The organism is Ferruginivarius sediminum, from assembly GCF_003344765.1.
Lineage (GTDB): Bacteria > Pseudomonadota > Alphaproteobacteria > Kiloniellales > Rhodovibrionaceae > Ferruginivarius > Ferruginivarius sediminum.
Map to the genome: position 1 here is coordinate 1 of NZ_QPMH01000027.1, position 43,841 is coordinate 43,841.

The window sequence follows — 43,841 nt, forward strand, 5'->3', positions numbered from 1 at the left end:
ACTGAAACGCCTCGGCAAAGCTCAACTGACCCGTCCGCTTCAACGCCATTCCAACCTCACTGCGCCAACCACAAGCAGGGAATCACACCTCGCCCATTTCGCAAAGGTCCCCCGTGTCGGGGGAGAAGGACAGGATGAGGGGGTAGCCGCGAAGTCGAGGGGCTTGCCCCTCCGTTTAATTTTCGTTTTTATCAATATCTTAGTCGCTTCCCCGGTGGGGGAAGCTGTCCGAAGGACTGATGCGGCGATCCCGCAGCGAGCGGCTGCGGAGCCGATAGGCTTAGCCGAGCTGGCGCATCCTGCGTCGGGCGACCGGCGTGTTGATCCAGGCCTCCAACGGCCGCGCGCCATAGCCGGCCATTCGACGTTCCTCGGAGACCGGCGCGTAAAGCGTGGTGCGGTGCGCCGGCGTCCGTCCGACCGAGCGGATCAGCTCGTCCATGCGCTCGGGCGGCATTTCCTGGCCGTGCCGGGCGCCCGCCGAACTGGTGATGCTCTCGTTCATCAGCGTCCCGCCGAGATCGTTGGCCCCCGCCTGCAGGCAGGTCCGCACCCCTTCGGGCCCCATCTTGACCCAGGACACTTGGATGTTCGCGATCAGCGGGTGAAGCGCCAGCCTTCCCACCGCGTGCATCAGGACGCATTCACGGAACGTCGGACCGCGCCGCGCCCGACCTTTCAGGTAGAGCGGCGCCTCCATGGCCACGAAAGGCAGCGGCACGAACTCGGTGAAGCCTCCGGTCCGTGCCTGAAGGTCGCGGAGGCGGAGCAGATGGCGGGCCCAGTTATGATAGCCGTCGACGTGCCCGAACATGATGGTCGAGGTGGTTTTCAGGCCAAGCCCATGCGCGGCCTCCATGCCCTCTATCCACGCGTCCGTGCCGATCTTGTCGGGACACAGCACCTGGCGCACTTCGTCGTCCAGGACTTCCGCCGCCGTGCCCGGCAGGCTGCCAAGTCCGGCTTCGACGAGGCGCTCCAGGAGTTCGGAAACGCTCTGGTTGAGTGTCCGCGCGCCCTGCCACACCTCAAGCGGGGAGAAAGCGTGGATATGCATCTCCGGTACCGCCTGTTTCACGGCGCGGCAGATGTCGATGTAGGTTTCGCCGGTATAGCGTGGATGGATGCCGCCCTGCATGCAGACCTCGGTGGCGCCGCGCTCCCAGGCCTCCACCGTCCGGCGCTGGATCTCCTCCAACGTTACCTGATACGGCTCGCCACGCAGGTGTTCGTTCTGCTTACCCTTGGAAAACGCGCAGAACTGGCAGCCGAAGTAGCAGACGTTGGTGTAGTTGATGTTCCGGTTGACCACGTAGGTCACGTGTTCGCCGCAGGTCTCATGGCGCAGTGAATCGGCCGCGGCGCACACCCGCGCGAACTCCGGCCCGCGCGCTTCGAACAGACGGGCGATCTCCGCCTCGTCAAGGCGTTCTCCATCACGGGCGCGCCCGAGAATGCGGCCGACCTCGTCGCCGCCGGAGCGGGTCATCACCGGGACGGCCGGCACGGGCTGGGTCGGCGGCGGCGCGTCCGCGCCGGGTGTCCAATCGTCGATCCGGGGAAAGCCCTGCCCGTCCACCATGCGCAGCACTTGCGTGCGCAGGGCCGGATCGACCCAGCGGTCGAGGTTCCGGGCATACGCCGGATAAAGGGCACACCGCTCGGTCAGGATCTTGCCGTTCGCCGCGGTGCGGCGCGCCAGGTCGTCCAGGTGCGGCCACGGCGCCTCCGGGTTGACGTGGTCGGGCGTCACCGGCGACACGCCGCCCCAGTCGTTGATGCCCGCCTCCAACAGGACCGACAATCCATCGGGACTGAGATTCGGCGGCGCCTGGATATTGGCCTCGGAACCAAGCGCGATGCGCGTCATCGCCAGCGTCCAGACCAGTTCATCGGTCGCCGGCTCGGGCGCGTCGCTCATCCGCGTGCCCGGCTTCGCGCGGAACGGCTGGATGATGATCTCCTGCAAGTGGCCATGGCGCTCGTGGAGCCTTCGCAGTTCCAGGATCGCGTCCAGGCGCTCGGCCCGCGTCTCGCCGATCCCGATCAGCAGGCCCGAGGTGAAGGGGACGGCGGCCTCGCCTGCATTGCGCAGGGTCTCCAGCCGTGGCGCCGGATGCTTGTCGGGAGAGCCGAAATGCGGGCCGCCGCGCTGGGACAGGCGTTCCGATACGGTCTCGATCATGATGCCCTGGGACACGCTCACCTGCCGCAGGGCGGCCACGTCCGAGGCCGTCAGCACGCCGGGATTGAGGTGCGGCAACAAGCCTGTCTCGGCCAGCACCAGCGCGGACATCGCCCGCAGGTAATCGAGCGTCGTCTCGTACCCAAGCCGGGCAAGCTCTTCCCGCACGACGCGGTAGCGAAGCTCGGGCTTGTCGCCCAGGGTGAACAGCGCCTCCTTGCAGCCGGCCGCCACACCCTGGCGGGCGATTTCCAGGATCTCGTCGGGGGTGAGGAAGGCCCGCTCGCCCTTGCGCGGCGGATGCGCGAACGTGCAGTAGTGGCAGACGTCGCGGCACAGCTTGGTCAGGGGAATGAAGACCTTGCGCGAGTACGAAACGACATCGCCGTGCCCGGCGTCGCGTAGCGCGCTTGCCGTTTCGGTCAGGTCGCGAAGATTCGCCTGGGCGGCGAGACGCCGGACGGCCTCGTCGTCCAGTCGGTGGTCCGCGCGGGCCTGATCCAGCGATGCACCTATCGTAATCGTCATGCCTCTTTGCCCCATGTTGTCGTTTGACCGGCGCCGAGCGAAGGCGCCACCTCGCCGTTGCTGCCGCTTTCGATTCCGGCGCGATAATGCTCGATCCAGCGGGCCGTGTTCCGCCCGCACGCCCCGCGCGTAAGTGCCAGCAGGTCTTCCGGCGTATCCACATCGCATGCGAATGCCGGCGAGTGGATTTCCTGGGGTGTAAGCCCCCGCGCCCATGCGGCTTCGATGTGCGCGGCAAAACTGCCGGTCCCGAAGCGGGGCTGGATGGCCGAGGGCGGACGACAGGCAAGCATGTTCGTTCCCCGCCCCCGCCGGTCCCGGAGGATCGCCACGTCCGCCGTGATTTCCGCCAGAACCCGCTCCACCGCCGCGACGCTTACCGCCGGAAGATCGGCCGGGATGACGACTGTACGCGCCGCACCGGAAGCCTCCAGAACCCTCGCGGCATGGGCAACGGCCGCGTTCATGCCGGATACGCTCTCCTCGCCCAGCCATGTCGCGCCGTAGGCGTCGCACACGGGCCTCAGGCGCTCGTCGGGCGTGACGACGGCAACGCCTCGAATACCGCGGACCGGGGTGGCCGCTTCCAGGACATCGCGAAGCATCGCAAGCGCCAATTCCCGTCGGGCATGCGCCGGGAGAACCGGGGCAAGCCGTTGCTTCGCGGATTCGAGCCGCTTGACCGGAATGACGATCCAGGTTGCGTTGCCGGAGGCTTCGATCATTGCGCCACGCCTCCGTTACCGGAGCGGCTTCGGGCGCTGGCTAACCGGTCGGCAAAGTCGAGGACGACGCGGGCCAGCATCTCGCGATCCGACAGATCCTGCATGACGGCGTCGGTCACCATGGCGCGCACGGGCAGCGAACCGGCGATTTCGAGATCGCGGTTATCGAGGACGAAGCCGTCTATAATGCCCGCATAGTACGCGGCCACGCTTGCGGCACTGGCGTCGACGCCCAATTCGCCCATGATCTTCGCCGTCGGCCCCTTTATTGCCCGCCCTCCGACAATCGGCGAGACCGCGATGACGGGGGCCGTCGCGTTCGCGAGCGCTTCGCGCACGCCTGGAAGCGAAAGAATGGGCGCTACGCTGAGATAGGGGTTGGAGGGGCAAATCACGACGGCGCGCAGATCCGGCGATGCAAGGGCGCGCATCAGCGCCGGGTTCGCCGTTGCCCGCTCGGCCCCCTCGTATGACAGCCCCCGCACCGCCGGCCCGCACTTCAGGCCGACGAAGTACCGCTGGAAGGCAAGCGTGCCCTCGTCGGTTTCGACCCGGGTGCGGACAGGATCGTCCGACATTGGCAGGATCCGTGCCGCGATGCCGAACTTCCGGGCGAAGTCCGCGACGATTTCCGACAGCGTTTCGCCCGCCCTCAGACGCCAGGTCCGCTCGACGTGCGTCGCCAGGTCGCGGTCACCCAGGTTGAACCATGTCTCGCCGCCAAGCTGGGCCAGCGCGTCCATGAAGGACCAGGTCTCGTCGCGGCGGCCCCAGCCCGTCTCTGGATTGGCCAGATCGGCAAGGGTGTAAAGAACGGTATCGACGTCGGGAGAAATGTGCAGGCCGAGGTGCTCGAAATCGTCGCCGGTATTGGCCACGATCATCAAGCGCTCGCCTTCCAGTATGTGCGACAGGCCAAGCGCGAGCTTCGCGCCGCCCACACCGCCGCAAAGCGCGACCACCTCGGGATCGCGCGTCGGCCCGCCATCACTTGGCACCTGCGTGTTCATAGGCTTCCCCGGCGGAAAAGGTCCTCCTCGGGCGGCCGGACCAAGGTCGCCGCGCCGCCACCGGCGTCATCGCGCGGCCAGGAAAGGCCGCGAACGACAACCACCGGAACGCCCTCGTCCGCCTCTCCCATGACCAAGGCGGCGGCGGAGGCGATCTCGTCGCCCACGGCGATCTGCGTCACCTCCAGTTCGCGGCCGTAAAGATCGCACTCGCCGATGCAATCGCGCAGTGCCGGCAGACCCGCCGCGCCGAGGGCGACCCCGGTAACACCCAGTCGCCAGGGCCGGCCGAAGCTGTCGGACATCACGACGCCGATCCGCGCCCCGAACTTCTCCACCAGTTGCGCCCGCAAGAACGCACAGGAATTGTCCGGATTTTCCGGCAGAAGCAGGACGCGCTCATGTTCAGGGTTCGAAGTCACGTTCGAGCGGTCGATGCCGGCATTCGCCATGACATACCCCAGACGATGGGCAACGATGACGACGCCGGGCCGCTTGGCGACGACCTCGACGGACTCGCGCAGGATCAACTCGACCACGCGCGGGTCCTTGTTCACCTCCGCGGCCAGGGTCCGCGCCTCGGCCGAGGGCGTCACGGCCGCCAGGTCGACGAAGCGTCCCTCGGCCTTGGAAACGATCTTCTGCGCGACGACGAGGACGTCGCCGTCGATAAGCCCGACCCCCTGGCGATCCAGGCAACCTGCGATGATCGAGGCGAGATCGTCGCCCGCCGCTATGGGCGGCACGTCGGCCACGCCCGTCAGCGTGACCTCACGGGCGCGCATCGGCCGCCTGCGGCGAACCGACCGGCGCGTTTTCCAGATTGCCGGTTATGCGGATTCCCGCGCCGTCGGTCTTGTACAGCCGGTTGATGGTGATGAGGACGGAGGTCAACGCCTCGGCAGCGGTGGAATTTGCCAGCGGACCGGCATGAACGCCGCGCAGCCCCAGTGGCGCGATCAGGTCGACGACAACTTGCCGCGCCTCCTTCTTGTCGCCGCAAACCAGGACATCGCAGTTGACCGGCTCGTGGCCGTCCAGCTTGTGCGCCGACACGTTCTGGAAAGCCGACACCACCCGGACGTTCTCGCCCAGCGCCTCCTGCGCCATGCAGGCTGCCGAGTCGGACTCGGGCAACTGGACCCGGCCGACCTTGGGCGGGACCAGGGGCGCCGTCGCATCGACGACGATCTTGCCCTGAACCGCCTCGCGGATCTCGGCCAGGATGCCTTCGTGATGGGCGAAGGGCACGGTCAATACGACGATATCGCCCGCGCCCGCGGCCTCGCCGTTGGCCATGCCGCGCACCGCGTGCGGAAAGCCGCCGGCATTCATCTCCTCGGCCGCCTGAACCGCCTTCTCGGCCTTCCTCGAACCCAGGACGACGGGATACCCCGCCGCCGCCCAGCGCCGCGCCAGGCCGGAGCCCAGCGCCCCGGTGCCGCCAATAACCGCGATCGTCTGCTTTTTCTGTTCCATTCCGCCTACCTTGCCAATGGCACCGATCCCGATGTCCCGAAGAACTCTATCAGGCGCCGCCAACTGCGGCATCGGCACGCTTGAGGTTCATTTCCGTGAGCGGCACGACGGCAATTCCCGCCGCCTCCAGCCCATCCCTCGCGGCCTTCGCGACGGCCACGGCCGTGGGCTCGTCGCCGTGAATGCAGATCGATTCCGCCTGCACCTTCACGCTCTCGCCGGTGCGCGCGGTGATTTCGCCGTCGCGCACCATGCGCACGACCTGGTCGGCAGCCTCTTGCGGATCGGTAATAACGGCGCCGGGGATCTTGCGTGAGGTCAGGTTCCCGTCGGCCTCGTAGCGCCGGTCGGCGAACCCCTCCCGGGCAATTGTCAGACCGAGATCCTTGGCGGCCCGCTCCATCTCCGAGCCGGACAGCGCCACGTAGATGAGGCCGGGATCGACCGTCAGGATGGCCCGCCCGATTGCGTGGGCCAGGTCGTAATCCTCGGCCGCCATGTTGTTGAGAGCGCCGTGCGGCTTGACATGCGTGACCTCGGTCTCGGCATACCGCGCCATGCCGCGAAGCGCGCCGATCTGATAGGCCACCATCGCCTCCAGGTCATCCGGCTTGATGTCGAGCCGGCGACGCCCGAACCCCCAGAAATCGTTCAAGCCGGGGTGCGCGCCGATGCTGACCCCTGCCTGCTTCGCCTCCACGACCAGACGCCGCATCGTGATCGGGTCGCCGGCGTGAAACCCGCATGCTATGTTGGCCGAGCGAATCACATGCAGCAGTTCATCGTCGTTGCCGATCTGATAGACGCCGAAGCCTTCGCCCATATCGGCGTTAAGATTGACCATATTTCCCACGGCCTTGCCCCTACTATTTCCGGGTTTCCGGGTCGGCTCGCCAGCTCCGACGGCGCGAGCCTCCAAATTCATATTAATATTAGTACCATAATACGATATAGTGGGCCGTGCAACCGCCGAAGGGCCCTTGAACCAACCGGAAGCGCAAAACCCTTGGTTACCTTTCTTCCGGCCGGTGATACCGGCCTCGTGGTCGAGTTCGGAGATGCGATCGACCCCACGATAAACGAACAGGTGATGGATCTCGACGCGGCCATACGCGCCGAGCCGCCGGAGGGTGTGGTGGAGACGGTGCCGACGTTTCGTTCGGTGCTGATCCACTTCGACCCGTTGCGCACGTCCGCCGAAAGCCTGAGCGAATCAGTACGCGCACTGATCGGCTCCCGCTCCGCGCGCACGATGAAATCGCGCCACTGGAAGGTGCCGGTCTGCTACGAGGCGGAGCACGCCCCCGACCTGCACGACGTCGCCGAGCGCTCTGGGCTTACACCGGACGACGTCGTCGCCATGCATAGCGGCCGGGCGTACCGCGTCTACATGATCGGCTTCGTTCCCGGCTATCCCTACATGGGCGATCTTGACGAGCGGCTGGTGCTGCCGCGCCGGGAGGACCCGCGAACCCGGGTGCCGGTGGGCGCCGTGGCGATCGCGACCAGCCTCACGGCGATCTATCCGGTGGAGAGTCCGGGCGGGTGGCACCTGATCGGCGCGACGCCGATCCGCCTGTTCGACCCTGGCGACACGCCTCCGGCGCTCTTCTCTCCCGGCGACAAAGTCAGTTTCCAGCCGGTCGACAGCCGCCGGTTCGAGCGCATCCGCGACGAGGCCGCCAAGGGCATATACACGCCGGAATATCAGGAGATCGCTTCGTGACAAGCTTGCTTCGCGTCGCCACGGGAGGAACACAGACGACCCTGCAGGATCTCGGCCGTTTCGGTTACCAGCGCTTTGGCCTGCCTGTCGCCGGCGCCCTCGATCCGTTCAGCCTCCGGCTTGCAAACGCACTGGTGGGTAACGATCCGGCCGCGGCCGCCATCGAGATCCTGGGCCATGGACCGACGTTCGAAGTCGACGCCGAATCCGTTCGCGTCGCTTTCACCGGAAGTCATGCCGGCTTCGAGGTGAACGGCGAGGAAGCAACCATCGTCCCCAGCTATCGCAGTCACACGGTCTATCGCGGCGAACGTCTGGCCGTGCGCGCCATGCCGGATTCGCAGGTCGGGTACCTTGCGGTGGAGGGCGGCTTCGAGATCGAGCCCGTTCTGGGCAGCCTGTCGACTTATACCCGTGCGGGCATCGGCGGCTTCGGCGGGCGTGCCCTGCGCGGCGGCGACGCGCTTCCCCTGACCCTCCCACGGGCATCGGAGAGAACCGAGCGGAGGTTGGCCGCCCCCCCCTCCATCGGTCATGAATGTGCGATTCGTCTTATCCTGGGCCCGCAACACGAGGCGTTCACCCGCGAGGCCGTCGAAACGCTGCTGACTTCGACCTTCACGGTCTCGCGCGACGTGGACCGCATGGGAATGCGCCTGGACGGCCCCACGCTTGAGCACAGCGGGGGCTTCAACCTGGTCTCCGACGGGATAGCCACGGGCTGCATACAGGTCCCCGGCTCGGGCCAGCCCATCGTGCTTCTGGCGGATCATCAGACCACGGGCGGCTACCCGAAAATCGGCAGCGTGATTTCCGCGGATATCCCGCTCCTGGGCCGCCGGCGTCCGGGAGACAATATCCGGTTCAAGGAAGTTTCGGTTCCGCAGGCGGAAGCGGCGCGCCGATCTGCGGAACGGGACATCCTTCAGGCCATCAAGAGTATCGCCGACGCACCACCACTCAGAGGTATCGACCTGGATTGCCTATACAATCGAAACCTGATAAGTGGAGTTATCGACGCTTGGGACTAGACAGCGCAGTGCGCTAAACCATTTTTCAAGATATCCGGCAGTTGATGGGATGGTCGAGCTTGCGCGGCACACTCTCGCGCTCAGCAAATAGGTTGGAACGATAGGCAGACCGAATGAGTGACGAACTCGCCACGACTTACAAGAGAAGCCGCATGCCGCTTTATCTACAAGTGGCGGCGGTTCTGCGTCGGCGGATCGAGGAAGGCTATTGGCGTCCCGGCCAGAAAATCTCGACCCTGGAAGAGTTGGAGGAAGAGTTTCACGTCGCTCGGGTGACGGTTCGCCAAGCCGTCGATCTCCTGCAAAAAGAGGGCCTGGTCGACCGCCAGCAAGGTCGCGGCACCTTCGTCACCGACAAGAAGATCAACCGCCGATGGTTGCACTTGGCGACAAGCTGGTCGTCGCTGGTCTCCACCATTCGCAGCAACGTGCCGCACTTCATCGATCCGGCAGGCGCGCCCAATCGTCCGCGTCTTGCGTCGGGTGAAGGCCGGCCGGCTGAATCCTACGAATTCCTTCGCAGTCTGCAGTTTCAGGCAAAGACCCCTTACGCCATCGCCAACGTCTACGTGGCCAAGCAGATCTACGATCGCGCCGCCGATCGGTTTCGAAAGGAGACGGCGTTGTCCGTCGTTTCCACTCTCGACGACGTATCCATTGCACGGGCGCGCCAGACCTTGGTCCTGGACAGCGCCGATCCGGAAACCGCAAGGCTGCTTGAAATCCCGCTCAACGCCCCGATCGCAATTGCCCATTGCGTGGTGATCGACGACGAGGACATGGCTGTTTATGTCGGCGATATCGTTTATCGCGGCGATTGCGTGAAGCTCGACATCGATCTGCTTTAATAGACTCTTTCGCGAATAAGCCCCTCGGCAGTGGGGGCGCAGGGAAGCAGGTCGGCAGCGCCACCGTTCCCAAGCTTGCAGCCTTCGCTTAAAACTGTTTATCATACTAATCATAGTACTTTTAAACGGCGTGACCGCTGCGGCTATCGGCACATCCGTTTTGACCGACTCAAGGAGGCGGAGAACGTGGAACAGGGGGTTGGCGCACGACTGCTGCGCAAGGAGGATGACCGCTATCTCCGTGGACGGGGACAATACGTCGCTGACATCAAGTTGCCGGGAACCCGTGAAGTTGCATTCCTGCGTAGCCCGCTGGCTCACGCCCGCATTGGCGACATCGATATTCCCGAGGATTTCGCGAACCGGGTTTTCACGGCCAGGGACCTGAAAGGCGTAACCCCGATAAGGGCGGTGTCCGCGCTTCCGGGTTTCAAGCCGTCCGACCAGCCACCGCTTGCCGAGGGGAAAGTCCGACAGGTGGGCGAGCCCATCGCCATGTGCCTCGGCGACACTCGCGCGGAGGCGGAGGACGTGGCCGCGGCCGTCATGGTGGATTTCGAAGAGCTGCCGGCCGTTCACGACATGCTCCAGGCCCGCCGGCCCGGCGCCGCGCTGGTGCACGAGGAATGGGGCGACAACGTCTTTCTGGAAACCTTCGTCGATGACGATATCGACGCGGCGGCGGCCAAGGCAGCCGTGAAGGTGACGCGCGAATACCGCACCGCCCGGCAATGCATGGCCCCGATCGAGGGCCGCGCCGTGCTGGCGTACTGGGACAGCCGGATGGAGGTGCTGACGGTCTACACCTCGACCCAGATGCCCCATATCGTCCGGACAGGACTGTCGGAATGCCTTGGCCTGAGCGAGGAGAACATCCGGGTCATCCCGCCCGACGTGGGCGGCGGCTTCGGCTACAAGGGGATACTGCTGGCGGAGGAAGTGTGCCTTTGCTGGCTTGCGATGCAGACCGGCCACCCGGTGCGCTGGATCGAGGACCGGCGCGAGCACCTCACGGCCTCGGCGAACTGCCGGGAGCATCACTACCGGATCACGGCCTATGCCGACTCGAACGGCAAGCTCCTGGCCCTGGATGCCGAGGCGACCGTGGATTCCGGGGCATACTCCGCCTACCCCTTCTCCGCCTGCCTGGAGGCCGCGCAGGTCGCCAGCATCCTGCCCGGCCCCTACGACTTCGAGGCCTATCGCTGCCGCACTTACTCGGTGGCCACCAACAAGTGCCCGATCCTGCCCTTTCGCGGCGTGGCGCGCACCGGCGTGTGCTTCGCGATGGAACTGACGCTCGACGCCATCGCCCGGGAACTGGGGATCGAGCCCGCCGAGGTGCGCCTGGCCAACCTCGTCAAGCCCGGGCAGATGCCCTTCGACAACATTACGAAGAAGCATTTCGACAGCGGCGACTACCCCGAGGCCCTGCGCCGGGCCGTTGCGGCCGTGGACATCCCGGCGTGGCGGAAACGTCAGGCCGAAGGCGAGAAGGACGGCCGTCTGATCGGAATCGGCATGTCCATCTTTTGCGAGCAGGGCGCGCACGGTACCTCCGTCTACGCCGGCTGGGGCATTCCGATGGTTCCCGGCCACGAACAGGCAGGTGTACGGATGACGCCGGACGGCGGGCTGGAAATCCGCGTCGGCGTGCATTCGCACGGACAAAGCATGGAAACGACGCTGGCGCAGGTCGCGCACGAGGTTCTCGGCATCGACACCGCGCGCATCAAGATCGTGCATGGCGATACCGGCCTGACGCCCTACTCCACCGGCACCTGGGGCTCGCGCAGCATGGTCATGGCCGGCGGCGGCGTCGCCACGGCCTGCGAGCAGCTTGGCGATCGTATCAAGGCCATCGCCGCGCATCTCCTCCAGGCCAAGCCGGAGGATCTGCGAATCGCCGGCGGCCAGGTATTCTCCGGCGATAGCAGCATCGCGCTGAACGACATCGCGCGGCTGTGGTATCGCAAGCCGCAGGACCTGCCCCCGGATGTCGATACCAGCGGGCTTGAGGTGACGGCCGGCTACAAGCCGAAGCGGGATAGCGGCACCTTCAGCTATGCCGCCCACGCCGCGGTCATCGCGCTCGACCCCGAACTCGGCGACACCGAGATCCTCGATTACGTCATCGTCGAGGACGGCGGCGTCCTGGTGAACCCGATGGTGGTCGACGGCCAGGTTCATGGCGGCACGGTCCAGGGCATCGGCACCGCGCTTTATGAGGAGATGCCCTTCGACGAGTCGGGCCAGCCACTGGCGTCGACCTTGGCCGATTACATCCTGCCGGGCGCGGCGGAGATGCCGGACATCCGCATCGAGCACATGGAGACGCCGTCCCCCTATACGCGCTTTGGGGTCAAGGGCATCGGCGAAAGCGGCGCGATCGGACCGCCCGCCGCCATTGCCAACGCCATCAACGACGCCCTCAGGCCCCTCGGCGCGGAAGTTACCGACACGCCGATGACGCCGCGTCGCGTTCTGGAGGCAATCGCAAAAGCAAAAGGCACCGAGGGCGAAGGGGGACAGGCATGAAACCGGCACCCTTCGAATACGCGCGCGCCGGCAGCATCAAGGAAGCTTCCGAGCTGCTGGCGCGCGACGACATCACGGCCCGTATCCTGGCGGGCGGCCAGTCGCTGGGCCCGATGCTGAACCTCCGCCTCGCCCAGCCCGATCTGCTGGTCGATATCACCGGCATCCCGGACCTGGTCGCCGCCGAGCGGGATGGCGACTCGCTTTATCTTGGCGCGTGCGTCAGCCATGCCAATGTCGAGGATGGCCGCATCCCGGATGTGACGAATGGCGCGCTGGCCGAGGTCGCGCGCGGCATCGCCTATCGCGCGGTCCGCAATCGCGGAACGATCGGCGGCAGCCTCGCGCACTGCGATCCGGCGGCCGACTGGCCCTGCGTCCTGCCGGCGCTCGGCGCCCGCGCCGTCGTGCAGGGGGCGAACGACAAGCGCGAGGTCGCGGTCGAGGAGTTAATGCAGGCGCCATTCGAGCCGGGACTGGAGCCGGGCGAGATCCTGGCCGGCCTGCGCATTCCGGCAATGTCGCCCGATGCCCGCTGGGGCTACTACAAATACTGCCGCAAGACCGGCGAATTCGCCGAAGCCATCGCCGCGGTCGCATGGGACCCGGCACGGGGCTTCGCGCGGATCGTCATCGGCGCGCTCGATACCCTGCCGATCGTACTGGGCGACAACGAACGCCTGTTCGGCGACACCCCGGAACGCAAGCCCTTCGACACCTATAGGCCCGAGGAAGCGGATCGGATGCTTACCGACGCCGGCGTGCGCGATCCGCTGAAGCGGCAGGTTCACATGGTCGCCCTGCGTCGAGCCCTGGAGTTTGCCAGCGCATGAAAAAGATCTCGCTTACCGTCAACGGTCAGTCGGTGACCGCGGACATCCCCGCGCGCACCCAGCTTGCCGACTTCCTGCGCGACAACCAGCTTCTTACCGGCACCCACATAGGTTGCGAGCATGGCATCTGCGGTGCCTGCACGGTGATGATCGACGGCGCCCCCGCGCGCTCCTGCATCACTTATGCCGTCGCGTGCGAGGGCGCGGAGGTGACCACCGTCGAAGGGCTCGACGACGACCCCATCGCCGAAGAACTGCGCCGCGCTTTCCAGGAACAGCATGGCCTGCAGTGCGGTTATTGCACGCCGGGGATGATGGTGACCGCCCGCGACATCGTGCGGCGCTTTCCCGATGCCGACGAAACCCGTATCCGGCATGAATTGAGCGGCAACCTCTGCCGCTGTACCGGTTATGTCGGAATCGTGCGCGCGATCCGGCAGGTCATCGAGGCACGCCGGCGGAACGGGGCGAGCGACGGCTTCACCGCGCGTTCCGAACTGGGGCCGGTGGGCTCCGGGCATGCGGCAGCCAATGCGGCGGAAGCCGTCGCAAAGCCGGCCGAAGCGGTCAAACCCGTCGCGACCAAGGCCCGCAAATCCGCCGCGAGCGGGGACAAGGCGGCATCCGGCCCCCGGCCATTGAACGAGATGCAGCGCTCCCTGCGCATTTCAGGCCCGCGCGAGCAGGTCTGGGAGCAGTTCGAGGATATCGCCGCCCTGGCCCGTTGCATGCCCGGCGCCCACGTCAGCGAGATCGACGAGGCGGGTCGCATGATCGGCGTCATGCGGGTCAAGTTCGGCCCGATCTCTGCCGCGTTCGACGGCGAGGCGGACAACGAGCGCGTCGAGGACGCATACCGGGGCAAGCTTTTCGGGACTGGCCGCGACCAGCGGACCGGAACGCGTGTCACGGCCGAGGTCGACTACGCGCTGCACGAGGCCGACGGCGGCGGAGCGACCGACGTTGCCATCAGCGTGCGCTACGGGCTGTCGGGCGCGCTGGCCCAGTTTGCCCGAGGCGGCCTCGTCGAGGATTTCGCGGACCGGCTGGCGCAGCAGTTCGCGGGCAATCTGGAACGCATGCTAAGCGGCGAGCAACCCGCTACCGGCGATGGAGACGCCGGCAACGCGGGCAATGACGTCAATGCGGTATCGCTGGTTCTGGGCGTGCTGGGCGCGCGCCTGCGCCGCTTCTTCAATCGCCTGTTGGGCCGGGGATAAACCGGAAATCGGTCAGAGCTGACGGCGGTTCGGGACGGGGCGTCGGCCCCGTCCCTTTTTGTTGTCAGCCGCCGAGATAAGCCTCGCGAACATGCGGATTGTCGAGCATGTCCGAGCCGGTTCCGGTCAACACGACCTCTCCGGATTCAAGCAGGTACGACCTGTGGCACATGCCAAGCGCGCCGTAAGCGTTCTGTTCCACCATCAGCACCGTCGTGCCCTGCCGGCAGATTTCCGAGATGATGCCGAAGGTCTTTTGCACGATATTCGGCGCCAGTCCGAGCGACGGCTCGTCGAACAGGATCAACTTGGGCCGCGACATCAGCGCACGACCGATGGCCAGCATCTGCTGCTCGCCGCCGGAAAGCGTGCCGGCCGCCTGTTTCCGCCGTTCCTTGAGCACCGGAAACTGCTCGTAGACCCGCTCCATGTCCGAGTTGATGCCGTTGCCCGTCTGGCGCAGGTATGCGCCCATCTCCAGGTTCTCTTCGACGGTCATGTACGGGAAGACCCGCCGCCCTTCGGGACAGTGCGCGATGCCGCGCGCGATGATGTCGCGTGGCGGCGCCCCGGTGATGTCCTCGCCCTCGAAGACGATGCGGCCGTCGAGATCGCGCACCAGGCCGGACAGGGCACGCAGCGTCGTCGTCTTGCCGGCACCGTTCGCGCCGATGAGCGTGACCAGCTCGCCCTCCTTCACTTCGAGCGAGACGCCCTTGACCGCCGTGATCTTGTTGTACCGGCAACTCAAGCCTTCAATTGCCAACATGCTCTGCCCCCTCGCCCAGGTAGGCCTTGATGACCTCGGGGTTGTTCTGGATGCTCTCGGGCGAGCCTTCCGCGATGATGTGGCCGTCGTTCAGCACGACGATGCGGTCGGAAACACCCATCACCATGCGCATGTCGTGCTCGACCAGGAGCATGGTGATGTGACGCTCACGCATCTTGGCTAGCAGGTCCATGAAGCTGCTCGTCTCCGAGGGGTTCATGCCGGAGACCGGCTCGTCGAGGAGCAGTAGCGACGGCTCCGCCGCCAGCGCCACCGCCACTTCGAGAAGTCTTTGCTCGCCATAGGCCAGGGCGCCGCCAAGCGAGTTCGCCTGGCGGTCTAGGCCCACGAACTCAAGGATGTCCCACGCCTTCGCGCGCAGCTCTTCCTCTTCCCTGCGCACGCGTGGCAGGGATAGAAGGACCTCCCAGGCACTGCGCTGGCCGCGCCGGTGAAGGCCGATCAGGATGTTGTCGAACACGGTATTGGTGTCGAAAACGCTGGTCTTCTGGAACGTCCGCACCAAACCGAGATCGGCGATCTGGTGCGGCTTCAGCCCGTTCACCTGCCGCCCCTGATAAGTGACCGTGCCCTTGGTCGGTTGAAGGAAGCCGGTGACGACGTTGAACGCCGTCGTTTTTCCGGCCCCGTTCGGTCCGATCAGGCTGACGACCTCTCCCCGGTCGACGCTGAACGTCATGTCCGCAATCGCCACGAGACCGCCGAAATGAACCGCCACGTGATCGACCGAGAGCGCATTGGCGGATGTACTGTCACTCATGAGGCGTTCACTCCGACGGGGTTTCGGTGGCGGACGAGGCGGCGCGACCTGTGATCATCCGGTCGCTCGCGTCTCTCGATTCCTTGCGTCGTTCCCAGAACCGCGTGAGGGCCGGTACGATGCCTTCGGGCAGGAACATGACGATGGCGATCATGACGGCGCCATAGGTGACCCACTGCGCCTCGGGACCCATGAACTCCCGCAGGATCTCGGGCAGGACGCCGAAGATGATGCCGCCGACGATGGGACCGGCCAGCGTACCCTTGCCGCCGGTGATGACCATGATCACCATCGTGACCGTATAGATGAACAAAAACACGTCCGGGTCGACGATGCGCACATAGTGCGTGTAGAGGCCGCCCGCCGCGCCGGCTATGGCCGCGGATACCACCGCCGCAAGAACCAGGTATCGCGTGACGTCGATGCCGACGGACATCGCCAACGGCTCGTTCTCGCGCAGTGCGACCATGGCACGGCCGAGACGGGAGTTTACCAGCCGCTTGATGACAATGTACGACACCACGCCGATCGCCAGCATGATGTAGTAGTTCGGCGTCTTTCCGTAGAAAGTGGCCTCCCATATGCCCGGGATCGACACGCTGAACGGCGGGATGCTGATCAGTGCCATCGGCCCCTCCGTCAGGTCCACCCAGTTCAGGGCCACGAGCTTCGTCACTTCGGCGAAGCTGATCGTGATGATGACGAAATAGGCGCCGCGAACCTTGAACGAGATCCGGCCGATGAACCAGCCCGCGAGGCCGGCAAGCACGATACCGGCAAGGAACGACAGCCACACCGGCTGCGGTCCCACTACCAGTTCACCGCCCCAGAATGTCGTGACGTCGAAGCCCAGCGAGAGCAGGGCGGACGTATAGGCGCCGATCCCGAAGAACGCGACGTGGCCCAGGCTGAGCTGTCCGGTATAGCCCAGCAGCAGGTTCAGGCTCATCGCACCGATAACGAAGATGCCGGCGTTGATCAGGATGTGCAGGAGATACTGGTCGCCGATCCAGAACGGGATGCTGACCAGAAAGGCGAGAAAGCCCAGTCCGAGTGCGCGATTCATCCGATCCGCTCCGCCTGCTTGAAGAGACCGGTCGGGCGGAACAGGAGCACGGCGATGATCAGGAGAAAGCCCATCGCATCGCGGTAGCCCGACGAGATGTAGCCGGCGCCGAACTCCTCGACGAGAGCGAGGATGAAGCCGCCTATCGTAGCCCCCTTGAAGTTGCCGAGACCGCCCAGGATCACGATGGCGAACGCCTTCAGCGCGGCGATATTACCCATCGTGGGCGTAACGACGAACACCGGCGCCAGCAGAGCGCCCGCGGCCGCCGCGAGGCCCGAACCGAGCGCGAATGTCGCCGTATAGATTCGATTGATATTGATGCCCATCAGGGCAGCCGTATCCGAATCCTGGAAGGTCGCACGCATCGCCTTGCCCAGCTTGGTGCGGTGGATCAGCATATGCGCCCCGACGATCAAGAGGATCGCGGCGGCGAAGACAAACACGCGGTAGTAGGAAACCGAGATCGGCCCGAACACCAGCGGATCGGAAGGAAACGGCGTCGAGACCGACTTCGCGATACCGCTCCAGATCCATTGCTCGGAGTTCTGCATGACGATCCACGCGCCGATCATCACGAGCATCGTCGTATCTATATTCGCGCCTCTTATAGGTCGTAACAGCGTAAACTCGATTGCCGCTCCCAGGATGATCCCAAGGACGACGGCCACGGCCAACGACACGAAGAAGTTGAGGCCTAGGACCATCACGACAAAAAACAACATGTATGCGCCAAAGGTGTAGAGCTCGCCGTGCGTGAAGTTCACCACATTCATGATCCCGAAGATCATGGTGAGCCCGATTCCCAGCAACGCGTAAGTCCCCCCGAGGATAAGCGCGTTGATCAGGTGCTGGAGTAGCTGGTCCAAGGCGTTGGCCTCCCCCGTCGATCCAGATGCGTCAATTGGCCGGCGGGCCGTGTGATCGGGCCCTGCTACGCGCTCGGCTTGCGAAGGCACGCCCCTTGCCTGGCCGGCAAGGGGCGCCGCCTCGCAGAGGGCACGGGTTTAGAACTCCGGCTTGACGATCTCGCCGTTTTCGATTTTCACGATGTAGACGTTCGGAATGTTCTGCCCGCTCTCGCGGCCTTCCGGGCCCTGCTTGATGAAGCTGATGTCGCCGTTGACGCCGTTCACCTTGACGTTCCACAGGGCGTCGCGGATGGCTTCCGGCTCGGCCTTGCCGGCCTTCTCGATAGCCGCCGCGATGGTCTTGATCCCATCATAGCCGCGGAATCCCTCCGTCAGGCCGGCCGCGTTGTAGCCGTTCTCGTTCCACTGATCCACGAACCGCTGCGCAACATCGGCATTCGGCGCCATTTCCGGGAACCACGGAGCGAAGAAAAGAACGTGATAGCTGCCGCTCGCCGCCTCGCCGGCCTGCTCGATGAGCTGGCTCGGCGACTGCGAGCCGCCGGTGGTAATGATCCGGTGCGGCACACGCAGCGAGTTCGCCTGCTTCAGCACCAGCGTAAGCTGCTCCACCCCACTGGTGACGAAGAGGGTGTCACCGCCGGATTCCTTGATCTTGGAGAGCTGCGCGCTGAGGTCCTGGGCGGATGCATCCATGGTCTCGATGACGCCAACCTCGACCCCGTTTGCCTCAAGCATCCCGGAGAACTCGTCCGCGGCACCCCGGCCCCAATCGTTGTTGACGACCAGCATGTCGGCCTTCTCGATGCCGAAATCCTCGATGTTTCCGGCGAAGGACTTGGCCTCCATCTCGGAGGTCGGGCTGATGCGGAACACCCAGGGGTTGCCCGACGTCGTGATCTTTCCGGACGACGACGTTTCCACGACCATCGGGACGCCGTATTCCATCAGCTTCGGCATGACCGCCAGCGTGTAGGTGGAACTCCAGGCGCCCATCAGCACCGGCACCTCATCGCGCACAATCAGCTTCTCGGCCGTGACCACGGCCTCTTTCGGGTTCGACTTGTTGTCCTCGATGACGAGTTCGAGCTTCTTGCCCATCACGCCGCCGTTGGCGTTGATCTCAGCCGCGGCGATCTTGGCACCGTTCGTCACATAATTCCCTGACGCCGCGACGGCGCCCGTTAAAGGCTGGGTGACACCAACCTTGATTGAGTCCGCCGCACTTGCTGCACTTGCGAGTCCGATACCGGCAGCCGCCGAGGTTACCAGCAGTGACCTGATCCAGCGTCGCATCGTGTTGCCTCCTATCGTAACTAACTGTTTTGGCTATTATTTTTCTTGTGCCCACTTTAATGGCGTCCTCAGCAGATGATAATATCATACTAAGATTAGGACGACCGTATGATAGGTTATATCGCCCACACGTACATATGCAAGAGGTATGCTGAAGCCACCGTTCAGCGGCTTACGTCCGTCCAAGGCGACGATGCCGGACGGGATCGAGTTCTAAATGGTTGGTTTATCGGTCCAATCATGCAGGAATCGGCGCGCGCGGGGACAGGGCGCTGTCGGGCCGATCGTACGTGCGGATCGATGCGGCGTGGCAGCGAAGCCCGGCTATGACCGACCGCGCCTGACCGAGAGGACGAGGAGAACTCGAACATGAAAAAACGAGGCCCGGCCACACGGATGCGGCCAAGCCCGTTTGAGCCCTCCTGCTGGCAGGCTTAGTCGAGTTCGCCGGTCAGCCAGTAACTGGCCCCCTTCGAGTGGCTTTCGATGTAGTTCTTCGCCGCTTCCGGATACGAGGTCTGTTCGGCCTCGTACATGCTGACCTGGACCTCGTTGATCGGAACCCGCATGCGGAAGAGCGTTTGGGCGATTTTCGGCTCGTCGGAACAGAAACCCTCGCGCGCGACAACATCGGCATGCTCCAGGCCGCGCAGCACGCCCTTCGGATCCTCGATTTAGCGCAGGTCCCAGCGGCCGAACCTCCAGTGCGGGCTCCAGCCGGTAACGACGACCCACTCCTCGCGCTCGATCGCGCGTTTGAGCGAGGACGTCATGCCCGCGGCCACCTTTCCTCTTGCCGAAACGCACCGCTCAGGTATTGTGTACATATTGTATATTTTGAGAGGGCGCCATGCCGGAGCAGGCTTCGGGCCGCAGGGGCGGCCGTCACGCGCGCCGGGCGGTTCGGGAGCGCAAGCGCGAGAGCATGCTGCCCAACCTGACGCGCGGCATCCCGCTGACCGAGCCGATGAGCGAGGAGGAGATCGTCCGGATCGACGCGGCCTCGATGTGGATCCTGGAGGAGGTCGGCGTGGTGTTCCGCGACGCCGTCGCACTCGACGACTGGAAGCGCGCGGGGGCCGACGTGCGCGGCGAGCGTGTGCATCTCGACCGCAACATGGTTCGCGAGCTGATCGCGACGATCCCCGCCGAGATCACCCTGCACGCACGCGACCCGCAGAAGTCGGCCAAGCTGGGCGGGCCGAATTCGATCTTCGTACCGATGACGGGCGCGCCCTACCTGCGCGACCTGGAGGACAAGCGCCGCGCCCCAACCCTCGATGACCTGGCGATGTTCCACAAGCTGGCGCATGTGGCGCCGGCGCTGCATTCGTCGGCGCACCACATCGTGGAGCCGATGGACCACCCGATCTCGCAGCGCCATCTACGAATCACGTATTCGTCCATGAAGCACTCCGACAAGACCTTCATGGGCATGACGACCTCCGGCCGCAACGCAGAGGACGCGCTGGACATGTGCGCGATCCTGTTCGGCGCCGATTTCATGGAGACACACCCTGTCGTCACCGGCAACTGCAACGGCAACTCGCCGCTGGTCTGGGACGAGACCATGCTGTCGGCGATGCGCGCGTTCTGCCGGCGCAACCAGCCGGTGCTCTGCTCGCCCTTCGTCCTGGGCGGCGCCAACACCCCGGCATCGACCGCCCCCGCCGTGGCGCAGCTCAACGCGGAAGCGCTGGCCGCATTGGCCTATACCCAGGTGATCCGCAAGGGCGCGCCGGCGATTTACGGCCATTACCTCTCCACCGTGTCGATGCGTTCGGGCGCACCGATGGCGGGGACGCCGGAAATCAGCCTGATGAACTTCATGATCGGGCAGATGGCGCGCCATTACGGGGTGCCGTGGCGCACCTCGAACACGCTGGGCGGCGCCAAGACCCTCGACGCGCAGGCCGGCTATGAAAGTGCGACGACTCTGATGGCCGTGATGATGGCGGGCGCCAACTATATCTGGCACTCCGCCGGCTGGAACGAGGCCGGCATGCACTGCTCGGTCGCGAAGTTCGTGGTCGACGCCGAGCAATGCGCGATGGCGCACCGCATGGCCAGCGGCATCCGCTGGGACGACTTCGACGAGGGCTTGGCCGCCGTGAAGGACATCGGTCCGGGCGGGCACTTCCTGGGACACCCGCACACGCAGGCGAATTTCAGCCGCGCCTTCTTCATGCCGGAGCTGTTCGACAACAACAATATCGAGCAGTGGGCCGCCGAAGGCGCCAAGGACACGACCGCGCGCGCCCTGGAAAAGGCCCATCGGATGCTTGAGGAATACGAGGAGCCGACGCTGGATCCGGCCATCGACGAGGCGCTGCGCGACTTCATCGCACGCCGCGAACGAGAGATTCCGGCCGCCGACGCCCTGAACCAGGAGTACTGACGCCCCTCGGAAAATCGGATCGCACGGCAGGCGCCGACGAGAAAGGGAGCTACGAAGGCCCCCTTCCCGCTTCGGCGCTCGCTTTCGAATGGATTTCAATCGACGGCGTCGGTCGGGCCCCTGTCCGACAGGTCGATCCAGATGGTCTTCAGTTCCGTGTACTGGTCGTGCGCCTGCAGGCCATTGTCGCGCCCGCCGAAGCCGGATTGCTTATAGCCGCCGAAAGGCGTCGTGATATCGCCTTCGCCATAGCAGTTCACCGTGACCGTGCCGGCCCGCACCGCCCGCGCCGTCCGCAGGGCGCGCTTGCCATTGGCCGAGAACACCGAGGCGGCAAGGCCGTAGGGGCTGTCGTTGGCGATGGTGACCGCCTCGTCGGCGCTGCGAACCGTGATGACGGAGAGCACCGGCCCGAAGATCTCCTCGCGGGCCAGCCGGCTTTCGCGGTCGACCGCGTCGAAGATCGTGGGCTCGACATAGCCGTCGGCGCCCTGCCCGCCCAGCACGACCTCGGCCTCCGCGCGCCCGTGCTCCAGATAGCCGCAGACCTTGTCGAAGTGGCCTCTGTCCACCAACGCGCCCAGGTGGTTCGCCGGGTCCAGCGGATCGCCCGTCCGCCAGTCCCGGGCGCGGGCCAGGATGCGCTCCATCAGCGGCGCCTTCGCCGCCTCGTGCACGATCAGCCGCGAGGTCGCCGAGCAGTTCTCCCCCATGTTCCAGAACGCGGCGTTGGTCACGTGTTCGGCGACGAGGTCCAGGTCCTCGGCATCGTCCGTCACGATGGCAGGGTTCTTGCCGCCGCACTCCAGCACGACCTTCTTGAGGTTGGAGTCCGCGCTGTAGCGAAGGAAGCGCCTCCCGGTCTCGGTGGAGCCGGTAAACGACACCATATCGACATCGCCGTGCAGCCCCAGCGGCTCGCCCGCACCAGGGCCATCGCCGGTGACGACGTTCAGCACACCCGCCGGAAGCCCTGCCTCCATCGCCAGCTCGGCAACCCGCAACGCTGAGAGCGAGGTCTGCTCGGCCGGCTTTACGATGACCGAGCAGCCGCTGGCAAGCGCCGGCCCGATCTTCCAGGCCAGCATCATCAGCGGGAAATTCCAGGGCAGGACACAGGCGGCAACACCTATGGGCTCGCGCACGATCAGCGCCATCGCGTCCTCTCCGACCGGCGCGCTCTGGTCGTAAAGCTTGTCGATAGCCTCGGCGTGCCACTTCAGCGTGTTGATGGTGTCCGGAACATCGACAGTGGCGCAGTCGCGGATCGGCTTGCCGCTGTCCAGGCTTTCCAGCACCGCAAGTTCGTGGCGGTTGCGGTGCAGCAGCTTGGCAAGGCGGATCAGGATGTCCTTGCGCTCGGCCGGGGCCTTGCAGCGCCAGCGGCCGTCGTCGAACGCCTCGCGCGCCTTCCGGACGGCGAAGTCGACGTCCTCCGCCTGACACGCCGCCACTTCAGCCAGGGTTTCCCCGGTCGCCGGGTTCGTGCTGGCGAACGTCTTGCCGGATCGCGCCGGGCGGAACGCGCCGTCGACGAAGGCGGTGGCCGCCGGTGTCAGCGATGCCGCGATCGCCTGGTATTCCTCTCGGGTCTGCAAGTCGCTCATGCGGCACGCTCCTCTGCCTCGATCGCGGCGATGGTCCTGTCCATGACGCGGACGACCTCGCTGAACTCGCGCTTCTCGTCCTTGTTGAGCGGCGTCAGCGGCCGCCTGGGATCGCCGGCCGGCAGGCCGCGCAGCGTCATGCCGTGCTTGATGCAAGGCACGAACTTGCCACCCTGTTCCAGCACCCGCATCAGCGGCAGCATCGCGCTCATGATCCGGCGCCCGCGCTCGAAGTCGCCATCGACGGCGCAGGCGCGGTGCAGCGCGATATGCGCCTCAGGCGCGAAGTTCGATCCGGCACAGACCCAGCTACGCGCGCCCCAGGCAAAGAACTCCAGCGCCTGGTCGTCCATGCCGCAGGCTAGCTGGATGTGCGGATAGTCGCGTGCGAGCAGATGCACACGGTTTATATCGCCGGAGCTTTCCTTGATCGCCTGGAAGTTCGGCGAGCGGCCCACCCGGTCCAGGTAGTCCTCGCCCATGTTCGCGCCAGTGCGCCCTGGATAGTTGTAAAGCATCACCGGCAGATTGGCCGCCCGGTCGACGGTGAGCGCGTGGATCGCGTTCTCCCGCTCCGTCGGGACGGAATAGGGCGGCGTGGAAACCAGGATCGCATCGGCGCCGGTGTCCCTGGCGGCGCGCGCGAACTCGACCGATTCCTCGGTGCGCAGGGCGCCGGTCCCGACGATCAACGGAATGCGGCCCGCGATCACCTCGTGCGCGCGGCGCATGAGCTGGACGCGTTCCTCCCCGCTCTGGGCGTAGTACTCCCCCGTGGTGCCCGCCACGATGATGCCGGCAACGCCCGATGCGATCAGGTGCTCGACGACCGCGGCAAAGCCGTCGAAATCCACGTTCCAATCCGCACCGTAGGGCGTGATCACTGGCGTATAGATGCCTTCGAACTGCATCCGGCACTCCTTGTACACAATCTGCATACAGAATACGGGGCCGGCCGGAGCGGAACAAGGGCGCGGTCGGCTACCCGGTTTCGCTGTCGTCCGGCAGGGGGTCGGGACGCACGAACATCTCCATGTGATCCTGCGACAACGCCCAATGGTCCTTGGTCAGGCCGACGACCCCTTCGACGTCGCCGGCTTCTATCAGTTCGATGAACCTGTCGTGATGCGCCGCCGCCGCTTCGATCCGCTCGCGCATATCCTCTGAGCGCGCACGCCAGAAGGTTTGGCCGATACGGGCATGGTCGATCAGCAGACGCTGCAGGCTGGGCATCAGGTAGGGGTTATCCGACATCTCGCCGATGATGTGATGGAAGCGGTCGTTCCAGTACACCATGTCGTCGACGGATCCGGCCTGCACCGCCACGCGGAACCGCGCCTGGGCGTCGCGCAGCTTGTCGAGTTGCTTCGCCGTGGCATTCTGAGCCGCCAGCCGGCCGACGGCGGAATAGACCATCGGCGCGGTCATGAAGAAATAGCGCAGCGTCTTGTACGTCATCGGCGCTACCGTGGCGCCGCGATTGTCGCGGATCTCCAGGTAACCCTCGCCCGCCAGACGCCGGAATACGTCGCGCAACGGCGTGCGGGAAACGCCGTATTCCGTGCTGATACGGGTTTCGTCCAGGTCGGCGCCCGGCTCAAGCTCCATGGTCAGCACCCGCCGCTTGAGGTCCTGGTAGAGATGCTCTTTCGACGTCCTGGTCATCCGGCTCCTCGATCCACGCCCGCGCTGGCACGGCGCCGCCCCGCGGCCCGACCACGGAAAACATACCTGCGGACATCGACCGGCTGGGCGCCGACCGCAGTGTATTCTTTCTGTGCACAGACTACAAAGGAAGCCGGCGGATAGCTCGCATGACGCGAGGAGGTTGCAATCCTACCGGCCGCTGAACGAGGGCTTGCGCTTCTCCAGGAAGGCCTTCATGCCCTCCACCTTGTCGTCGCTGGCGAACAGCACCTGGAGTGCCTTGCGCTCCATCAGCAGCGCGCCTTCCAGCGACGCGTCGGGCCCGTGGACCACGACCTCCTTGATCTGCTCGACGGCAAGCGGCGGCATCGAGGCAATGGTCCGCGCGGTGGAAAGGGCAGTCTCCAGCACCTCGGCGTCCGGCACCACCTTGCTGACGAAGCCCATCGAGAAAGCTTCCTGCGCGGAGATTATCTCGCCCGTCAAGGTCAGGCGCATGGTCTGGTACTTGCCGATGGTCCGCGCCAGGCGCTGCGTGCCGCCCGCGCCCGGCATTATGCCGACCCGCACTTCCGGCTGGCCCAGCTTGGCGCCCTCGCCCGCGATGATGATGTCGGTGTTGAGCGCCAGTTCCAGGCCGCCGCCCAGGGCATAGCCGTTGACGGCCGATATCACCGGATGCGGGCAGTCCGACACCGCGCGCCAGAGCCGTTCCGTATGGCGCAGGTACATCTCCACGGCACTGGTGTCCACCATGTCGCGGATGTCGGCCCCGGCGGCGAAGGCTTCCTCGTTGCCGGTAATCACGACGCAACGTACGTCCGTGTCCGCCGAAAGCTCCTGAAACACCTCCGCAAGGCGCTGGCGAAGCTGCATGTTGAGGGCGTTGCGCGCCTTCGGCCGGTTCAACCGCACCAGCGCCACATGCTCTTCCGGCCGTTCCAGGAGGACGGTGTCCTGATAGTCGCTCATTCGATCACACCCGCTCGATCAGGATCGCGGCGCCCTGGCCGACGCCCACGCACATGGTGCACAGCGCATAGCGGCCGGAACGCCGATGCAACTCGCGCGCGGCGGTGGTGACGAGCCGCGCGCCGCTCATGCCCAGCGGATGGCCCAGCGCGATGGCCCCGCCGTTCGGATTGACATGCTCGCCGTCGTCGGGAACCCCAAGCTCGCGCAGCACGGCCAGCGCCTGCGCCGCGAACGCCTCGTTCAGCTCGATAACGTCGATGTCGGCGATGCCAAGCCCGAGCCGTTCCAGCAGGCGGCGCGAGGCCGGGATCGGTCCCAGGCCCATCAGGCGCGGCGACACGCCCGCCGTCGCCATGCCGACGATCCGCGCCATCGGCTCCAGGCCATAACGTTCCGCCGCCTCGCCGGAGGCGACCAGAAGCGCGCAGGCGCCGTCGTTCACGCCGGAAGCGTTGCCCGCCGTCACGCTGCCCTCGCGCCGGAACGGCGTGGGAAGCTTCGCCAGGCTCTCCAGGTCCGCGTTCGGGCGCGGATGCTCGTCCGCCGTCACCGCCTGCGGCGGCCCCTTGCGGGCGGGAACCTCGACGGGGACGATCTCCTCGGCCAGGCGCCCCGCTTCGACCGCGGCCGCCGTGCGCTGCTGGCTGCGCAGCGCGAAGGCGTCCTGGTCGGCGCGCGAGACGTCGCACGCCTCGGCGACGTTCTCGGCCGTCTCCGGCATGCTGTCGATGCCGTACTGCTCCTCGATGATGCGGTTGACGAAACGCCAACCGATGGTGGTGTCGAAGACCTCCGCCTTGCGGCTGAACGGAGTGTCCGCCTTTGGCATGACGAAGGGCGCACGCGACATGCTCTCGACACCGCCGGCAAGCGCGAGACCCGCCTCGCCAAGCCGGATGGCGCGGGCAGCCTGGCCCACGGCGTCCATGCCCGATGCGCACAGGCGGTTGACGGTGGCGCCGGGCACGCTCTCCGGCAGGCCTGCGATCAGGCTGGCCATGCGCGCCACGTTCCGGTTGTCCTCGCCGGCCTGGTTGGCGCAGCCGTAAAAGACCTCGTCGCAGGCCGCCCAGTCGACACCGGCGTTACGCTCCATCAGCGCGCGGATCGGCACCGCGGCCAGGTCGTCGGCGCGTACGGACGCCAGCGCGCCGGCATAGCGACCGATGGGCGTGCGCACGGCGTCGCAGATAAACGCTTCGCTCACAGCGGCGATCCCTTCTTGAAGTTCGGGCGGCGCTTCTCGCGCAGGGAGGCCAGGCCCTCGCGCACGTCCGCACCGTTGAAGCCCATGAATTCGAGCGCCAGCGAGGTGTCGAACGACGGGCCGGCCATGCGCAGCCAGTTGTTCAGCGCGTACTTGGTCCAGCGAATCGCCGTCGGCGAGCCGGCGGCGAGCTTGGCCGCCACTTCCAGCGCCTTGTCGTCGACCTCTGCGTCCTCGGCGCAGAGCGAGACGAGGCCGATACGCTCGGCCTCCTCGCCACTAACCGCCTCGCAAAGAAGGAGATGATATTTCGCCTTCGCCATGCCGCAGAGCAGCGGCCAGACGATGGCCGCGTGATCGCCGGCAGCCACGCCCAGGCGGGTGTGGCCGTCGATGATACGCGCGGTCTTCCCGGCAACGGAGACATCGGCCAGCAGCCCGGCCACCAGCCCGGCGCCCACCGCCGGTCCGCGAATCGCCGAGACGATGGGCTTGGAGCAGTTGATGACGTTGTAGACAAGATCACGCGCCTCTTTCCAGACGCGGGTCAGAACCTCGAAGTCCTGCGTCATCTGCTCCACAAGGTCGAGGTCGCCCCCGGCGGAGAACGCTTCGCCCGCACCGCGGATGATCGCGACGTCAACGTCCGGATCGGCGTCGATCTCGCGCCATACCCGCACCAGCTCGCCGTGCATGACTTCATCGGCGGCGTTCAGGCGGCCGGGGTTCTCCATGGTGATGCGGAGAACGCGCTCCTGCGGCCAGTCGAACTTGAGGCGTTCGTAGTCGCTGTATCGCTGGGTCATATCTTCTTCTCGCGCCCCTTCCAGTACGGCTCTTTCAGAACGTTCTTCTGAATCTTGCCGATCGGCGTCTTGGGGAACTCGGTGACGAATTCGATCAATCGGGGCCGCTTGAACCGGGCAAGCCGTTCCGCGCAGTGCGCTTCCAGCTCCTCCTGGCTCACGCCACCCTCAGATTTCAGGCGGACGTGGGCGGCCGGCACTTCGCCCCATTTGTCGTCGGGGATGCCGAACACCGCGCACTCCGCCACGGCGTCGTGGGAATAGAGCGCGTCCTCGATTTCCTTCGGATAGATGTTCTCGCCGCCGGAAATGATCATGTCCTTGGAGCGGTCGACCAGCGTGATGAAGCCTTCCCCGTCGATGGTCGCGAGATCGCCGGTCCAGCCCCAGCCGTCGGAGAACTTGAAGAAACCGGCGGTCTGCTCGGGCTCGCCATAGTATTCCAGCATGACGTTGTCACCCTTGGAGACGACCTCGCCCACTTCGCCCGGCGCGACCGGCTTGCCCTCCGGGTCCACCACTCGGACGTCCACGTTGTAGGCCTGCCGGCCGACAGCCCCCAGCTTCTCCGGCAGATACCAGGGACGCAGGACCGCCACGACGCCGACTTCCGACTGGCCGTAGATCTGGGTGATCCGAACGTCGGGCAGGCGCTTCATCATCTCCGCCTGCACCCAGTCGGGCATCGGTGCACCGGCGAAACTGAGTTTGCGGAAGGTCGCATAGTCCGCCGCGTCGAATTCCGGGTCGCTCACCGCCATGCTGACCTGTGTGGGAACCATGAAGGCCGCTGTCATCCCGGTTTCCCGCACCATCCGGGCGAACGCGCGGGTATCCCACTTGGTAAGGAAGGTGCAGGTGGCCCCGGCCAGCACGGCGGGCTGGAACATGATGTTGAGCGCCGCGACGTGGAACAGGGGGGTCACGATGCCGACCACGTCGCGCTCGTCGATGGCCTCCTCGACCATCACCGTGTGTGCGGTGGTATCGCGGTTGCGGTGGCTGGCAAGGACGCCCTTGGGCCGGCCCGTGGTGCCGCCGGTGTACGTCATGCAGAAGGGATCGTCCTCGCGAAGCTCAACATCCGGCTCGTCTTCGGGCTGGCCTTGCAGGTAAGCCTCGAAGGTCGTCGCACCGCCTGCCTCGCCGCCGATCACGACCGTCTTCCTGAGTTTCGGGAGCCGTCCCTCGACGGCCGACACCTTCTCTGCCAGCGCCCGCTCGAAGAACAGCAGTTCCACGTCCGCCTTATCCAGCACGTACTGCAGTTCTTCCGGCGCGTAGAGTACCGAGACGTTCACGAGGACATAGCCGGTGCGCGCCACGCCGAAGAACACGGTCCCGTATTCCGGCCGGTTGCGGCACAGGATCGCCACCTTGGCACCCTTTTCCAGGCCCTCGTTCAAAAGCGCGTGCGCGAGCCGGTTGGCCGAGGCGTCCAGGTCCCGGTAAAGCGTGGCCGTACCGTCCCAAAGGATCGCCGGCTTGTCCGGAAACCGGTATGCGGAACGGCGCAGCATGTCGCCGGTGAGCATCGGCTTGCTCCCCATAATTTCGTCCTTGTCGGCCTCGACTTTCGTTCGATGCAGGGTTAGCTTCAATGAGAAATTGCAGAATACAGTTCCGCACAGCGGAATAGTGAGGGGGCCCTTGATCGAGAAAAAGGACAGGCAGTTCGTCGACGCCCTGGCGCGTGGGCTCGCGATCCTGGAGACGTTCTCGCGAGCGAACACGCCGCTGAGCAACAAACAGCTCACCCAGCGCACGGGGCTGGCGCCGTCCACGGTCAGCCGCCTTACCCATACCCTGACAACCCTCGGCTATCTGCGCCTGGACGAGTCCTCTCGCCGCTATGCCCTGACGCCCAAGACGGTCTCGCTGGGCTACTCGGTGCTGGAGGGCTTCACGCTGGTCGACCGCATCCATCCGCTGCTGGAACGCCTGGCGGCCAAGACCGGCGAAACCGCGGCACTTGCCGTTCGCGACGGCCTCCACGTCACCTTCCTCAGCGCCGTGCAGGGGAACAGCCTTGTCGCCGTGCGACTGGCCACCGGCGCGCGCCTGCCCATCGCGGTGTCGGCGGCGGGCCTTGCCCTCCTCACCCAGATGCCGGAGCGCGAACGCCGCATGACCGCCGCGCGGATCCGTGCCGACCTGCTGCGCCGGGACGGCGACGTGCAAGGCTTCAGCGACCGCCTGGAGAAGGCGCTTGCCTCGCCCGTGGTCGTGGTCCGGAACGTCTGGAAGAAGGGGATCGGCGGCCTTGCCGTGGGCCTGACCGACGGCGCCAGCCAGTTCGCCCTGACCCTCCCCGTCTCCACCGGCGCGGTGTCCTGCGAGGAAATGTCGGGCGAACTGACGACGGCCTTGCAGGAAGTCGCGGAGGAAGTCAGGGCCGGTCAGCACTGACCCGCCGGCAGCCCGAGCAGCGCACGCCGGCGCAGCCACTGGCTGGGGCGGTAGCGGTCGTCCCCGGTGATCGCCTGCGCCTGCTGGAGGATGCGGTGGACCTTCGACGGCTCCATGGCATCGCAGAGTTCCAGCGGCCCTTTGGGATAGTTCAGGCCGAGGCGCATGGCGAGATCGATCTCGTCCGGCCGCGCCAGCCCGATCTGCGCCATCTCGCAGCCCAGATTGCCAACCATCGCGGCAATCCGCTGCGCGATGAAGCCGGCGGAATCGCCGATGGCGGTGACGCCGCGAACCTTGCCCAGCAGGTCGATCACGCTGTCCCGCGTCACGCCGTCCACGCCCGGCGCGGTCATCACCACGACCCGCCTGGAGGTATCGAACATCGTATCGACGGCGACGAGCCGGCGGGCATCGACGCCCGTGCGGACGGCCAGCGCCGTGCAGTCCTCCCCGATGGGCGCGGCGAGTAGCGGCGCCTTTCCGTCATCCTCGCGAAGCTCCTCCGCGCCCGCTTCGGCAACCAGCTCGGCCAGACGGTCGTCCGGCTCTACCAGTACGACGCGCTGCGCCGGGCGAGTGCCGACGACGGCATCCGGGCTCTCCGGCTTCGCGTCCTCGCCGTACTCATAGAACCCCGCGCCGGTCTTGCGCCCCAGGCGTCCGGCCTCCCGCAGCGCCCGGTGCTGCGGCGTGGTGCGCAGGCGCGGATCGTTGAAGAAACTCTCCCAGACGAAGCGGGTCACGGGATAGTTCACGTCGATCCCGGTCAGGTCCATCAGCTCGAACGGCCCCATGCGAAAGCCGCAGCAGTCGCGCATGACGGCATCCACCTGCGCGGGCGTGGCGACTCCTTCGTGGATCAGCGCCAGTGCTTCGGTCGTGTAGGCGCGGCCGCCGAAATTGACGAGGAAGCCGGGGGTGTCCTTCACCGTGACCGGCGTGCGCCCCATGCGCTCGCCCAGGCCGCTGAGCGCCTCGACCACCTCCGGGGCGGTATCGAGGGCGCGAACCACCTCGACCAGCTTCATCAACGGGACCGGATTGAAGAAGTGCATGCCGGCGATACGCCCGCGCCGCGCACAGTTGGCGGCAATCGCGCCAATCGGCAGGGACGAGGTGTTGGAGGCCAGGATGCAGCGCTCCGACACCGTCTCTTCCAATTTCGCGAAGATCGCCTGCTTGACGTCGAGATCCTCGACCACCGCCTCGATGACGACGTCGCGGTCGGCCAAGTCGGAGATCGCATCCGCCACCGACAACCGGGCAACCGCCGCCTCGACGTCCGCGGCCGACATGCGCCCTTTCTCGACCTGCCGTTCAAGGCGCTTGCGGACCTGTTGCAGCCCGCGTTCGCCGGCAGCGGCGTCGGCGTCGTGAAGGCGGGTGTCAATGCCGCCGACGGCGGCGACCTGCGCAATGCCGGTCCCCATGGCGCCGGCGCCGATGATTCCCAGCTTCAGTTGCGCGGCATTCGGATCAAACATCTATCCCTGGTCCTGTTCGCGTGAATGAAAGCGTGGACGCTCACAAGAGCGAGCGTACGAGACCGCCGTCGACGGTGATGTTCTGGCCCGTGACGTAGCCGGCGTGACGGCTGCAAAGGAATGCGCAGAAGGGGCCGAAGTCCTCGGCCGTGCCCAGACGGCCCGCCGGAATCGACTGGGCCATGCGCGCCTTCGCCTCGTCCTGCGTGATGCCCTGCTGTTCCGCCTGGGCGGCGTAGACCCGTCGCAGCGCCCCGGTGTCCATCAGACCCGGCAGAAGGTTATTGATCGTCACGCCCTGCCCCGCCACTTCGCGGGCCAGCGTCGCCATCGCGCCATGCAGTCCTGCACGCGCCCCGTTCGCCAGCGCCATGTTCGGATACGGCTCGCGCACCGCGAAGGAGGTGACGTTCACGACCCGGCCGAAGCCGCGCTCGGCCATGCCGGGGACGAACATGCGCGCGGCCTCGATGGCGGCCAACATGTTGGTCTCGATGGCGCGCCGCCAGGTGTCGAGGTCGTGCTGCAGGAATGCGCCGGGTGGCGGCCCGCCGGCGTTGGTGACGACGATGTCGAACGGCCCGTGCTGTGCCGAGACGCTCTCAAGGAACGCGGTCCGGGCACCGGCGTCGGCGATGTCGCCCTGCGCGAAGGCGGCGCCGAGTTCATCAGCCGCCGCCTTGCCGCTTTCGGGGTCGCGGCCGTTGATCGTCAGGGTCACGCCGGCCTCGTCTAGCGCGCGCGCACACGCCAGGCCAAGGCCTTTGGTGCCACCCAGGACGAGGGCCTTGCGGCCGGATATGCCAAGATCCATCGGACTCCCCCGTTTAGCTGCGTTCGTGAAAGCCCGCCGCTACATCAACGACGGCAGGTAGGTGACGATCTCGGGCATCAGGGCAAAGCCCACAATCGCCGCGGCGAAGATGAGAATGAAGGGAATCACCGCGCGATACATCTCCTGAACCGGGACGTCCGGCGCCACCCCCTTCAGCGCGAAGAGCGTATAGCCGAACGGTGGCGTGATCCCGCCCACCGACATGTTGATGAGGAAGATCAGCCAGAACCACACCGGATCGAACGCAAGCGCGCCCACGATCGGCAGATAGATCGGCACCAGCATGATCATCAGCGCGATCTGGTCGACGAACATGCACAGCACGAAGGGAAGCACCTGGAGGATGGCGAACATCATCCAGCGGTCCCAGTCGAGCTCGGTCACGGCGCGAACCAGTGTCGAGGTGGCGCCGCTCATGTTCAGCACCTGGCTGAACGACACCGAGCAGGCCATGATGATCAGGATGATCGCGGTGATCCACGCGGTGGAGCCCAGCGCCTCGCGCAGCCCGCTCAAGGTGAGCTTGCCCATCGCGGCGGTCACCGCCAGCGCCGCGACCACGCCCATCGCCGCGGATTCCGTGGGCGTCGCCACGCCGCCGAGGATCAGCCCCAGAATCGTCGCGATGATCAGCAGGAACGGCAGCGCCCGCGACGCCGTCGCCAGCCGCTCCATGGCCGGTGCGTCGACGCGCGGGCTTGCGGGTGCCAGTTCGGGCGCAATACGCGCGCGCACCATAAGATAGACGAAGAATATCGCCGCCAGCACCAGGCCGGGCAGTATCCCGGCGACCAGCAGGGACGCGATGGAAACCTTCGCCAGCATACCCAGGACGATGGCCATGATGCTTGGCGGAATGATCGGCGCCAGGCTGGCCCCGGCGAAGATGGCGCCGATGGACATGCGCCGATCGTAGCGCCGCTCCACCATCTCGGGCAGCAGCGAGCTACCCATCATCGCCGTCACCGCCATCGCCGAGCCCGAAAGCGCGCCGAACAGGGTCGACAGGACGACGCAGACCGTGAACAGCCGCGCCCGGAAGTTCCCGACAAGCGCATCCACCGCGTCGAACAAGATCGCGACGGAGCCCGTGCGGAACAGGATCTCGCCCAGCAGGATGAACATCGGGATCGCCGCCAGCGACACGCTGGTGCTGGTAGCGTACATCGAACTGACGATCAGGCTGACGCCGCTGAGGTCGCCGGTCAGCAGGACCAGTCCGAGGATATTCATCGCCAGGAAGGCGACGAAGACCGGAAGGCCGGCGGTGAACAGGACCAGCAGGAGGCCGAAGCCGCCACTCAGGAATACGTACCAGTCCATTCGTGCTCCCGCGCGTCCCGCGGGGCTTCGAGCAGGTGGCGCAGAAAATACAGCGCCGCGCTCAGAAGCCCGTAGGCGATGGTTCCGGTGACCCACCACTTGGGCCAGGCCGTGACCGTGATCATCTGGACCCCGGTCTGGTAATGCTGGAGGGCCGCGTCCGCCCCGTACCAGCCGCAGATGCCGCAGACGGCGAAGCCGGCGGCGTTGCCCAGCCGCGCCAGGGCAACGCGCACGGGTGGCGGCGCGCCGTCAACGGCGAAGGTCATGGCGACGTGCGCGTTCTCTCGCGTGATCCGCGGCACGGCGAGGAATGTCAGCACCGACAGGGCGACCATGACGGAGTCGCCCGACCAGCCGAGCGGCGCGTTGAAGGCATAGCGCATGACCACCTCCAGCGAGGTGACCAAGGCGATCGCCGCGACGGCCAGTATCGACAGTCCGTACGTCAGGTCCGCCAGGCGATCGTGCGAACGCAAAAGGGCGCCGAGACCGCGCGTTATCGCTTTCATCCCGGCGCCCTCCCCTCTGCGTCGCTTACTGTTCCGTCAGGCCCTTCTCGATCGCCATGTCGCGGAACTGCCGGCCGTCCTCGCCGGAGCGCTCGACGACATCCTGCCAGACGCCGGTGTTGAAGACCGCGTCGACACGCGGCGCCACGTCGGGACCGAACTCGGTGATCTCCATGCCGCGGCGCTTCAGCTCGGCTTCCTCTTCCGCCCACAGCATCTCGAAGTGCTCGCGGCCCTCGATCTCAAGCTGCTTGGCGGCTTCGATGAAGATGTCCTGTTCCTCGTCGCTGAGAGCGTTCCAGCTATCCAGGTTCATAAACAGCGACAGGTTTGTTACCCCGAATGTCGGCCGCGCCATGTAGTCGGCGACCTCGTACCACTTGTAGTCCAGCGCGCCGAACACCGGCCATGCGGCCCCGTCGACCACGCCCCGCTCCAGGGCGCCGTAGATCTCGCTGGCCGGCATCGTCACGACCGAACCGCCCAGTTCCTTGACGAAATGGTGGTAAGTGCCGGAAGCACGGATCTTCAGGCCCGACAGGTCGCCGCTCTCGCCGATCGGCTCGCGCAGCAGAACGTGATAGCCGGACGCGGCGGAGAACACGCCGATCAGCTTCAGGCCCCTCTTGTTGTAGTGCTGGTCGATCAGGTCGTAGATACCGCTTTCGCGCCGTTTCACGGGATCGTCCTCGATGGCGTCCATGCCGAACACCATCGCGGTCTGGCCCTTGTGATAGGCGCCGTGGGTGAAAAGCATGTCGAACAGGCCGCTGGACACGGGCTGAAGCTGCTCGAACGGCGGCACCGTCTCCGGTCCGCGCAGATCGATCTTCACCTCACCGTCCGACAGCTCCTCGACCCGCTTCGCGAAGCCGACGGCGAAGACGGGAACGGCATTGTAGCTCTCGCCCCAGCTCGTCAGCATCGTAAGGTCCTTGGCCTGGGCGGACAGCGCCAGCGCGCTTGCAATCGCCGTGGCACCGGCCAGGTTCAAGAGCTTCCTGAAATTCATGAGGCCCGTATCCTCCCTTTCCGCCCGCCGGCTTTAGCGGCGCATCGCTTCCGAGGGCAGTTGTCTTCGACCCGACGCCTGGCGCTCGCTCAAGCCCGGGCGCGCCGCCTGGCTACGAAGCAAAGCCGCTCCCGCCCCTTTCCGTCAAAGCGAAAATGCGGAAGGTTGTTCCGCAGAGCGGAATACTACGACACCCCTTCGAACCGGCGAACATCATACTATCGAATGTCCCGCCGAATACGGTCAGTGGGAAAGCGATTGTATCGAGCGTGGCAAGGCGGGACCTTGGCGCCGGCGCCGTCGCAGATACGGCGGCCGAATTCGGTCCGGCCAAGTTCCGGCAGCATTCGGTAACGATGCGGCGCCCAACTTTCGCAAGGGCGCGAGTGCTATATATACTAGTCTGGATCGACCCAGCGGTCGGTAACGGGAGAAACGCAGGAGCAGACCCATGGCTGGTGGCTGGACCCGGGACGGCGCCGTACAGGACCAGATCGACGCAAGCGTGGCCGATGCGGTCGACCGCGTTCGCGGCAACCTGCCGCGGGGCGAAAGCCTGCACCACTGCGAAGAGTGCGACGAGCCCATTCCCGAAGCCCGGCGCCGGGCGGTTCCCGGCGTTCGCCTGTGTGTTGCGTGTCAGGAATTGCAGGACAAGCAGCAGGCCATCGACAGCGGCTATAACCGCCGGGGCAGCAAGGACAGCCAGTTGCGTTGACGGGTGAGCGCTTGCCCTGCCGCCCCCCGCGACTCCCTGAAAACCGGGGTGCAGCTACATTACCCTCTGCGGAAGCCGCGAATGTCGGGCGGCAAACCGTCCTGGCACCCGCTCCCCCTGGAAACCCCTGTCAAAGGGAAGGCGTCGAATTGGTTTACAGCACCGTCTCCGGCGCGACGTACGGCAGATTCTGACTTTTCGCCACTGGCGCGCAAGTGACCTTTCCATCCACGACGTTGAGGCCGTTCAGGAAGTGGGGGTCGGCCTGCAGTGCCTCTCGCCAGCCCTTGTCCGCCAGCCGGATCACGTACGGCAGCGTCGCGTTGGTCAGCGCGAAGGTCGATGTGCGTGGCACCGCTCCCGGCATATTGGCGACGCAATAGTGCACGACGCCATCCACCACGAATGTCGGTTCGGCATGGGTGGTCGCCTTGCTGGTCTCGAAGCAGCCGCCCTGGTCGATTGCGACATCCACGAGCACCGAGCCGTTCTTCATCCCCGAGACCATCTCGCGGGTGACGAGCTTGGGCGCGCCGGCGCCGGCGACCAGCACGGCACCGACAACGACGTCGCTCACCAGAACCACCTGTTCCAGGCTACCCTTGGTCGAGTACACGGTCTTCAGCGACGAGCCGAAGCGATGCGAGAGACGCTCCAGAACCGCCGGACTGCGGTCCAGGACAGTGACCTCGGCACCCATGCCCAACGCAATCTGGGTTGCGTTCTCACCAACGACGCCACCGCCGATCACCGCCACCTTGGCCGGCGCTACGCCCGGGACACCGCCCATGAGCAGGCCACGGCCACGGCGCTCCCACTCCAGCGACTGGGCGCCCGCCTGCACCGAAAGGCGTCCGGCCACCTGCGACATCGGGCGTAGCAGCGGCAGCCCGCCGTCATCGTCGGTGATGGTTTCATAGGCAATGCAGATTGCACCCGACTTGATCAAATCCTGGGTCTGCGGCGCGTCCGGTGCCAGATGCAGATATGTGAACAGGATGTGGTCCGAGGTGAGGCGCGCGCGTTCCTCCGCCTGTGGCTCCTTCACCTTGACGATCATCTCGGCGTTCGCGAAGACCGACGCCGCATCGGGCGCGATGCGCGCACCAGCGGCCTCGTACTCGCCGTCACCGGCCTCAATGCCCGCCCCTGCCTGGGTTTCCACAAGGACCTCATGGCCACGCGCCACCAGCTCGCGCGCCCCGTCGGGCGTTAAGCCGACGCGATATTCCTGGCTCTTGATTTCCTTGGGAACACCGACGCGCATGGCTTTCTTTCCTTCCTATCAAGCGGATTCGATGGGACGGAAAGGTTGCCGCAAGAAAGTAGGAATGTGCTTGCGATTTTAGCCGAGAATTCGGCAGATTGCGCAATCTTCATGCACATGAGGCTGAGAATGTCGAATATCCTGCATGATATCGAGCTCGACGCCCTGGATCGACGGATCCTGAAGGTTTTGCAGAGCAATGGCCGAATCACCAACCAGCAGCTCTCGGAACGCGTGAACCTCTCTGCGTCCGCATGCTCCAGGCGCGTCGCCCACCTGGAGGAGGCGGGCGTCATCGCCGGCTATGCGGCTCTGATCGCCCCGTCGGCGGTCGACCGGGCCACCACGGTTTTCGTGCAGGTGACGCTGACGCGCCAGAAGGAGGGCGATATGGCCGCCTTCGAAGCGGCGGTGGCGGACTGCCCGGACATCATGGAATGCTATTTAATGTCCGGAGAGGCCGATTACCTGGTCAAGGTGGCTGTCCGCGACCTCCACGACTACGAACGTGTGCATGCACAGTACCTGTCCCGCTTCCCGGCGGTCGCCCGCATCCACTCAAGTTTCACATTACGCACGGTGAAAAAGGAAACGGCGTTCCAGATCGGCCCCTGAACGCCAGGAGCAGATGCAGCGTGAGGCCGCTTCCTGGGTGATTACGGAATGATCTCGTCGAACTCGAATGGAAGCTTCTTCAGAACGCGCTCGTAGTTGCGCAACAGAGTCGATCGGTTCTTCGCGCCCATGTATATCTGCGCCACGGCGAAGCTGTAGCTGTCCTGTTCCGGCAGATCCGACAGCATCATGCCTTTCTGTACGTTTGGGCGGACGATCGTTCCGGGCATCGCTTGTTCCACGCCGGCGATCTCCTCCGCCGTCGGCACGCGAGCGACGCGCCCGTCCCCGAGAAAGACGCGATGGAAGAAGTCCGCCGCCAGCGCATACTCGCCTTCGCCGCTTACCATGCGCGGCTTGCGGCCGAGAGCCACGTCCACCGTCACTTGATGGTGGCTCACCCCGTCAACCTTCTCGAACAGGTCGCAATGGGCCTGCGCAATGCGGGTATTGATCTCCAAAAGCCAGATCCGATCCTGGACCTCGTCCCAGAAGAACTCGATGTTGAAGGCCGCGTTATCATAGCCGATGTGGCTCATGACCTTGCGCGTAAGTTCGTTCATCTTCCGCTGGATACGCGCGGGCAGCTTCGAAGGGTAGAGATAATAGAAGAAACTGAGCACCTGCGGGTAGCGGACCGAATCCACGACGGCATAGGGCACCACCTCCCCCTCGTGGACATAGCCTTCGACGGTGCATTGATGCCCGCCGATAATCTCCTCCGCCATGCAGAAACCGCCATCGACCGCGCGTATCTCTTCGGGAAGCTCGGCCTGCTCCAACACATAATTGAACGGCTCGGAGATCAGCCCGATCTCGGCACGCAGCTTGCCAACGGCATGCTCGAAGTCCTCGGGGCTGTCGATCCGGAAGCCAAGGCGTGAGCCCGACGATTTGATCGGCTTCACGAAGAACGGGAAGTACAGGCCGGCGTCGCCAAGCTTCGCCAATGCACCGTCGTCGAAGGGATCGAAGCAAGTGAAGTTCGGTATACAGTCGGGAACCACCTCCCGCTGGGTCACACGGCTCCAGTATTTGTGTTCGCACTTCAGCAGGCTTTGAAGCGAGGCGTTGCGGGTGCCGAACCTCCTGGAAAGCAACGGCAGCATGGTCGACACCGGAAAATCCATGTAGCCGATGATCGCATCGACCTTGCCATCGAAGCCGGCAATCCTGTCCTCGGCCTCGCGAAGCATGGCCGGAATATCGAATTCCTCGGTGTCGTACACGGCGGCCGGATCGATCACACCGTGAAAGTTGATGTCCTCGGCGCCGTGAATCCGCTGCAGCTTCGCCAGATTGAAGTCATTCAAGCCCATGACGAACACGTTCGAAGCCATCGCAGCCCTCACTGGACGAATTCAGTTCAACACACTGCGCCGCGGCGCACGGGAGCCCTCACTTCGCGGCGATAGGGGCGGGCGTGCGGAAGCTGCGGCCCTTCAGCCGCTGTATCGCGCTGTCGATATCGTCCACCAGCAGCACCAGCAGGTCGCCCTCGGACGCCGCGTCGAAGGCACGTTCCACCGCGTCATGCTCGACAAGCACGACCTCCGCCTTGCAATGCGATGCGGCCGCCTCTTCCGCGCCGCGCCGCAGCAATTCCGCCGCCTCGCCGATCTCGCGCCCGCGTGGGTCGGATTCGCAGATGAACAACGCATCGTGCATCCGGGCCAACTGAGCGCCGAGCGCCATCAGATCCTCGTCCCGCCGGTTCCCGGGCGCACTGGCCACCGCGATCCGCTTGTTCGCGGTCAGGCTGCTTACCAGCTTGTCAAGTGCCACCAGCGCGGGGACATTGTGGCCGTAGTCGATCAGCGCGCGGACACCGTCGGCCTCGATCAGGTTCGTGCGCCCCGGCAACTGACCGGGAGTCGGATGGAAGGTCTGCAGCCCCATCCGAATGTCGCCGAGCGTAAGGCCGAGTGCGAAGCCGGCCGCCGCGGCCGCCATGGCGTTGGCAACGTTGAATGGCGCGTGGCCCTCGAAAGCGATCGGCACGTCGTTCACCGGAATGACCTCGGCCTCGATGTGCCCCTGACGCATGACGATGCGGCCTTCCGAGACCGTGAACGCAACTCCCTGGTCGTGGACGTGCTGGCGCACCGCCTTCGAATTCGGATTCAAGGTGAAGTAAATGATGTTCCCGCGCGCCCAGTAGGTCCCCTGCTCAAGAACCCTGGGATCGTCGGCGTTCAATACGGCCGTGCCGGTCTCGCGCACAGCGTCGACGACAACCGTTTTGCAGCGGGCCAGTTCGTCGAGCGTGTGGATGTCGCGCTCGCCCAGGTGGTCGCTGTCGATATTGAGGAGAACGCCGACGTCGCACTCGTCGAAGCCGAGGCCGCGGCGCATGATCCCGCCGCGCGCCACTTCGAGCACGGCGTGCTCGACCGTGGGCTCCTTCAGCACCGTGGCCGCGGCCTGCGGGCCACTGTAATCGCCGCGCATGATGATGTGATTATCGATCTCGATCGTGCCGGTACAGGCCATCCCGACTTTCCGGCCGGCATGCCGAAGGAGGTGCGAGATCAACCGTGTCGTCGTGGTCTTACCGTTGGTCCCGGTAATCGCAGTGATCGGCACCCGCCCGTCGCCGCCGTCGGGGAACAGCATATCGACCACCGGGGCGCCCACGTCGCGGCTTTGCCCATGGGTTGGCGCCAGATGCATACGGAAGCCGGGCCCGGCGTTGACCTCGACAACGCCGGCGGATTGCTCGTCCAGCGGCTTCGACAGTGTCTCGGCCAGAAGGTCGATGCCGATGATGTCGAGACCTATCAGCCGCGCGATGCGCTCCGCGACATCGTGGACCTCCGGATGCACGTCGTCGGTGACGTCCGTCGCCGTGCCGCCGGTGCTGAGGTTGGCCGTCGATTTCAGCCAAACGATCTCCCCGCGCGGGATCTTGCTGGCAAGTGTCCAGCCCTGCTGCTCGATGAGACGATGAGACTGCTCATCAAGGTAGATCTGGGTCAGTAGGTTCTCATGCCCGACGCCACGGCGCGGGTCCGCGTTGGCCTGGTCCACGAGTTCCTGCAGCGTCGACCTGCCATCGCCGATGACATGCGCCGCCCGTCGCCGCGCGGCCGCCACGAGCTTGCCGTCGATGACCAGGAGGCGGTGGTCGTCGCCCTTGATGTACTGCTCAACAATCACGGTGGAATGGCGCGCCTGGGCGATTTCGTAGGCTTCGTGCAAGGCGGCGTCGTCACCGATATTCGTGCTGACGCCGCGCCCGTGGTTGCCGACAAGCGGTTTCACCACGACCGGATAGGCGAATTCGTGTGCCGCTTCGAGCGCCTCTTCAACTGAATAGCATGCTCGACCCTGCGGCACCGGTATGCCCGCGTCGCCGAGGATCTGTTTGGTCCAGTCCTTGTCGTCGGCGATGCCATAGCCGATAACATTGGTTTTCCAGGTGACCGTCGCCTGGAAACGCTGCTGCTTGTAGCCGTGGCCAAGCTGAATGTAGCTGCTCTCCTCGCTGAGGCGGAAGTAGGGGATGTTCCGCGCCTTGGCGGCGTTCACGATCGATCCGGTCGACGGCCCCAGCATGTGCGCGTCGCGCACCTCCTTCAGTCGGCCGATCACCGCGTCGATATCGATTTCGCGCTCGTTGAAAAGACTCTCCACGACATCGACGGCCTCGCGGCCGGCGGCAAGCCCGCATGCCTCGTCGCGGTAGCGGTAGACGACGTTGTAGATGCCGGGATCGTAGCTATCGACCGTCTTCCCGTATCCCACCGAGAAGCCGAGCATGTTCTGCAGTTCGATGGCGACGTGCTCGACCACGTGACCGGCCCAAGTGCCGCGCGTCACCCGCTCCAGGAACCCGCCCGGCCGACCGACCGAGCAGCGGTGCTCCTGCAGGCCGGGCATAAGCTCCTTCAACCGCTCGACGATGCCCGGCACCATATCGCTCGGCCGGTGCTCCAGCTCGCCGATGTCGAGCCGCATGTAAATAACCATATAGCGACTGTAGTAATTCGGGCCACGAAGCGCTCTGTGCTCAAGGATCTGCACCGGTACCACCTATACGTGCTGTGAATTCCTCGGGCGACATGTACCTTCTATCTTTAATATCGTACCCGTAACCGGCAATTAGTGCATGAACCAGCATATTTTCAACAGCCACCGGGGCGCCAGCACTGACTTCAGCCACATTAGAACGTGCTAATCTGCCGCTATCGACAATAATAACATGACCTGGCCCGATAGCCTCAATTATATTGCCGGAATAGAATATGACGCCCGCGTCCTCGCCGAGTCCCACGCCGATCAGTTCGGGGTTCGTGGTGCCGGCCTCCATCAGCCGGGTGAAGCGGCCGCGCTCCAGGAAATGGCTGTCGATGATTACACCTTCGACGAAGCCGAAGCCGCGGGTCATGCTAACCGCACCCTTGCGCAGGGCATCGGCGGCGGAGCCGTTGTAGATCATGGTGGCGGACATGGCGACGGCGCCGGCGCTGGTGCCGGCGATCACGGCACCGGCCATGTAGCGCTCCCTGATCGCGTCCAGGACGGGGGAACCGCCGAAAACATGGGTCAGGCGAAGCTGGTCGCCGCCGGTGAAGAACACGACGCCGCAGTTCTTGACCATCTCCACATTGTCCTGGTCGGCGGACTGTTTTCGATTTCGTATATTCAGGGCGTGAACCTCGCTCGCGCCGAGCCGCCCGAAGGCGGCCTGATAGGCCGGAAGCACCTCTTCGGGGTATCCGCTTGCTGTCGCGATAACGAGGACCTTCGTGTTGTTCCTGGGCGCCAGTGAAAAGACACGGGACAGCACTTCGAGGTCCGAGGACTTGTCCTCGGCACCGCCAATTGCAACGATATGGCCGCGCGAGCCAGGTCGTTTGTTCGCCATAATTGTTTCCTGCTGGTCGAGTTCAAGTCACACTAAGATGAAAACCGGTCGGCATGGAAGACGCGGATGAACCTTAGACCAACCGTGACAGGGAATCGAGTGCGTGGTCTACCCCTCCGCCCGCGCCGATCGATAATATAGACCGTGGAACCGAATTAAAGGAGTCCCTGAAACCTCAGCGGGCGGCTTCGCCGAAGCGGCGACAGCGCCCCCTCGAACGCGGTCGTCAGGCTGTCGGCTTCCCGGCCATAGTATACCCGTGGCCACTCGCCACTGGGAACTCCGCCGCCGATGCGGCGGGCAGGATCGAGAGTCTCGCGCGCATAACGGGCAAGTTCCCTGGCCTTCCCTTCCCGCCCGACCAGCTCGCCGCGCCGTGGATGTGAACTTGCCGGAAATCCTTTTCTGTCAAAAGCGGCTACCCGCATGGCAGCCTTGAGGTGAGGCAAGAGCCAGGCAGAGACGATTACCGCGATAAAGCCTGCAAGCGAGTGTGTAATGTTGCTCTTGGCACGGGTGACCAAGAGGCAAAGTGCAGGGTCGTCGCGGGTGCAAGCCCAGCCACCCGCCTACGATGAGCCCTCCCGCCGTGTGGCCCCTGCCAGCTCCACGCTGGTCGCGCGCCGGCTACCCGCTCACCGCGCCGATCCCCGAGCCTGGTGGCTGGCCTCCACGCCGCGAAGCGCTGCATCGAGAATCCGCAGGCCTTCACGCTCGAGGTCGAATGCCCGCTCCGACAGCGACCAGCGAATCGCCGTCCCCTGGATCACGGAGATCAGCAGCCACGCAGCGGCGTCCGGGTCCACGTCGGGGTCGATCTCGCCGGCGCGCTGTCCGTCCGCGAGGATGTGTTCCAGCCGCGCGTGGAAGCGTCCTGCGACCTCCGCCATCCCGGCGCGCAGCGCGGCGTTGCCCTGGTGCAGCGTGCGCGAGAACAGGATGGCCGGCAGGGCCGGGATGGCCGCAATCAGCTGCAGCTGCGCGGCGACAAGCTGCCGCAAGCGCGCCGGTGCCGACTCGGTCTCGCCAAGCGCGGCGCGCCACGCCATCTGCATGCGCTCGCCCAGGACCGTCGCCAGCGCCCGCCACATCTCCGGCTTGCCGGCCGGGAAATGCCGATAGAGTGCGGGCTCGGTGACGCCGATCCGCGCGGCCAATGCCTTGGTCGTGACCGCGTCGGGGCCCTGTTCCCCGGCCATCCGGAGCATCGTGTCCAGGATCTGCCGACGTCGCTCTTCGCCAGTTT

At 65.5% G+C, this 43,841-nt stretch carries 38 protein-coding genes and 1 pseudogene; 10 read left to right on the forward strand and 29 right to left on the reverse strand.

Going from position 1 to position 43,841, the window contains the following annotated elements; translation table 11 throughout:
• Positions 1-280: 280 nt before the first annotated feature.
• Genes cofH through DRB17_RS18035 form a run of 6 tightly spaced genes read right to left on the reverse strand, consistent with a single transcriptional unit; the run spans position 281 to position 6,771 of the window.
• Positions 281-2,713: a 5-amino-6-(D-ribitylamino)uracil--L-tyrosine 4-hydroxyphenyl transferase CofH gene (cofH, locus tag DRB17_RS18010; protein ID WP_114583624.1), complete on the reverse strand. Its 2,433-nt coding sequence runs from the start codon at positions 2,711-2,713 to the stop codon at positions 281-283.
• Positions 2,710-3,438 (reverse strand): 2-phospho-L-lactate guanylyltransferase, encoded by a 729-nt coding sequence (gene cofC / locus DRB17_RS18015; protein ID WP_114583625.1) that lies wholly within the window; start codon positions 3,436-3,438, stop codon positions 2,710-2,712. The genes cofH and cofC overlap by 4 nt, the downstream gene beginning before the upstream one ends.
• On the reverse strand, positions 3,435-4,448 hold the full coding sequence (cofD, locus tag DRB17_RS18020) for a 2-phospho-L-lactate transferase (RefSeq protein WP_114583626.1): 1,014 nt from the start codon (positions 4,446-4,448) through the stop codon (positions 3,435-3,437). Before cofD ends, cofC begins: the two co-directional genes overlap by 4 nt.
• Positions 4,445-5,233 carry a coenzyme F420-0:L-glutamate ligase gene (gene cofE / locus DRB17_RS18025; protein WP_114583627.1) on the reverse strand — a complete coding sequence of 263 codons (789 nt, stop codon included), beginning with the start codon at positions 5,231-5,233 and terminating at the stop codon, positions 4,445-4,447. Before cofE ends, cofD begins: the two co-directional genes overlap by 4 nt.
• Positions 5,220-5,927, reverse strand: a complete 708-nt coding sequence (gene npdG / locus DRB17_RS18030) for an NADPH-dependent F420 reductase (protein ID WP_114583628.1) — start codon at positions 5,925-5,927, stop codon at positions 5,220-5,222. The genes cofE and npdG overlap by 14 nt, the downstream gene beginning before the upstream one ends.
• A gap of 49 nt (positions 5,928-5,976) precedes the next feature.
• Entirely contained in the window at positions 5,977-6,771 is a 795-nt protein-coding gene (locus DRB17_RS18035; RefSeq protein ID WP_114583629.1) for a LamB/YcsF family protein, read from the reverse strand.
• Positions 6,772-6,933: 162 nt separating this feature from the next.
• Here DRB17_RS18035 and pxpB point away from each other — a divergent pair, with 162 nt between their 5' ends.
• The 6 genes from pxpB (at position 6,934) to DRB17_RS20915 (ending at position 14,123) form a co-directional block, all read left to right on the forward strand.
• Positions 6,934-7,653, forward strand: coding sequence for a 5-oxoprolinase subunit PxpB (gene pxpB, locus DRB17_RS18040; protein ID WP_206607940.1), 720 nt, complete (start codon positions 6,934-6,936; stop codon positions 7,651-7,653).
• Positions 7,650-8,684 carry a 5-oxoprolinase subunit C family protein gene (locus tag DRB17_RS18045; RefSeq protein ID WP_114583630.1) on the forward strand — a complete coding sequence of 345 codons (1,035 nt, stop codon included), beginning with the start codon at positions 7,650-7,652 and terminating at the stop codon, positions 8,682-8,684. The genes pxpB and DRB17_RS18045 overlap by 4 nt, the downstream gene beginning before the upstream one ends.
• 170 nt (positions 8,685-8,854) lie before the next feature.
• The gene (locus DRB17_RS18050) at positions 8,855-9,532 is read left to right on the forward strand and encodes a GntR family transcriptional regulator (RefSeq protein WP_206607941.1); all 678 of its coding nucleotides are present in this window, start codon (positions 8,855-8,857) and stop codon (positions 9,530-9,532) included.
• Positions 9,533-9,718: 186 nt separating this feature from the next.
• Positions 9,719-12,070 (forward strand): xanthine dehydrogenase family protein molybdopterin-binding subunit, encoded by a 2,352-nt coding sequence (locus tag DRB17_RS18055; RefSeq protein WP_193725753.1) that lies wholly within the window; start codon positions 9,719-9,721, stop codon positions 12,068-12,070.
• Positions 12,067-12,903 carry an FAD binding domain-containing protein gene (locus DRB17_RS18060; protein WP_114583632.1) on the forward strand — a complete coding sequence of 279 codons (837 nt, stop codon included), beginning with the start codon at positions 12,067-12,069 and terminating at the stop codon, positions 12,901-12,903. The genes DRB17_RS18055 and DRB17_RS18060 overlap by 4 nt, the downstream gene beginning before the upstream one ends.
• Positions 12,900-14,123, forward strand: a complete 1,224-nt coding sequence (locus tag DRB17_RS20915) for a xanthine dehydrogenase family Fe-S subunit (RefSeq protein ID WP_114583633.1) — start codon at positions 12,900-12,902, stop codon at positions 14,121-14,123. Before DRB17_RS18060 ends, DRB17_RS20915 begins: the two co-directional genes overlap by 4 nt.
• A 64-nt stretch (positions 14,124-14,187) precedes the next feature.
• Here DRB17_RS20915 and DRB17_RS18070 read toward each other — a convergent pair whose 3' ends face one another.
• From DRB17_RS18070 to DRB17_RS18095, 6 genes and pseudogenes are all read right to left on the reverse strand, one after another.
• Positions 14,188-14,892: an ABC transporter ATP-binding protein gene (locus tag DRB17_RS18070; RefSeq protein WP_114583634.1), complete on the reverse strand. Its 705-nt coding sequence runs from the start codon at positions 14,890-14,892 to the stop codon at positions 14,188-14,190.
• The gene (locus tag DRB17_RS18075; RefSeq protein WP_114583635.1) at positions 14,879-15,673 is read right to left on the reverse strand and encodes an ABC transporter ATP-binding protein; all 795 of its coding nucleotides are present in this window, start codon (positions 15,671-15,673) and stop codon (positions 14,879-14,881) included. Before DRB17_RS18075 ends, DRB17_RS18070 begins: the two co-directional genes overlap by 14 nt.
• Positions 15,674-15,680: 7 nt before the next feature.
• On the reverse strand, positions 15,681-16,739 hold the full coding sequence (locus DRB17_RS18080; protein WP_114583636.1) for a branched-chain amino acid ABC transporter permease: 1,059 nt from the start codon (positions 16,737-16,739) through the stop codon (positions 15,681-15,683).
• Positions 16,736-17,608 (reverse strand): branched-chain amino acid ABC transporter permease, encoded by an 873-nt coding sequence (locus DRB17_RS18085; protein WP_114583637.1) that lies wholly within the window; start codon positions 17,606-17,608, stop codon positions 16,736-16,738. Before DRB17_RS18085 ends, DRB17_RS18080 begins: the two co-directional genes overlap by 4 nt.
• A gap of 138 nt (positions 17,609-17,746) precedes the next feature.
• Positions 17,747-18,907, reverse strand: a complete 1,161-nt coding sequence (locus tag DRB17_RS18090) for an ABC transporter substrate-binding protein (protein ID WP_114583638.1) — start codon at positions 18,905-18,907, stop codon at positions 17,747-17,749.
• 434 nt (positions 18,908-19,341) lie between these two features.
• A pseudogene (locus DRB17_RS18095) lies at positions 19,342-19,734 on the reverse strand (glycine betaine ABC transporter substrate-binding protein).
• A 23-nt stretch (positions 19,735-19,757) separates the two neighbouring features.
• Here DRB17_RS18095 and DRB17_RS18105 point away from each other — a divergent pair.
• Entirely contained in the window at positions 19,758-21,305 is a 1,548-nt protein-coding gene (locus DRB17_RS18105) for a trimethylamine methyltransferase family protein (RefSeq protein WP_114583641.1), read from the forward strand.
• A 95-nt stretch (positions 21,306-21,400) separates the two neighbouring features.
• On the opposite strand, the gene DRB17_RS18110 is transcribed toward DRB17_RS18105, so the two are convergent.
• The 7 genes from DRB17_RS18110 to DRB17_RS18140 form a co-directional block, all read right to left on the reverse strand.
• Positions 21,401-22,912: an aldehyde dehydrogenase gene (locus tag DRB17_RS18110; RefSeq protein ID WP_114583642.1), complete on the reverse strand. Its 1,512-nt coding sequence runs from the start codon at positions 22,910-22,912 to the stop codon at positions 21,401-21,403.
• On the reverse strand, positions 22,909-23,823 hold the full coding sequence (locus DRB17_RS18115) for a dihydrodipicolinate synthase family protein (RefSeq protein WP_114583643.1): 915 nt from the start codon (positions 23,821-23,823) through the stop codon (positions 22,909-22,911). The genes DRB17_RS18110 and DRB17_RS18115 overlap by 4 nt, the downstream gene beginning before the upstream one ends.
• 70 nt (positions 23,824-23,893) lie before the next feature.
• A complete protein-coding gene (locus DRB17_RS18120) occupies positions 23,894-24,577 on the reverse strand; it encodes a GntR family transcriptional regulator (RefSeq protein ID WP_114583644.1) in 684 nt (227 codons plus the stop codon).
• Between the two features lie 171 nt (positions 24,578-24,748).
• Positions 24,749-25,531 carry an enoyl-CoA hydratase gene (locus DRB17_RS18125; RefSeq protein ID WP_114583645.1) on the reverse strand — a complete coding sequence of 261 codons (783 nt, stop codon included), beginning with the start codon at positions 25,529-25,531 and terminating at the stop codon, positions 24,749-24,751.
• A 4-nt stretch (positions 25,532-25,535) separates the two neighbouring features.
• The gene (pcaF, locus tag DRB17_RS18130) at positions 25,536-26,741 is read right to left on the reverse strand and encodes a 3-oxoadipyl-CoA thiolase (RefSeq protein WP_114583646.1); all 1,206 of its coding nucleotides are present in this window, start codon (positions 26,739-26,741) and stop codon (positions 25,536-25,538) included.
• Positions 26,738-27,547: an enoyl-CoA hydratase/isomerase family protein gene (locus DRB17_RS18135; protein ID WP_114583647.1), complete on the reverse strand. Its 810-nt coding sequence runs from the start codon at positions 27,545-27,547 to the stop codon at positions 26,738-26,740. The genes pcaF and DRB17_RS18135 overlap by 4 nt, the downstream gene beginning before the upstream one ends.
• The gene (locus tag DRB17_RS18140; RefSeq protein ID WP_241503886.1) at positions 27,544-29,097 is read right to left on the reverse strand and encodes an AMP-binding protein; all 1,554 of its coding nucleotides are present in this window, start codon (positions 29,095-29,097) and stop codon (positions 27,544-27,546) included. The genes DRB17_RS18135 and DRB17_RS18140 overlap by 4 nt, the downstream gene beginning before the upstream one ends.
• A 100-nt stretch (positions 29,098-29,197) precedes the next feature.
• Here DRB17_RS18140 and DRB17_RS18145 point away from each other — a divergent pair, with 100 nt between their 5' ends.
• Positions 29,198-29,956: an IclR family transcriptional regulator gene (locus DRB17_RS18145; protein WP_241503887.1), complete on the forward strand. Its 759-nt coding sequence runs from the start codon at positions 29,198-29,200 to the stop codon at positions 29,954-29,956.
• Here DRB17_RS18145 and DRB17_RS18150 read toward each other — a convergent pair.
• Genes DRB17_RS18150 through dctP form a run of 5 tightly spaced genes read right to left on the reverse strand, consistent with a single transcriptional unit; the run spans position 29,947 to position 35,125 of the window.
• Positions 29,947-31,443, reverse strand: coding sequence for a 3-hydroxyacyl-CoA dehydrogenase (locus DRB17_RS18150; protein ID WP_114583648.1), 1,497 nt, complete (start codon positions 31,441-31,443; stop codon positions 29,947-29,949). The two genes, DRB17_RS18145 and DRB17_RS18150, sit on opposite strands and share 10 nt — an antisense overlap.
• Before the next feature lie 40 nt (positions 31,444-31,483).
• A complete protein-coding gene (locus DRB17_RS18155; RefSeq protein ID WP_114583649.1) occupies positions 31,484-32,257 on the reverse strand; it encodes an SDR family oxidoreductase in 774 nt (257 codons plus the stop codon).
• Positions 32,258-32,296: 39 nt separating this feature from the next.
• Positions 32,297-33,601: a TRAP transporter large permease gene (locus DRB17_RS18160; protein ID WP_114583650.1), complete on the reverse strand. Its 1,305-nt coding sequence runs from the start codon at positions 33,599-33,601 to the stop codon at positions 32,297-32,299.
• Positions 33,580-34,113 (reverse strand): TRAP transporter small permease, encoded by a 534-nt coding sequence (locus tag DRB17_RS18165; protein ID WP_114583651.1) that lies wholly within the window; start codon positions 34,111-34,113, stop codon positions 33,580-33,582. The genes DRB17_RS18160 and DRB17_RS18165 overlap by 22 nt, the downstream gene beginning before the upstream one ends.
• Positions 34,114-34,138: 25 nt before the next feature.
• Positions 34,139-35,125, reverse strand: a complete 987-nt coding sequence (gene dctP / locus DRB17_RS18170; RefSeq protein WP_114583652.1) for a TRAP transporter substrate-binding protein DctP — start codon at positions 35,123-35,125, stop codon at positions 34,139-34,141.
• 451 nt (positions 35,126-35,576) lie between these two features.
• Between dctP and DRB17_RS18175 the strand changes: the two genes are divergently transcribed.
• Complete coding sequence (locus DRB17_RS18175) at positions 35,577-35,843, forward strand: DksA/TraR family C4-type zinc finger protein (RefSeq protein ID WP_114583653.1); 267 nt, start codon at positions 35,577-35,579, stop codon at positions 35,841-35,843.
• Between the two features lie 154 nt (positions 35,844-35,997).
• Here DRB17_RS18175 and ald read toward each other — a convergent pair whose 3' ends face one another.
• A complete protein-coding gene (gene ald / locus DRB17_RS18180; protein WP_114583654.1) occupies positions 35,998-37,110 on the reverse strand; it encodes an alanine dehydrogenase in 1,113 nt (370 codons plus the stop codon).
• Positions 37,111-37,239: 129 nt separating this feature from the next.
• Here ald and DRB17_RS18185 point away from each other — a divergent pair, with 129 nt between their 5' ends.
• Positions 37,240-37,725: an Lrp/AsnC family transcriptional regulator gene (locus DRB17_RS18185; protein WP_161958887.1), complete on the forward strand. Its 486-nt coding sequence runs from the start codon at positions 37,240-37,242 to the stop codon at positions 37,723-37,725.
• Positions 37,726-37,766: 41 nt separating this feature from the next.
• Here the strand turns inward: DRB17_RS18185 and DRB17_RS18190 are convergent, their stop codons facing one another.
• From DRB17_RS18190 to DRB17_RS18205, 4 genes are all read right to left on the reverse strand, one after another.
• A complete protein-coding gene (locus tag DRB17_RS18190; protein WP_114583655.1) occupies positions 37,767-39,065 on the reverse strand; it encodes an ATP-grasp domain-containing protein in 1,299 nt (432 codons plus the stop codon).
• A 58-nt stretch (positions 39,066-39,123) separates the two neighbouring features.
• Positions 39,124-41,697 (reverse strand): cyanophycin synthetase, encoded by a 2,574-nt coding sequence (gene cphA, locus DRB17_RS18195; protein WP_241503888.1) that lies wholly within the window; start codon positions 41,695-41,697, stop codon positions 39,124-39,126.
• Positions 41,698-41,737: 40 nt separating this feature from the next.
• The gene (locus DRB17_RS18200) at positions 41,738-42,595 is read right to left on the reverse strand and encodes a cyanophycinase (protein WP_114583657.1); all 858 of its coding nucleotides are present in this window, start codon (positions 42,593-42,595) and stop codon (positions 41,738-41,740) included.
• Between the two features lie 635 nt (positions 42,596-43,230).
• The coding region (locus DRB17_RS18205) for a TetR/AcrR family transcriptional regulator (RefSeq protein ID WP_147274953.1) at positions 43,231-43,841 on the reverse strand (611 nt) is incomplete at its 5' end.

Bases quoted from the DNA above. Each gene is read 5' to 3' on its own strand.
- DRB17_RS18185 (WP_161958887.1), top strand. From the start codon at position 37,240: ATGTCGAATATCCTGCATGATATCGAGCTCGACGCCCTGGATCGACGG.
- DRB17_RS18150 (WP_114583648.1), bottom strand. From the start codon at position 31,443: ATGTTTGATCCGAATGCCGCGCAACTGAAGCTGGGAATCATCGGCGCC.
- cofH (WP_114583624.1), bottom strand. From the start codon at position 2,713: ATGACGATTACGATAGGTGCATCGCTGGATCAGGCCCGCGCGGACCAC.
- ald (WP_114583654.1), bottom strand. From the start codon at position 37,110: ATGCGCGTCGGTGTTCCCAAGGAAATCAAGAGCCAGGAATATCGCGTC.
- DRB17_RS18155 (WP_114583649.1), bottom strand. From the start codon at position 32,257: ATGGATCTTGGCATATCCGGCCGCAAGGCCCTCGTCCTGGGTGGCACC.
- cphA (WP_241503888.1), bottom strand. From the start codon at position 41,697: ATGGTTATTTACATGCGGCTCGACATCGGCGAGCTGGAGCACCGGCCG.
- DRB17_RS18125 (WP_114583645.1), bottom strand. From the start codon at position 25,531: ATGAGCGACTATCAGGACACCGTCCTCCTGGAACGGCCGGAAGAGCAT.
- DRB17_RS18105 (WP_114583641.1), top strand. From the start codon at position 19,758: ATGCCGGAGCAGGCTTCGGGCCGCAGGGGCGGCCGTCACGCGCGCCGG.
- DRB17_RS18200 (WP_114583657.1), bottom strand. From the start codon at position 42,595: ATGGCGAACAAACGACCTGGCTCGCGCGGCCATATCGTTGCAATTGGC.
- DRB17_RS18080 (WP_114583636.1), bottom strand. From the start codon at position 16,739: ATGAATCGCGCACTCGGACTGGGCTTTCTCGCCTTTCTGGTCAGCATC.
- DRB17_RS18060 (WP_114583632.1), top strand. From the start codon at position 12,067: ATGAAACCGGCACCCTTCGAATACGCGCGCGCCGGCAGCATCAAGGAA.
- DRB17_RS18140 (WP_241503886.1), bottom strand. From the start codon at position 29,097: ATGGGGAGCAAGCCGATGCTCACCGGCGACATGCTGCGCCGTTCCGCA.
- DRB17_RS18135 (WP_114583647.1), bottom strand. From the start codon at position 27,547: ATGACCCAGCGATACAGCGACTACGAACGCCTCAAGTTCGACTGGCCG.
- cofC (WP_114583625.1), bottom strand. From the start codon at position 3,438: ATGATCGAAGCCTCCGGCAACGCAACCTGGATCGTCATTCCGGTCAAG.
- DRB17_RS18090 (WP_114583638.1), bottom strand. From the start codon at position 18,907: ATGCGACGCTGGATCAGGTCACTGCTGGTAACCTCGGCGGCTGCCGGT.
- DRB17_RS18120 (WP_114583644.1), bottom strand. From the start codon at position 24,577: ATGACCAGGACGTCGAAAGAGCATCTCTACCAGGACCTCAAGCGGCGG.
- DRB17_RS18035 (WP_114583629.1), bottom strand. From the start codon at position 6,771: ATGGTCAATCTTAACGCCGATATGGGCGAAGGCTTCGGCGTCTATCAG.
- DRB17_RS18110 (WP_114583642.1), bottom strand. From the start codon at position 22,912: ATGAGCGACTTGCAGACCCGAGAGGAATACCAGGCGATCGCGGCATCG.
- DRB17_RS18190 (WP_114583655.1), bottom strand. From the start codon at position 39,065: ATGGCTTCGAACGTGTTCGTCATGGGCTTGAATGACTTCAATCTGGCG.
- cofE (WP_114583627.1), bottom strand. From the start codon at position 5,233: ATGCGCGCCCGTGAGGTCACGCTGACGGGCGTGGCCGACGTGCCGCCC.
- dctP (WP_114583652.1), bottom strand. From the start codon at position 35,125: ATGAATTTCAGGAAGCTCTTGAACCTGGCCGGTGCCACGGCGATTGCA.
- DRB17_RS18115 (WP_114583643.1), bottom strand. From the start codon at position 23,823: ATGCAGTTCGAAGGCATCTATACGCCAGTGATCACGCCCTACGGTGCG.
- DRB17_RS18165 (WP_114583651.1), bottom strand. From the start codon at position 34,113: ATGAAAGCGATAACGCGCGGTCTCGGCGCCCTTTTGCGTTCGCACGAT.
- DRB17_RS18070 (WP_114583634.1), bottom strand. From the start codon at position 14,892: ATGTTGGCAATTGAAGGCTTGAGTTGCCGGTACAACAAGATCACGGCG.
- DRB17_RS18175 (WP_114583653.1), top strand. From the start codon at position 35,577: ATGGCTGGTGGCTGGACCCGGGACGGCGCCGTACAGGACCAGATCGAC.
- DRB17_RS18075 (WP_114583635.1), bottom strand. From the start codon at position 15,673: ATGAGTGACAGTACATCCGCCAATGCGCTCTCGGTCGATCACGTGGCG.
- DRB17_RS18160 (WP_114583650.1), bottom strand. From the start codon at position 33,601: ATGGACTGGTACGTATTCCTGAGTGGCGGCTTCGGCCTCCTGCTGGTC.
- DRB17_RS20915 (WP_114583633.1), top strand. From the start codon at position 12,900: ATGAAAAAGATCTCGCTTACCGTCAACGGTCAGTCGGTGACCGCGGAC.
- cofD (WP_114583626.1), bottom strand. From the start codon at position 4,448: ATGAACACGCAGGTGCCAAGTGATGGCGGGCCGACGCGCGATCCCGAG.
- npdG (WP_114583628.1), bottom strand. From the start codon at position 5,927: ATGGAACAGAAAAAGCAGACGATCGCGGTTATTGGCGGCACCGGGGCG.